The 57,671-nt window shown below is 61.6% G+C and carries 35 protein-coding genes and 2 tRNA genes (1 of these 37 running past the window's edge); 14 read left to right on the top strand and 23 right to left on the bottom strand.

Annotated features, from left to right (window positions below; genetic code table 11):
- Positions 1-82: 82 nt before the first annotated feature.
- Positions 83-811, bottom strand: coding sequence for an invasion associated locus B family protein (locus NWI01_RS10630; protein WP_141383819.1), 729 nt, complete (start codon positions 809-811; stop codon positions 83-85).
- Between the two features lie 373 nt (positions 812-1,184).
- Here NWI01_RS10630 and NWI01_RS10635 point away from each other — a divergent pair, with 373 nt between their 5' ends.
- The 3 genes from NWI01_RS10635 (at position 1,185) to NWI01_RS10645 (ending at position 5,870) form a co-directional block, all read left to right on the top strand.
- Positions 1,185-3,047 (top strand): extracellular solute-binding protein, encoded by a 1,863-nt coding sequence (locus NWI01_RS10635; RefSeq protein ID WP_141383820.1) that lies wholly within the window; start codon positions 1,185-1,187, stop codon positions 3,045-3,047.
- A gap of 4 nt (positions 3,048-3,051) precedes the next feature.
- Entirely contained in the window at positions 3,052-4,554 is a 1,503-nt protein-coding gene (locus tag NWI01_RS10640) for an AMP-binding protein (RefSeq protein ID WP_141383821.1), read from the top strand.
- Positions 4,555-4,640: 86 nt separating this feature from the next.
- On the top strand, positions 4,641-5,870 hold the full coding sequence (locus tag NWI01_RS10645) for a GGDEF domain-containing protein (RefSeq protein ID WP_141383822.1): 1,230 nt from the start codon (positions 4,641-4,643) through the stop codon (positions 5,868-5,870).
- A gap of 8 nt (positions 5,871-5,878) precedes the next feature.
- On the opposite strand, the gene mfd is transcribed toward NWI01_RS10645, so the two are convergent.
- The gene (gene mfd / locus NWI01_RS10650) at positions 5,879-9,403 is read right to left on the bottom strand and encodes a transcription-repair coupling factor (protein ID WP_141383823.1); all 3,525 of its coding nucleotides are present in this window, start codon (positions 9,401-9,403) and stop codon (positions 5,879-5,881) included.
- A complete protein-coding gene (locus tag NWI01_RS10655; RefSeq protein WP_141383824.1) occupies positions 9,400-9,687 on the bottom strand; it encodes an FAD assembly factor SdhE in 288 nt (95 codons plus the stop codon). Before NWI01_RS10655 ends, mfd begins: the two co-directional genes overlap by 4 nt.
- A gap of 159 nt (positions 9,688-9,846) precedes the next feature.
- Here NWI01_RS10655 and recG point away from each other — a divergent pair, with 159 nt between their 5' ends.
- Positions 9,847-11,946, top strand: a complete 2,100-nt coding sequence (recG, locus tag NWI01_RS10660) for an ATP-dependent DNA helicase RecG (RefSeq protein WP_141383825.1) — start codon at positions 9,847-9,849, stop codon at positions 11,944-11,946.
- A gap of 122 nt (positions 11,947-12,068) precedes the next feature.
- On the opposite strand, the gene NWI01_RS10665 is transcribed toward recG, so the two are convergent.
- Together NWI01_RS10665 and glmS are read right to left on the bottom strand one after the other, a co-directional pair.
- Positions 12,069-12,842 carry a DUF502 domain-containing protein gene (locus tag NWI01_RS10665; protein ID WP_244613719.1) on the bottom strand — a complete coding sequence of 258 codons (774 nt, stop codon included), beginning with the start codon at positions 12,840-12,842 and terminating at the stop codon, positions 12,069-12,071.
- A gap of 117 nt (positions 12,843-12,959) precedes the next feature.
- Positions 12,960-14,786 (bottom strand): glutamine--fructose-6-phosphate transaminase (isomerizing), encoded by a 1,827-nt coding sequence (glmS, locus tag NWI01_RS10670; protein WP_141383826.1) that lies wholly within the window; start codon positions 14,784-14,786, stop codon positions 12,960-12,962.
- A 376-nt stretch (positions 14,787-15,162) separates the two neighbouring features.
- Here glmS and NWI01_RS10675 point away from each other — a divergent pair, with 376 nt between their 5' ends.
- Positions 15,163-15,357, top strand: coding sequence for a hypothetical protein (locus tag NWI01_RS10675; protein WP_141383827.1), 195 nt, complete (start codon positions 15,163-15,165; stop codon positions 15,355-15,357).
- Between the two features lie 75 nt (positions 15,358-15,432).
- On the opposite strand, the gene NWI01_RS10680 is transcribed toward NWI01_RS10675, so the two are convergent.
- The 7 genes from NWI01_RS10680 to NWI01_RS10710 all read right to left on the bottom strand — a co-directional run bounded on the left by NWI01_RS10680 (position 15,433) and on the right by NWI01_RS10710 (position 26,522).
- A tRNA-Cys gene (locus tag NWI01_RS10680) sits at positions 15,433-15,506 on the bottom strand.
- 190 nt (positions 15,507-15,696) lie between these two features.
- Positions 15,697-16,536, bottom strand: a complete 840-nt coding sequence (locus NWI01_RS10685; RefSeq protein ID WP_141383828.1) for a hypothetical protein — start codon at positions 16,534-16,536, stop codon at positions 15,697-15,699.
- Between the two features lie 151 nt (positions 16,537-16,687).
- Entirely contained in the window at positions 16,688-17,401 is a 714-nt protein-coding gene (locus NWI01_RS10690; protein WP_141383829.1) for a tRNA-uridine aminocarboxypropyltransferase, read from the bottom strand.
- A gap of 48 nt (positions 17,402-17,449) precedes the next feature.
- Positions 17,450-20,545: an efflux RND transporter permease subunit gene (locus NWI01_RS10695; RefSeq protein ID WP_141383830.1), complete on the bottom strand. Its 3,096-nt coding sequence runs from the start codon at positions 20,543-20,545 to the stop codon at positions 17,450-17,452.
- Positions 20,545-23,667 (bottom strand): efflux RND transporter permease subunit, encoded by a 3,123-nt coding sequence (locus tag NWI01_RS10700; protein ID WP_141383831.1) that lies wholly within the window; start codon positions 23,665-23,667, stop codon positions 20,545-20,547. Before NWI01_RS10700 ends, NWI01_RS10695 begins: the two co-directional genes overlap by 1 nt.
- 64 nt (positions 23,668-23,731) lie before the next feature.
- A complete protein-coding gene (locus tag NWI01_RS10705; protein ID WP_141383832.1) occupies positions 23,732-25,114 on the bottom strand; it encodes an efflux RND transporter periplasmic adaptor subunit in 1,383 nt (460 codons plus the stop codon).
- Positions 25,104-26,522 carry an efflux transporter outer membrane subunit gene (locus NWI01_RS10710; protein WP_244613720.1) on the bottom strand — a complete coding sequence of 473 codons (1,419 nt, stop codon included), beginning with the start codon at positions 26,520-26,522 and terminating at the stop codon, positions 25,104-25,106. The genes NWI01_RS10705 and NWI01_RS10710 overlap by 11 nt, the downstream gene beginning before the upstream one ends.
- A gap of 514 nt (positions 26,523-27,036) precedes the next feature.
- Between NWI01_RS10710 and NWI01_RS10715 the strand changes: the two genes are divergently transcribed.
- On the top strand, positions 27,037-28,077 hold the full coding sequence (locus NWI01_RS10715) for a cysteine synthase A (RefSeq protein ID WP_141383834.1): 1,041 nt from the start codon (positions 27,037-27,039) through the stop codon (positions 28,075-28,077).
- A gap of 45 nt (positions 28,078-28,122) precedes the next feature.
- Here the strand turns inward: NWI01_RS10715 and NWI01_RS10720 are convergent, their stop codons facing one another.
- From NWI01_RS10720 to NWI01_RS10740, 5 genes are read right to left on the bottom strand one after another with little or no spacing between them, the layout of a single operon-like run.
- Positions 28,123-28,542: a hypothetical protein gene (locus NWI01_RS10720; RefSeq protein WP_141383835.1), complete on the bottom strand. Its 420-nt coding sequence runs from the start codon at positions 28,540-28,542 to the stop codon at positions 28,123-28,125.
- A gap of 58 nt (positions 28,543-28,600) precedes the next feature.
- Positions 28,601-29,344, bottom strand: a complete 744-nt coding sequence (locus tag NWI01_RS10725; protein ID WP_141383836.1) for an amino acid ABC transporter ATP-binding protein — start codon at positions 29,342-29,344, stop codon at positions 28,601-28,603.
- Between the two features lie 13 nt (positions 29,345-29,357).
- Positions 29,358-30,878 carry an amino acid ABC transporter permease gene (locus NWI01_RS10730; protein WP_141383837.1) on the bottom strand — a complete coding sequence of 507 codons (1,521 nt, stop codon included), beginning with the start codon at positions 30,876-30,878 and terminating at the stop codon, positions 29,358-29,360.
- Positions 30,875-32,080: an amino acid ABC transporter permease gene (locus NWI01_RS10735; RefSeq protein ID WP_141383838.1), complete on the bottom strand. Its 1,206-nt coding sequence runs from the start codon at positions 32,078-32,080 to the stop codon at positions 30,875-30,877. Before NWI01_RS10735 ends, NWI01_RS10730 begins: the two co-directional genes overlap by 4 nt.
- A gap of 15 nt (positions 32,081-32,095) precedes the next feature.
- On the bottom strand, positions 32,096-33,136 hold the full coding sequence (locus NWI01_RS10740; protein WP_141383839.1) for an amino acid ABC transporter substrate-binding protein: 1,041 nt from the start codon (positions 33,134-33,136) through the stop codon (positions 32,096-32,098).
- 466 nt (positions 33,137-33,602) lie between these two features.
- Here NWI01_RS10740 and metC point away from each other — a divergent pair, with 466 nt between their 5' ends.
- On the top strand, positions 33,603-34,799 hold the full coding sequence (gene metC, locus NWI01_RS10745) for a cystathionine beta-lyase (protein ID WP_141383840.1): 1,197 nt from the start codon (positions 33,603-33,605) through the stop codon (positions 34,797-34,799).
- A gap of 69 nt (positions 34,800-34,868) precedes the next feature.
- On the opposite strand, the gene NWI01_RS10750 is transcribed toward metC, so the two are convergent.
- The 5 genes from NWI01_RS10750 to NWI01_RS10770 are packed head-to-tail and all read right to left on the bottom strand — an operon-like array spanning position 34,869 to position 45,078.
- A complete protein-coding gene (locus tag NWI01_RS10750; protein WP_141383841.1) occupies positions 34,869-35,192 on the bottom strand; it encodes a lipid-A-disaccharide synthase N-terminal domain-containing protein in 324 nt (107 codons plus the stop codon).
- Entirely contained in the window at positions 35,185-35,934 is a 750-nt protein-coding gene (locus NWI01_RS10755) for a glycosyltransferase family 2 protein (RefSeq protein ID WP_141383842.1), read from the bottom strand. The genes NWI01_RS10750 and NWI01_RS10755 overlap by 8 nt, the downstream gene beginning before the upstream one ends.
- Before the next feature lie 13 nt (positions 35,935-35,947).
- Entirely contained in the window at positions 35,948-37,690 is a 1,743-nt protein-coding gene (locus NWI01_RS10760; protein WP_181410437.1) for an ArnT family glycosyltransferase, read from the bottom strand.
- A gap of 51 nt (positions 37,691-37,741) precedes the next feature.
- Entirely contained in the window at positions 37,742-39,862 is a 2,121-nt protein-coding gene (gene pbpC, locus NWI01_RS10765; RefSeq protein ID WP_141383844.1) for a penicillin-binding protein 1C, read from the bottom strand.
- The gene (locus tag NWI01_RS10770) at positions 39,859-45,078 is read right to left on the bottom strand and encodes an alpha-2-macroglobulin family protein (RefSeq protein ID WP_141383845.1); all 5,220 of its coding nucleotides are present in this window, start codon (positions 45,076-45,078) and stop codon (positions 39,859-39,861) included. Before NWI01_RS10770 ends, pbpC begins: the two co-directional genes overlap by 4 nt.
- Before the next feature lie 502 nt (positions 45,079-45,580).
- On the opposite strand from NWI01_RS10770, the gene NWI01_RS10775 reads away from it, so the two are divergent.
- Positions 45,581-45,657: transfer RNA gene (locus NWI01_RS10775), tRNA-Arg, on the top strand.
- A 42-nt stretch (positions 45,658-45,699) separates the two neighbouring features.
- Here NWI01_RS10775 and NWI01_RS10780 read toward each other — a convergent pair.
- Positions 45,700-46,188: a single-stranded DNA-binding protein gene (locus NWI01_RS10780; RefSeq protein ID WP_141383846.1), complete on the bottom strand. Its 489-nt coding sequence runs from the start codon at positions 46,186-46,188 to the stop codon at positions 45,700-45,702.
- Between the two features lie 420 nt (positions 46,189-46,608).
- Here NWI01_RS10780 and NWI01_RS10785 point away from each other — a divergent pair, with 420 nt between their 5' ends.
- From NWI01_RS10785 to NWI01_RS18875, 6 genes are all read left to right on the top strand, one after another.
- Positions 46,609-47,382 carry an outer membrane protein gene (locus tag NWI01_RS10785; RefSeq protein ID WP_141383847.1) on the top strand — a complete coding sequence of 258 codons (774 nt, stop codon included), beginning with the start codon at positions 46,609-46,611 and terminating at the stop codon, positions 47,380-47,382.
- Between the two features lie 409 nt (positions 47,383-47,791).
- Positions 47,792-50,773, top strand: coding sequence for an excinuclease ABC subunit UvrA (gene uvrA, locus NWI01_RS10790; RefSeq protein WP_141383848.1), 2,982 nt, complete (start codon positions 47,792-47,794; stop codon positions 50,771-50,773).
- Between the two features lie 223 nt (positions 50,774-50,996).
- Positions 50,997-51,635, top strand: a complete 639-nt coding sequence (locus NWI01_RS10795; RefSeq protein ID WP_141383849.1) for a BA14K family protein — start codon at positions 50,997-50,999, stop codon at positions 51,633-51,635.
- 777 nt (positions 51,636-52,412) lie between these two features.
- Positions 52,413-56,237: a vitamin B12-dependent ribonucleotide reductase gene (locus NWI01_RS10800; RefSeq protein WP_141383850.1), complete on the top strand. Its 3,825-nt coding sequence runs from the start codon at positions 52,413-52,415 to the stop codon at positions 56,235-56,237.
- An 86-nt stretch (positions 56,238-56,323) separates the two neighbouring features.
- The gene (locus tag NWI01_RS10805) at positions 56,324-57,262 is read left to right on the top strand and encodes a hypothetical protein (RefSeq protein ID WP_141383851.1); all 939 of its coding nucleotides are present in this window, start codon (positions 56,324-56,326) and stop codon (positions 57,260-57,262) included.
- A 2-nt stretch (positions 57,263-57,264) separates the two neighbouring features.
- Positions 57,265-57,671 carry the 5' portion of a hypothetical protein gene (locus NWI01_RS18875; RefSeq protein WP_181410438.1) on the top strand. The gene runs 187 nt beyond the window's last position, so the window shows 407 of its 594 coding nt (coding positions 1-407); the start codon lies at positions 57,265-57,267; its stop codon lies off the right edge, out of view.

The following is a 57,671-nucleotide window of genomic DNA, read 5'->3' on the forward strand; positions in this document are numbered from 1 at the left end:
CTTCGCTCGAAAACGCTATAGCTGGCTGATACAAAAAAGCGCTCCGCGAGGAGCGCTTTTCCATCTGGTTTCAAATAACGAGCTACTGTTTGGCGGTACCCTGCTGTGTGGCTTCGAGCTTCGCGCGCGCTTCGGCGGCCCGCTTTTGCAGTTCTTCCTGTAGCTTCTTCTGGGTTTCCTCGAACACCTTGGGGTCGGTCGGCGGGCCGTCATAGGCTTTCGCGAATTCAGCGAGCGGAAGCGGCAGCGTCAACGGCGCGCCGTTGGAATTGATTGCCTGAACGATGAGATTCTGTCCCTTCTTCAGGTGACCGAGCATATCCGCTGACAACTCATAATCCGACATGCAGCCATTGGCGAAGCAGATCACGTAGGCACTCTGCTGCGGCGGATTGTTATCGACGATGATGCGCGTTCCGTGGACGAGCTGCATCCCGAGCGGCAGCGTCACACGGAGAATCTTCTTGGGCTCGCCTTCGGGCTCGATGATGACCGCCGCGATCACAGGCTGGCCGGATTCGATCCGCCCGTCCTTGCCGGTGAAACATACCTGCTTGGCTTTCGCATCCTGGCCTTTCAGGCAGAACTTGGTCCAGGGGGCATAGATCAGCTGCACCTGCTGGTCGGCTGGCGCTGGCTGGGCCGCCGGCGCCTGCGCTCCTTTGGCGGCCTCAGCCTTGCCTTTGGATGGGGCGGCTTGCTGGGCGGGAGCGTCCGACGCGAATGGAACGACCGCTAGCGTCACAGCGGCGAACAGGGCAAAGGCCCGTCCGCGATGCAAAGCGGACGTGGTCGAGAGACGAAAATTCATTGCGGAAAACCCTTTCCTGAACGCTCGTGATCCGATTCTAACATTCGTATTTCGTTTCAGCGAGCCTTCCTTCGAACGCAAAATTGAAGGACCGCTTGCAAACCCAGGCCCTCGATGGAGCGGTTGCTGGTGGAGTTTCGAATACGGCATTCGCGCTCCCGACGCGATCAGCCGGATTTCTCCACCAGGAACAGGCATTGGCGCAGCCTATTCGGCGGCTGTCTCTTAGTGAAATGAGGCGGTTACGTGACGATTCGCGATGTCATGATCAATTGACCGCCTTCAATACTAGGGCGCATAAAAAGATCAATGGCAACATACGCTTTTGGTGCCCCTTTCAAACCGCGTCGCGGCGGTTGTGATAAAATTTCTTGTGAGCAAGTTCGAATCAAAATGGATCCGGTATTGCCGACCGCCGCCACGCGCGCGTTGCCGGACGGCGGTATGTCTGGCGCTCGCGGTCGGGCTGCTCGCCGCCGGATGGCAGCAGGTTTCCGCGGATCCCGGTTACGCCATCGCGATGCATGGCGAACCGGCCCTGCCGCCTGATTTCAGCCGGATGCCCTATGCCAATCCGGACGCGCCCAAGGGTGGCCGGCTGGTTCAGAGTGTTCCCGGTAGTTTCGACAGCCTCAATCCCTTCATCGTCAAAGGCGTCGCGCTTCAGCAAATTCGGGGGTTCGTGGTCGAGAGCCTGATGGCCCGGGGTCACGATGAGCCCTTCACGCTCTACGGTCTGCTCGCGGAAAGGATTGAAACCGACGATGCCCGCACCTACGCCACCTTCCATCTGAATCCACAGGCGCGCTTTTACGACGGGAAGCCCGTTCGTGCCGAAGACGTGCTCTTTTCCTGGCAACTCCTCCGGGACAAGGGCCGACCCAACCATCGTCAATATTATTCAAAGGTTGCAACGGCAGAGGCGATCGATGAACGCACGGTGCGTTTCGATTTCGGTGGAACCACGGATCGCGAACTGCCCTTGATCCTCGGCCTGATGCCTGTCCTGCCGAAACATGCCGTCGATGCCGCCACTTTCGAGCAGACCTCGATGACCGCCCCGTTCGGGTCCGGGCCGTATCGCGTGACCGCCGTCAAGCCTGGAGCCAGCGTGACGCTGACGCGCAACCCGGATTATTGGGGACGCAACCTGCCGGTCAATCGCGGCCTGTGGAACTTCGACGAGATCAGGTTCGACTACTATCGCGAAGCCAACAGTCTGTTCGAGGCGTTCAAGCGCGGTCTGTATGACTTTCGCGTCGAGACTGAACCGCTGCGCTGGCACGAAGGCTACAACTTCCCGGCAGCAGGCAATGGTCAGCTTGTCCGCGAAGCTATCAAAACCGGCCTGCCCGCGCCCTCGGAATATCTGGTGTTCAATACGCGGCGGCCGATGTTTTCCGACGTTCGCGTCCGCGAGGCGCTGACGCTGCTGTTCGATTTCGAGTGGATCAACCGAAACTATTTTTTCGGACTCTATAGCCGCGCCGGCGGCTTCTTCGCGGGATCGGAGCTGTCCGCCTACGCGCGCCCCGCTGACGGCGGAGAGCGGTCATTGCTGAAGCCGTTTCCGTCGGCCGTACGAAGCGACATTCTCGACGGCAGTTACCGTCTTCCGGTGACCGACGGTTCAGGCCGGGACCGCGAGGCCTTGCGCGCCGCTCTCGCGCTTCTGTCGCAGGCAGGTTACGAATTTGACGGCACGGTCCTGCGCCATCGCTCGACCAAGGCTCCCCTTGCCTTTGAAATGCTGGTGACAACCCGCGATCAGGAGCGGATCGCGCTCATTTACGCGCGCGATCTCAAGCGTGCCGGCATCGAGGTGTCCGTGCGCTCGGTCGATGGCGTGCAGTTCGATCAGCGACGGCTGGCGTTTGATTTTGACATGATCCAGAACCGCTGGGATCAATCGCTGTCGCCCGGCAACGAACAGTCCTTCTACTGGGGCAGCGAAGCCGCCGACATTCCGGGCACCCGAAATTACATGGGCGTGAAGAACCCCGCGATCGACGCCATGATCGCCGCCATGCTCAAGGCGAGGGAGCGGCCGGATTTCGTGGATGCGGTTCGCGCGCTCGACCGGGTCCTGATGTCCGGATTTTACGTGATTCCGGTTTACAACGTTCAAGAACAATGGATCGCGCGCTGGAATCGGATAGAACGACCAGCAGCGACCGCGTTGACTGGATACATCCCCGAAACATGGTGGCGAAGGCCGCCGAAGCCCGGCAAGTGACTTCGTGCTCCAGAACAATTCATCGCCTACGCTGGATGAACTCTTCGACCGCATCCTCGTCCGGCAGCCGGACCGACCGGCGCTGATCGATCCGCCTGACAAGTTGCGGGTGACGGGACAGTCACCGCTGCATCTGACCTTTGCCCAGGCCGACCGGGCGGTATCAGCATTAGCGGCCCACTTCATCGAGGCTGGCCTGCCCGCCAATTCGATCATAGCGGTACAGCTACCCAACACCATCGAATTGGCGCTGACAGTGCTTGCCGCCCATCGCGCCGGTCTGATCGTGGCGTTGTTGCCCCAGCTTTGGCGGCAGGCCGAACTCGCTGTTGCGATCAACCGGACGGGCGCGCGCGCGATCGTCGCGATGGGCAATATCGACGGCGTCAATCATGCCGATCTCGCGATGAACGCGGCCGCGGAAGTGTTCTCCGTCCGTCATGTCTGCGGCTTTGGCAGTAACCTGCCGGAAGGTATGGTTCCGCTGGATATTGCCGCCGACAGGACAATCGACCGCTCGCGGCTCATGATCCGGGATTCGCGCCGCGCCGCGCTGGTGACGTTCGAGGCTTCGGGCTCTGGCTTCCTCGCCGTGCCGCGAACCCATGTCAACCTTATCGCCGCCGGGCTTGCCATCTTTCTCGAGAGCAGCCTGCCTCAGAACGCGACAATTCTCTCGGCTCTCGCGCCATCGTCCTTCGCCGGGCTGACTTCATCCTTCGTGATGTGGCTGCTCAGCGGCGGCACCCTGGCGATGCATCATCCCTTCGACGAAAATGTTCTCATGCGGCAGATGGAGGCCGAACGCTGCGACACGCTGGTCGCACCTGCCCCACTGGCGTTGCGGATGGCAGAATCCGGCGCTCTGTCTTCCGTCCCGAGCCTGCGTCATGTCGTGGGTCTATGGCGGGTTCCGGAACAGGTGGGATCGAGCGCGCTTTGGCCGGACAACGAGAGGCAGATGACCGACGTCTACCTGTTCGGCGAGGCTGGTCTTTTCGCGAGCCGCCGCGCGGAGGATGGCTCCCCTGCTCCGATCATGCCCGGCCCTTATCGGACGCCGCCTCAGGTTCCCATCTCATCGACGGCCGGAGAGATCGTTTTGACTCCGAACGGAACGCTGGGACTGCGGGGGCCGATGGTGCCGGTCGCGGCCTACGCCGCGCCGGAGTCTCCTTCCGAGGCCTTCGGCATGCCGTCGCGGCCGGATTATGTCGATACAGGCTATGCCGCGCGGATCGATCGCGCCACGGGCGCCATTGCGATCACGGCGCCGCCAGCGGGCGTCATGGCCGTCGGCGGCTACCGGTTTCCCGCACAGGATCTTCAGGAATGGGCACGACGGCTCGGACCGAACGCCATGCTGACGGCGCTTCCCGACCGTCTGAGCGGCCATCGCCTTGCCGGGCGAGCCGGCGACAATGCCCGCGCTCGCGAGGCGCTCAAGGAACTGGGGCTGAACCCGTTGATGGTGGAAGCATTTCGCGATCGCTCTGCGACCGGCTGATCAAATCCGGCGCCATTCATTGACGCCGCATTAAGGGACAATAAACTAGGATCACACGCCTTTGGTACGTATCCGAGTTGGTGAAAATGTCCCAGCAAGGCCCGCTTATCGTTGTCTCACACGGCGAGCGACAAGCGTCCGTCGTCGCTCGAGCGAGCCGGAGCATCTTTCCTGTTCTCGACATCGACTGGTCGGAAGCCTCCCGGGGCATCGAACGCTTTCAACCGGCGGCCGTCTTCGTCCCCACGACCGAAGGCGCGGGCGCGGGATTGGATAGCCTCGCCGGTCAGCTTGCTGCGATACAGCCCTACGTTCCCCTGATCGTCGCTGATCCCGATCCGCCCTGTCCGGACAACGCGCTTCCGTTCTCGTCCCTGAACGGAGGCATCGACCGGTTCGACAGGCGTCTCAATGCGGCGCTGCGCGTGCGAACGCTGCACGCGACCGTCCTCCGGCGGCTTGCAGGCAATCCGGCGGCGCCACGCCTGCCGGATGCCGACCCGATCCGGGATGCGACCGTTCTCCTGATCGGGCGCGGCGCCGCTTATCCAACGCTATCGGTTGCCTTTGGCGAACGGCTCGGTGTTCTCGGAGCGCTCAGCATCGAGGCGGCGGCGAAACACCTCAACGCGCGTGATCTGGACGGTGTCGTTATCAGTGAAGGGTTCACCCGGCGCGTGGTCGACGCGCTTCTGACCGTGCTGGCTGAAGACACGCGCTTTCGCAATCTGCCGATCTCGGTTCCGGCCGGTGGCCCGTGGGCGGCCTATGATCTTCCCAATCTCGAAGTGATGCCGAGCGAGCCCGATCATGTCGTCAGCACGTTTCTGCCTTTGGTTCGGCAGCACGCATTCGAGGCGCGCCTGCATCGTACGCTGAAATCAATGGATGCGGGCGGACTCCTCGACCCGCGAACAGGTCTCCTGACCGGGGATGCCTTCCACCGTGAACTCAACATGGCGATCCGCCAGACCCGGTCCAGCGGCGCTGGTCTCTCCATTGCGCGCTTCTCGTTCGGTCAGCAGCATGAACGCTCCCTATTCGATGCGGCGCGTATTCTCAGCCGGCTTATGCGGCGAATGGATTTCGGCACGCTCGAAGCCGATGGTTCGATCGTTGTGGTTTTTGCCGACGCTGATCTGCGCAACGCGCAGATGATCGCGCGGCGGCTTTCGAGCGTGATGAAGCATACGACGCTCAGCGCCAGACGCGCCTCGCGGATCGATCCTCAGGTCACCCTGACGGCATCCCGGTTTGACGACTCCGCGGCGTCGCTTCTCACCCGCCTGAGCAGTGAGGCGCGCGCGGCATCATAACGACCGCATTACGCCGCCTTGCGATCCTCCGCGAGATTGGCAAGCTGGCGCATGATTTCGGTGGTGCCCATCAGGCGCTCTTCCGGGGTTTTCCAGTTCTGGAGGAACACCACTTTCATGTCGGGGCGGACCTTCGCCGCCTGTCCGTGCTGGCGGATGAAGTACACCAGCCGATCGGGTTGCGCGAACTTGTTGTCGCGGAAGGAAATCACCGCACCCTTCGGTCCCGCATCGACCTTCTCGACATTGGCGCGGCGGCAATAGGCCTTGATGGCCGCGACCTTGAACAGGTAGCGGACTTCATCCGGCAATTGACCAAAGCGGTCGCGCAGCTCCGCGGCGAAGCTGTCGATTTCATCATCGGTATCGAGGTCGGCAAGCCGGCGATACAACGATAGCCGAACCGCCAGATCGGCAACATAATCTTCGGGGATCAGTACCGGCATCCCGATGGTGATCTGCGGAGACCAGCGATCGTCGGCAATCTCAGTCACGCCGGTCTTGAGATTCTCGATCGCCTCCTCCAGCATCGACTGATAGAGTTCGAAACCGACTTCCTTGATGTGGCCCGACTGCTCCTCGCCAAGCAGATTGCCTGCGCCGCGAATGTCGAGATCGTGCGACGCAAGCTGGAATCCTGCCCCCAGGGTTTCGAGCGACTGCAAAACCTTGAGCCGGCGCTCGGCCTGCGCCGTTATCTTGTGCTTCGACGGCAGCGTGAACAGCGCATAGGCGCGCAGCTTCGAGCGCCCGACCCGGCCGCGCAACTGATAAAGCTGCGCCAGTCCGAACATATCCGAGCGATGCACGATGAGCGTGTTGGCGGTCGGGATATCGAGCCCGGACTCCACGATGGTGGTCGAGAGCAGGACATCGTACTTGCCGTCGTAGAAGGCCGAGATGATGTCCTCGATCACCGTCGGCGGCATCTGGCCGTGCGCGACGGCGACTTTCATCTCCGGTACGTGCTTGTCGAGGAAATCCTTGACCTCCGCCAGATCGCTCACGCGCGGCACGACGTAGAAGGCCTGGCCACCCCGGTAGCGTTCGCGCAGGAGCGCCTCGCGGATCATCAGGGGATCGTGGGGCGCCACGAAGGTGCGAACGGCCAGGCGATCAACCGGCGGCGAGGCAATGATCGATAGATCGCGCACGCCGGTCAGGGCCAGTTGCAGCGTGCGCGGAATCGGAGTTGCGCTCAGCGTCAGCACGTGGACATGCGCCCGCAGTTGCTTCAGCCGCTCCTTGTGGCTGACGCCGAAATGCTGCTCCTCGTCGACCACCAGAAGTCCCAGGTCCCTGAACTTGATGGATTTGCCGAGCAAGGCATGTGTGCCGACGACGATATCCACCGAGCCGTCGGTGAGCCCCTTCTTGACCTTGGCCAACTCCTTCGGCGACACCAGCCGCGAGGCCTGCGCGACATTGACCGGAAAACCGCGAAACCGCTCGGTGAACGTTTTCGCATGCTGACGCGCAAGCAGCGTTGTCGGTACGACGACCGCGACCTGCTTGCCATCCAGCGCGACGGCGAATGCCGCACGCAAGGCCACTTCGGTTTTGCCGAAGCCTACGTCGCCGCACACCAGCCGATCCATCGGCTTGCCGCTTTCGAGATCCTCCAGCGAAGCCTGAATTGCGCCGAGCTGGTCCTCGGTTTCCTCGTAGGGAAAGCGCGCGCAGAACTCGTCGTACAGACCGGACTGCACCGGCAGCTTCGGCGCCTCCCGCAGGTGCCGTTCCGCGGCGATCCTGATCAACTCGCCTGCGATCTCACGAATGCGGGTTTTCAGCTTGGCCTTGCGAGCCTGCCAGCCCCCGCCTCCGAGACGATCCAGTTCAACATTGGCTTGATCGGAGCCGTAGCGCGACAGCAGTTCAATATTCTCGACCGGCAGGAACAGCTTGGTCTCGTTGGCGTAACGCAGTTCCAGACAATCGTGCGGCGCGCCACCTACTTCAAGCGTCTGCAAGCCGACAAAACGTCCGATGCCGTGCTCGACGTGAACAACGAGATCGCCCGCCGCAAGGCTGGTGACTTCCGAGATGAAGTTTTCGAGCTTGCGGCTGGCCTTGCGCGGCCGCACCAGGCGATCGCCCAAGATGTCCTGTTCGCTGATGACCGCGACAGATTCGGTTTCAAATCCGGATTCTATCCCGACAACGCCCAGCATGACCTCATTGCGGGGCGTTGCCTGAACGGTACGCCAGGTATTGATGCTCGTCAGGTTGAGCAGCCCGTGGTCTTTCAGCATGCTCGCCATGCGGTCGCGCGAACCCTCACTCCACAACGTCACGACGACTTTCTTTCGCGCGGCCTGCAACGCCTGTATGTGGGATCCGACGGACTCGAAAACGTTGAGGGTGGTGTCAGCCCGCTCGGGCGCGAAATTTCGCCCCTGCCGTGCGCCCGCATCGATGACATTGACGGATTCGTCCGGCACCGCGAACGGCGTCAGCCGCACCAAGGCCGCTTCATTGAGGCGCTTTGTCCACTCATCCGGCGTCAGATAAAGACGGTCGGGCGGAAGCGGCTTGTAGGGCACGCCGCCAGCGGCTTGCTCAAGGGGTTCGCGTCGCGCTTCATAATAATCGGCGATCTGCTTGAAGCGCTCGCTCGCGGCGTCTTCCCCCTGCGGCTCGATGACGATGGATGCGCCGTCCAGATAATCAAACAGCGTGTCCATGCGTTCGTGAAACAGCGGCAGCCAGTGCTCCATGCCCGGATACCGCCGCCCCTCGCTGACAGCTTCATACAACAGGTCATCGCGTTCCGGTGCGCCGAAGGCGGCGACGTATCCCATCCGGAAACGCCGGATGGTTTCGGTGACGAACTGGAATTCGGAGATCGGCACCAGATCGAGCGAGCGTACGTCAAACAGCGTGCGCTGGGTTTCGGGGTCGAATGACCGGATCGACTCCAGCGAGTCGCCGAAGAAATCGAATCGCACGGGATGATCGAGATTCGACGGGAACAGGTCGAGGATGCCGCCGCGAACGGCATACTCGCCGGGTTCGCGGACCGTTGAAGAGCGATTGTAGCCGTTGTGCTCAAGCCATGCGGCGATCGAATCCATCGGCACCACATTGCCGGGTGCGACCGACAGCGCTTGAGACGCGACGATTTCGCGCGCGGGCACGCGTTGCAGGATCGCGTTGACCGTTGTGAGGATGATCAGAGGCGTCTCGCTGCCGGTCAGACGGGACAGGCGCGCCAGCGTCGTCAGGCGCTGCGCAAGCACGCCGCCATGCGGCGAGACCCGATCATAGGGCTGGCAATCCCAGGCCGGGAACTGCATCACGGAAATGTCCGACGCGAAAAATTCGAGCGCCCGCGCCAGTTGCTGCATCCGCGGACCGTCACGGCAGACCACCGTCAGGCTGACCGCCGAGCCTCGCCGCGTTGCATTGGCCTTGATGGCTCGCGCGAGGTCAGAGACGACGAGTCCCTCGGCGCCCTCCGCGACATTCGCGAGCGTCAGCGGACGACCCGGCGACAGCGATTCCGCCGGTGACCTTGAAAAAGCTTTCATGCGCCCTGTCCCCGACGAAATGACTTGATGCGATCAAACAGCGCGGTCCGGTATTCGGAGGCCAGCGGCGCACCGTCGCTCAATGCGGCGTAAAGGTCCGGGTCCGGAACCTCGATCAGGCTTTCGAGATCTTTTAACTCCGCTTCGGTCAATGAACCGATCTCCTCATCGACGAACCGGCCGAGGATCAAGTCCATCTCGCGCATCCCGCGATGCCAGCAGCGATACAGCAGCCGTTTACGGCGTTCATCCAGGCCGTCGCTTGATCGTGTCGATCCCGTCATTCGTCTATTCCAGGCAAACGCCAAAAGCCCGGACGAGCCGGGCCGGCACCATATAGCCTCCGGGATAATGGATGTCAGCATCCGTTTCGCGCATTGCACAATCAGGGATTTGCATTCAAGGCTTGCATTTGGTTCAGATCACTCCGCCCGAGTCGTCAGATGCGTCCCGCGCTGCTCAATCCGCTCTTTGTACCGGTGACCAGCCTGTCCGGCGTCGGACCGAAGCAGGACAGACTGTTCCGGCATCTGCTCGCGCGCGATGAAACGCCGAGGCTGGTTGATCTGCTGTTTCACCTGCCTGCAAGCGTCGTCGATCGCAGGGCGCGACCCAAAATCCGTGACGCCGTCCCCGGCACGATCGTGACGCTGGAGGTGAGCGTCGACCGGCATCGCCCGGCGCCGCCCGGACGCTCGCGCGCGCCGCATCTGGTCTATGCCAGCGACGAAACCGGAAGCGTCGTCCTGACCTATTTCCGCGCTCAGCCGGGCTATGTCGAAAAGCTGCTTCCCGCAGGCAGCAAGCGTTATGTGTCCGGCACGGTGCAGATATTCGACGGGGCGCTGCAGATCGTGCATCCCGACCGGGTGGTCGATGAGGCGGGGCTGGCGGAGCTTTCCGGCATCGATCCCGTCTATCCCCTCACGGAAGGTTTGGCGCTGGGATTCCTGCGCCGCGCGATCGCGCAGGCGTTGCTGAATCTGCCGGTGTTGCCCGAATGGATCGATCCGAAGATTCTGCGCCGCTGCGGCTTCCCATCGCTGGCCCAGGCGCTCCGCCGGGTTCACGTTCCCCTGGAGTTGACTGATACGCTGCCGGAAGGCCCGTTCTGGTCACGCCTCGCCTTCGACGAACTGCTGGCCGGCCAGCTTGCGCTGGCGCTGGTGCGCGCGCAGCTTCGCCGGCCGGCTGGAAACCGGCACGCGGGCGACGGACACCTGCGCAACAGGATCATCGACGCGCTCCCCTACGCCCTCACCGCATCCCAACGGCAAGCCGTCGCCGCGATCATCGACGATCTGCGGCAGCCGGTGCGGATGCTGCGGCTGCTTCAGGGCGATGTCGGCTCGGGCAAGACCGTGGTCGCGCTGCTGGCCGCCGGCGCGGTGGCCGAAGCCGGCAAGCAGACGGCGTTGATGGCGCCGACCGAGGTTCTCGCCCGCCAGCATATCAAGACCATCGCGCCGCTGGCCGAACGGGCCGGCCTGCGTGTTGCGATCCTGACCGGCCGCGAGAAAGGCAGGGAACGGCGCGAGATCACGGCGCGTCTCGCCGAGGGCGACATCGACCTGCTTGTCGGTACTCACGCGTTGATTCAGGATGAGGTCACGTTCAAGTCGCTGGCGCTCGCGGTGGTGGATGAGCAGCATCGTTTCGGCGTGCGCGAGCGCCTCGCACTGACGACGAAGGGTGAAGCTGTCGATGTCCTGGTGCTGAGCGCGACACCTATTCCGCGCACGCTGGTGCTGACCTATTTCGGCGACATGGATGTCTCCGAATTGCGCGACAAGCCCGCGGGCCGGCAGCCGATCGATACCCGCGCCGTTTCCGACAGCCGGTTGACCGAGGTCATCGACGCGGTTGGCCGCGCCGTGAAGGCGGGAAAGCTGGCTTACTGGATCTGCCCGCTGGTCGAGGAATCCGACGCCGTCGATCTGAGCGACGCCGAACAACGCTATCAAAGCCTCAAGGCTCGCTTCGGCGACAGGGTCGGCCTTGTTCACGGCAAGATGCGCGGCCCCGAAAAGGATCGCGTGATGGCGCAATTCGCCGCGGGCGAAATCAATCTGCTGGTCGCGACAACCGTCGTCGAGGTCGGCGTCGATGTGCCGGCGGCGACCATCATGGTGATCGAGAACGCCGAACGCTTCGGTCTCGCGCAACTCCATCAGTTGCGAGGCCGGATCGGTCGTGGTTCGGAGCCCTCCACCTGCCTGCTGCTTTACCGGGAGCCGCTGGGCGAGATGTCAGCCGCCCGGTTGCGGGTGATCCGGGAGACCACGGATGGATTCCGCATCGCCGAGGAAGACCTGAGGCTGCGCGGTGAAGGCGATGTGCTCGGCACCCGTCAAAGCGGCCTGCCCGGCTATCGCATCGCGCGCTCCGATGTCCACGCGCAGCTCATTACGCTGGCCCGCGACGAAGCCCTGCGCATTCTGAAGCAGAATCCGAATCTGACGGGCCCGCACGGCGAAGCCTTGCGATGCCTGCTGTATCTGTTTGAGCGCGACGAAGCCCTGCCCCTGCTCGGCGCGGGTTAAAGGCGAAGCGTGTCCTCGGGCTTGACCCGAGGATGGATGACCGGTTCGCGGGAAGAAAATGCGTCAAAACATAAAGGTAGAGTCGTTCACCCGCTTCCATGAAGAGGTGAAGGACTCGAGCGTCAGTCAACCTTTGCTGCCGTTGTGGACGCGAGGTTGGAAGCATTCGCGACCCGCGACGCCTGGGCCATTTCCGCGAGGGCCGCGAGCTTCTTCTGCGAATCCGAGTTCGGCTGAACGACGCCGGCTGACATGATCAGGGTTGCCGCCTCCTCCGTGCTCATGTCGATCTCGACCACCCTGTTCTTGGGTACGTAGAAGAAGAAGCCTGTGGTCGGGTTCGGCGCGCAAGGCAGGAATACGGAAATATGCTCCTCCTGAGAGGGAAGCCGGGCAGCGACATTCGCGCTTGGCACCTGCGAGATGAGCACGATCGACCACATGCCGGGCGACGGGAATTCAACGAGACCAACCCTGCGGAGGCTTGATCCGGATCCGGAGAAAAGCGTTTCGAAGACCTGCTTGAGCCCGCGATAAATCGCCCGCACCACTGGCATGCGGCCGAGCACTTTTTCGCCAAGATCGACCAGCGTCCGGCCGATCAGGTTGGCCGTCAGGAAGCCGAGCATGGTCAGCGCGAACACCGCGACGATCAGGCCCGATCCCGGCAATATGAAAGGCAGATACGTTTCCGGCCGATACGCCATCGGGACGAATGGCCGCACCAGGTTGTCGACCCAGTTCACGAACCACCAGGTCAGGTAAAGCGTAATCGCCACCGGGCCTGCGACAATCAGGCCGGTCAGAAAGTAATTCCGGAATCGCGCGATGAGCCCACGAGGCATATCCGGGGGATGGTCGCCTTGTGCGCCGCTCGGAGGGGTGTCACGCGTCATCGTGGTTCCAGATCAAGACGTCCAAAAAGGCTTTCAAAGGGCTGATGCCTGCTTATATAGGTATTCTATCAAACTTTGCATGTCGTGCATGCGATGGACGCCCTTGCGGCCTCCGTCTTATTCAACAGTGACGGATTTTGCCAGATTGCGAGGCTGATCGACATCCGTGCCCATCACGACCGCGGTATGATAAGCCAGCAACTGCACCGGCACCGCGTAGACCAATGCGGCGAAAGTAGCCGCCATATCGGGCATGATGATCGTCTCCAACGGCTCGACGGCGGCCTCCGCCGCCCCTTTTGCGTCGGTCATGAGGATGATGTTGCCGCCGCGCGCCGCGACCTCCTGCATGTTGGACACGGTCTTCTCGAAGACGCGGTCATAGGGGGCGATCACCACCACAGGCATGTTCTCGTCGATCAATGCGATCGGTCCATGCTTGAGTTCGCCAGCGGCGTAACCTTCCGCATGGATGTAGGAGATTTCCTTGAGCTTGAGCGCTCCCTCCAGCGCAAGCGGATAGCTGGTGCCGCGTCCGAGATACAGGACGTCCCTGGATTTGGCGATCTCGCGGGCGAGCCTGTCGATCTGCGGTTCGGTGGCCAGCGCTTCCGACATCAACCGCGGAACTTCGATCAGGCCGTGCACGAGCCGGGCTTCATCTTCCTCGGATAATTCGCCGCGCATCTTGCCCGCGGCGATCGCAAGGGTTGCGAGCACCATCAGCTGGCAGGTGAAGGCCTTGGTCGATGCGACGCCGATCTCGGGCCCCGCCAGCGTTTGCAGCATCGTCTCGCTTTCGCGTGCGATCGTCGATGTCGTCACGTTGACGATCGAGAGCGTGTGCAACCCATGCTGCTTGGCATATCGCAGCGCCGCGAGCGTATCGGCTGTTTCGCCGGATTGCGAAATGAAGATGGCGAGGTCGCCTTCGCCGAGTGGCGCTTCACGATAGCGGAACTCAGAGGCGATATCGATTTCGACGGCAAGCCGGCCCAGCCGCTCCAGCCAGTATTTACCGATGTAGCCGGCATAGTTGGCGGTTCCGCACGCAATGATCGAGACCCGCTTGATCTCGCGAAAATCGAACGGAAGATCCACCGGAATCGATACGCGCTCGGTCGCCATATCGACATAGCGGGCCAGCGTGTGTCCCACCACCTCGGGCTGTTCGTGGATCTCCTTGGCCATGAAGTGGCGATAGTTCGCCTTGTCGACCAGAGAAGCCGAAGCGCTCTGCTTGACCACCTCGCGCTGAACGACGGCGTTATGGTGGTCGTAGACTGTCGCGCCGTCATGCGTCAAAACAGCCCAATCGCCATCTTCGAGGTAGCTGATCGTATCCGTCAGCGGCCCGAGCGCAATCGCGTCCGATCCCAGATACATTTCGCCGTCGCCATATCCGATCGCCAGCGGAGGCCCGTTCCGCGCGCAGATCAGAATGTCCTCGTCGGCTGCGAAAATAAAACCGAGAGCGAAGGCGCCGCGAAGCTGTGACAACGTGGCTCTGACCGCCTCGACCGGATTGATGCCGGCGGCAAGGTAGCCATCGACCAGATGGAGCACGGCTTCGGTATCGGTTTCAGTTTCGAAAACCGCTCCGTTCTTCTGAAGCTTCTCGCGCAGTTCACGAAAATTCTCGATGATGCCGTTGTGGACGACGGCCACGCGCTCGGTCGCATGAGGGTGCGCGTTGTTTTCTGTTGGTCTGCCGTGCGTCGCCCAGCGCGTGTGCCCGATCCCGACCTGCCCGATCAGCGGCTCGGCCTGGAGGCGCCCGGCGAGGTTTCGCAGCTTGCCCTCGGCGCGACGGCGCGCCAGACGCGCGCCTTCCAGTGTCGCAATGCCGGCGGAATCGTAACCGCGGTATTCGAGACGCCTGAGCGAATCAACCAGTTGCTCCGCTACCGGACCGCGCCCCAGAATTCCTACAATGCCGCACATGCGGATCAATATCTCCCAAACTCAGAAGATCGCGAAAAGGCCGCGCCCTCTTAACGAAACCCGGACCATCCGGAAACAGTAATCATCGCCGATTGCGACAGTGTTAAAACGGCCGGGATGCAATCCGCCAGCGTCCAGACGTCCCCGCCTCGCGAGGCCATCCCGCAGGGCGAACCTGCCACGGTAAGCACTCGATAACCTTGTTTGCATGCAAATCGGCGATCCGCGATGTCGAGGATGTCGGTCGGTCGGGTCATGTGCGAGGCTCAAAACCGTGTCGCAGTTTTTAGGGCCAGATCCAGACAATTTTAGCGATTTCCGCAACGGGAGCCCAAGCCGTTTCTGGCACTCTGTATGCCAGACCAGAGAGGCGTACATGAGTGAAGTTGAGTTTGAACGATTGCTGAGCGCAGTGAGTGACGTGCTTGCGCCGCGCATCGAAGAAGCCGTGCGAAACGCGCAGCCGCAGGCGGACAAGATGCGTTCCGACGGACTGCCGCAGGCCGCGAACGACAATGAAGTCGCCTGGCCCTTCCTTCCGTTTCCCGAGGGATGGAACGGAGCCTGCTGAACCATTGCGATTGATCGATCGATCGATAAAATGTAAACTCTATCAGATGGTTATTATAACACATTAATTGTGTTATGGAGGCCACGACCAGAATTGAACTGGTGTACACGGTTTTGCAGACCGTTGCGTAACCACTCCGCCACGTGGCCCCTTGGTCCCCGACTTATTATAGAGTGACAGTCACTTAAGCAACCTTGCTCCTATTTCCCGGCGTAGATTTCTGAAACTGCGATCCGCGGCATTTCTGAAACTGCCGTCCACGTTGCGTTCCACCGACCTCGACCTGGCCGGGGGAATGCAGACGTCCGCTGATAAGCAAGCCGGCGATGCACAGCAACATCACTTCCGGGAACAAGATTCTTTCTTGTCTTGTGCCGAAAACTCCAATGATGAGATCGAAGCCCTGGCGCCGCAGTACCGACGCTCGCAACCCTCATTGGCAAATCGAAATCGGATACGATCCGATATCTCGATATCGATCTCACAAACTTCTGCCGGCTGGCTTTTGTCGACATAGCGCCAGCCGCGCGCTGTTTCGGCTACCGCGCCTTTCGCGGAGCATAGATGTTTCGTGCGCGGATTAACGACGTCGACGGAGAACGACGCCGACCCGGATGATTCAACGCTGAGGCTGAACTCGGCTCCCTCGTCTTTCTGCGCAAAGCAATGACGCCCGCCCCTCAGCGCGGAGCGCATATCGCCAGCCTCGTCCGTTGCCGCGCGTGTCGTATCCTTGGGCGCGACGGCGGCATTCTCAACGCCGCACTTCCGGTAAAGACTGATGCCGGGGCGCTGCTTGCTGACGTTGACCATGGCGAGGTTGTCATTCCTTCCCAATGGGAGGATTTGCCATAGCTGGGTTTGCGACCATCGCTCGCCTTCACCATCGCACGTCATGGCGACGTGAACAGCACCGCTATCAAATTCGGGCTTTGGCCGGGTTACGGATTTGAATCGGCACTCGCTCTCATGATAGCGAACGAGCCCTGCCTCGATCTTGATGTGCGTATCGGTGTGCCGGTCAGAATTCCAGTCCGAGGCTTTGCAAGCCTGATCTTCATTTTCGATGGCCTGCCACACGCCCATGAAGCGTTCCGGCACACCCGCGGCCAAACACTGGGTCGGCGCAAGGACAGCAATCCCGATGATCAGCGACTTGGTTAGTGCGCGAATATTCAACCTGGCCCCCCGCCTGCTCGGTTCGAGCAGACTTGATACATCAGACTGATCCAGCCGACAGCTCAAAAGTGGCCGATCCTTCAGCCGCTCGCAAAATGATCGAACGACGTTTGCGGCCGCTCCGGGCGTCATGGGCCTATCATGACCAGCGTCATCGGCGTCGGCGGCGTCTTGGTCGGGTTCCAAGTTCGGGCATGCCCGCCTGCGCCTCCTGGTATTTTGCCAGCATCCGATCGAAGCTCGCGAGCAATGTGGTTTCGATGTCAGGCCGGTCCTCGAGTCCGGCGAGCATGATCGCCGCTGCCTCGATCGTGGCGAGGCCGTCGCGTCGCGGCTCCTTGCGCAGTTTACCGTAACGGGAGGCCCGCACGGGCGCCAGGACGACGCGCTGGCATTTCAGCATCCATGGATTGCGCCACCACAGTGCCTTGGCCTGGCTCCATGTGCCATCCAGCAGCACCACGCCCTCGATATCCGTGAGAGCCGCGCGTTGATCGGCCTTCATCTGGCCGTTGCGATCGATGGCGACGATGGTGCGGTCGGTATTGAAGCGATCGGCCCTGACCGAGCCAAGGTAAAGCACCGCCCAGCGCGAGGGGTCATACACCGGCCGTCCCAATGCTTTCGACAGGCTGGGCCAGGACAGACCGATCTTCAGCACGGCGTCCTCGACATGCAGCGCGGTCAGCCGGGCAGTTCCGAGCGCCTTATCCTGCTCCTGAGGATGTTGCAGAAGAAGCAGCGCTGTGCGGCTTTTGATCTGCTCGATGCTGCCGCAAACGCAGAGCACTTCCGCCTTGTGACAGCGCCCGCATTGCGGGAGCGCTTCACGTTCCGCGGCGGAGCTTTCGGAGTTGCTGGACATTGCCCGCTATACGCCGCACCGGTCCGGCCCGCAACCGATCGCTTCCGCCTATTCGGCCGGCGCGGCGGCGGGCATGGCCTCGCCTCGCCGCCGAATCCGGTCGATCAGGAGATAGATGACCGGCGTCGTATAGAGGGTCAGGATCTGTGAAACGAGAAGCCCGCCGATGATGGTGATGCCGAGCGGTCGCCGTAGTTCCGTTCCCGGGCCGGTTGCGAGCACCAGCGGTATCGCGGCGAAAAGCGCGGCCATTGTCGTCATTATGATCGGCCGAAAGCGTACGCGACACGCCTCGAAGATGGCGTCCGCGGATGACAACCCGCGTTGGCGTTCGGCTTCCAGCGCGAAATCGACGATCATGATTCCGTTCTTCTTGACGATGCCGATGAGAAGAATGATTCCGACGAACGCAATGATCGTCAGCGGCGTGCCGGTGATCTGCAAGGCCAGAAGCGCTCCGAGGCCCGCGGATGGGAGTGTGGAGATAATCGTGAGCGGATGGGCGAGACTCTCATAGAGAACCCCGAGCACAATATACACCGCGACAAGCGCGCCGAGAATCAGCAGCGGCTGTCGCCCCGATGTCTTGCGGAAGTCGGCCGCGCTTCCCTCGAAGCTTCCGCGGATGCCCTCGGGCATGTGCAGTTCATCGACGGCGCGTTGAATGTTGGCGGTAGCATCCTGAAGTTCCACGCCCGGCAATGTGTTGAAGGATACCGTCACTGAAGGAAACGATTGTGAATGATAAACGGCGAGCGGCGACAGATCGCGCTCGTAGCGGGCGACGGCCGACAACGGAATCTGCACGCCGTTGGCTCCCGCGACGAAGATGCGTTCGAGGTGGGATGGATCTTCCTGAAACCGCGGATCGATTTCCAGAATGACCTGATACTGATTGCGCTGGGTGTAAACGATCGAAATCTGCCGCTGCGAAAACGCGTTGTTGAGCGCGTTGTCGATGTCCTGAACCCTGACCCCGAGGCTGGACGCCCTCTGCCGGTCGATTGACAGCGTCAGTTGCAAACCGCCGGCCTCGCGGTCGCTCGACACGTCGGTGACTCCTTCGATCGCTTGCATGCGCTTGGCGACAAGCGGCGCCCATTTTTGCAACAGGTCGAGGTCGGTGCTGGTGAGCGTGTACTGGTAGTTTGAATCGCTCTGACGTCCTCCGCTCCGGATGTCCTGTGCGGCGAACATGAATAGGCTGATGCCCGGCACGTCACCAAGATTTCGTCGAAGCCGATCGATCGCCTGCTGGGTGGTCAACTTCCCCCGTTCAGCGGGCGGCTTCAGGCTGATATACATGAATCCCCGATTTGAGCCTGCGCGCATGCCGCCGCCGATCGAGGAGCCGATTCCCTCCACGGCGGGATCAGCCATCGCGATATCCATGACGCGCTGTTGAAGCTCGAGCATGGACTGAAAGGAAACGTCGGGTGACGCGCGCGTCGCACCGATGATGAAGCCGCTATCGTCGATCGGGAAATAGCCCTTCGGCGTCTTGATATACAGCGTCACCGTCAGGGCGATCGTTGCGAAGAAAACCAGCAACATCAGGACGGGAAACCTGAGCACGACGCGCAGTGTGCGCGTATAGAACGCCACGATTCGCGAGAGCAGGCCCTCAACCAGCCGATCGAACCGGGTCGCATCCGCGGATGTCGCGCGCTTGATGTAGTGGGCGCAGATCATCGGCGTGACCGTCAACGACACGACCGTCGACACAACGATCGCAAACGTGAGTGTGAGCGAGAACTCCCGCAGCAACCGGCCGACAACGCCGTCCATGAAGATCAGGGGCGTGAAGGCGGCAATCAGCGACAGGCTGATCGAAAGCACGGTAAAGCCGATTTGCCGCGCTCCTTCCAGCGCCGCCCGGTACGGCGGCAAGCCCTGTTCCAGATTGCGGTACATGTTCTCGATCATGACGATGGCGTCGTCGACTACGAAACCGACCGAGATGGCCAGCGCCATCAGGGACAGGTTGTCGATGGAGAATCCCGCGAGCCACATCCCGGCGCATGTACCGGCCAGCGCCAGCGGAACCGATACGCCTGCCGCGACCGTCGGCGTAAATCGCCGAAGGAACGCAAAGACAACGACCATCACCAGGAAAGCTGTCGCCAGCAGCGTCCATTCCATGTCCTCGACGCTTGCGCGGATGGTGCCGGTGCGATCGACGATGATGGAGACCTCGATACCGGCCGGGATCCATTTCTTGAGTTCGGGAAGCAGCGCCCTCACCCGGTCAACCGTGTCGATGACATTGGCATCGCCCTGCTTGGTGACCTGGATCAGCACCGCGGGCTGCTTGTTGAACCAGGCGATCGAGCGGCTGTTTCGCGTGGCGTCCTTGACCTCGGCCACGTCCGAGAGCCGAACGAAATTTCCTCCCGAACTCTTTATAACGATGTCTCTGAATTCCGCCGCGCTACGCATCTGCCGGTTGGTCGATAGCGTCTCGCTCTGGCGGTCGCCATTGAAGATTCCGACGGGACCAAGCGGATTGGCATTCACGATCGCGGTCCGGACATCGTCGGTCGAGATGCCTGCGTTCGAGAGCGCGACCGGATTGAGCGCGATCCGCACAGCCGGCTGGTCAGCGCCGCTCACGGAAACCTCGCCCACTCCAGGAACCTGCGAAACGCGCTGAACGAGAACCGTATCAGCGACGTCATAGATGGCGCTGGTCGGCATGGTTTTTGATGTCAGCGCCAGGATAAAGACCGGCGACGCAGCGGGATTGGCCTTGCGGAATTTCGGCAAGGTCGGCAGATCCGTCGGCAGATTGGCGAGCGACGCGTTGATCGCCGCTTGCACATCGCGCGCTGCGTGATCGATGTCGCGCCCGATGGCGAACTGCAGTTGGATGCTGGTGGCGCCCAGCGTGCTCGAGGATGTGATCTGTTCGACGCCGGCGATCTCGCCGAGGCGCCGCTCCAGCGGCGCGGCGACGGTGGCGGCCATCACCGACGGTGACGCGCCCGGCCGGCTCGCCGACACCCTGATCATCGGGAAGTCGACATTGGGAACCGAAGCGACGGGAAGCACGCCATAAGCGACGACGCCGATGAGAAACAGCCCGATGGCGAGCAGCGTGGTGCCGACCGGTCTCCGGATGAACGGCTCGGAGATCGAAGCCATTATTTCATGCCCTCGATCGCGCCTGGCGGCGGCCCCGAACCGCCGGTCGGAACCGCTTGCTCGATCCGCTTGTTCAGCCGGTCGAGCGCCAGATAGATCACGGGCGTGGTGTAAAGCGTGAGCAGCTGACTGAGCAGCAAACCGCCAATGATCGAAATGCCGAGAGGGAACCGCAACTCCGAGCCGGTGCCGCTTTCAATCGCCAGCGGCAGCGCGCCGAACAGCGCTGCGAGCGTCGTCATCATGATGGGCCTGAACCGGAGCAGGCACGCCTGCACGATTGCATCCGTCGAGGACATGCCCTGACGGCGTTCGGCTTCCAGCGCGAAGTCGATCATCATGATCGCGTTTTTCTTCACGATGCCCATCAGAAGAATGATGCCGATCAGGCCGATCACCGACAGATCCTGTCCGAACAGCATCAAGGCGAGAATGGCGCCGATACCCGCCGAAGGCAGTGTCGAGAGGATTGTAATCGGATGAATATAGCTTTCGTAGAGGACCCCCAGCACGATGTAGATCGTGATCAGCGCGGCCAGGATCAGCCAGGGCTGACCGGCAAGCGATTTCGAGAATTCGGCCGCATCACCGGAGAACATGCCGGCGATATTGGAGGGCATGCCGATGCGGGTCTCGATGATCTTGACCCGTTTCACGGCATCGCCCAGCGCCTCTCCCGGAGCAAGATTGAAACTGAGCGAGGATGCCGGGAATTGCGCCTGATGAGAGATCGCCAGCGGCGCGGTGGTTCGGGTCAGCGTCGCGACGGCGGATAGCGGCACCTGGGCCCCCGCCACGCCCGGCAGAAAGAGCTTGGAGAGGATCGAGGGGTCGCGCTGATACTGCGGCAGGGCCTCCAGCACGACGCGATACTGGTTGGACTGTCCATAGACCGTCGATATCTGCCGCTGGGCAAAGGCATCGTTCAACGTGTCGTTGATCGCCTGAAGGCTGACGCCCAACTGGCCCGCGCGTGCGCGGTCGATGTTCAGCGCGGCGCGAAGACCTGCGTCCTGCGCCTCCGACGATACGTCCCGGAAGAGCGGATCGCGGCGCAGTTCCTCGACCAGCTTGCGGACCCATTCCGAAACCTGGGCAGCGTCCGTCCCCGTCAGGGTGTATTGATACAACGAGCGGCTGGTCCGCGAACTGATCTGGATATCCTGCACCGGTTGAAAATAAACCGTCATGCCGGGGATCGAAGCGACGCGCGCCTTCAGGCGCGTGATGACGGCCGCGATGTCGTCACGGCGGTCGCTGCGCGGATTCAGCGTCATCACCAGGCGGCCGGCATTCGTGGTCGGATTCACCGAAGCGGCGCCAATGACGGATACGACGCCCGTAACGTCAGGGTCCGCCTTGATGACGGCCGCGACCTCGGCCTGACGCCTTTGCATTTCGGCGAAGGAGACGTCGGGCCCCGCCTCGGTTACGGCGATAATCGACGCCGTATCCTGCAGGGGCAGGAAGCCTTTGGGCGCGACGGCATAAAGCAGCATCGTCGCGACGATCGTCGCGAAGACAACGCCCAGTGTCGCCTGCTGATGCCGGAGGACCCATAACAGCGTCCAATGATAGAACGCGACCATCCGGTCGATACTGCGGTTGACCGCCGCCACTCCGGGGATCGAAACCCCTCCTTCCGAGCGTTTGAGCAGCCGCGAGCACATCATCGGCGTCAAAGTGAGCGACACCACCGCTGACGTGACGACCGCGATCGTCAGTGTCAGAGCGAACTCGCGGAACATTCTTCCGACCAGCCCGGACATGAACAGCAGCGGGATGAACACCGCGATCAACGAAACCGTCAGCGAGATCACGGTGAAGGCGATCTCGCGCGCGCCCCGGAGCGCGGCTTCCATGACGCTCTCGCCGTTCTCGATGTGCCGGACGATGTTTTCGATCATCACGATGGCGTCGTCGACCACGAATCCGGTGCCGATCGTCAGCGCCATCAGCGATAGGTTGTCGAGACTGAAACCTGCGAAATACATGATGCCGAAACTGGTGATCAGCGACAGCGGCAGCGCCACCCCCGCGATCAACGTCGCCCGGAGCGAGCGCAGGAAAAGCAGCACGACAAGCGTCACGAGGACGATGCTGAGAATGAGCGTGAACTGCACGTCGTGGACGGATGCGCGGATTGTCACGGTTCGGTCGCTGACGACGGTCAGGTCGACACCGGCCGGAATCGCGCTTTGGAGTTTCGGGATCTCCTCCCGGATCTGCCGGACAACCTCGATCACATTGGCGCCGGGCTGACGCTGGATATCGATGATGACGGCCGGCGTTCCATTGTACCAGCCGCCGGTGCGATTGTTCTCCAGTCCGTCGACGATCCGGGCGACATCGCCGATCGTGACCGGAGAACCGTTACGGTAAGCGATAATGATGGGTCGGTATGCGTCGGCCGTCGTGACCTGGTCGTTGGCCGCGATGGTATAGGCTTGCTGCGCGCCGTCCAGAGACCCCTTGGGGCCGGAAACGTTGGCGCTGGCGATCGCGGTGCGCAGATCCTCCATTGAAATGCCATAGGCTGCCAGCCGCGTGAGATCGGCCTGGACGCGCACCGCCGGCTTCAGCCCACCGAGCACGGCAACGCGGCCGACGCCCGAGATCTGACTGAGGCGCTGGGTGAGAATGGTATCCGCGATATCGCTCATGGCGCGCATCGAGACCGTGTCGGAGGTCAAGGCAAGCGTCATCACCGGCGCATCGGCAGGATTCACCTTGGCGTAGGTTGGCGGGTACGGCAGGTTTCTCGGCAGGATTCCCGCAGCCGCGTTGATGGCCGCCTGCACGTCCTGCGTGGCGCCGTCGATATCCCGATCCAGGTTGAACTGCAGGGAAATCTGGCTGAGCCCGTACGAACTTGTCGACGTCATCGACGACAGCGACGGGATCTGTCCGAGCTGACGTTCCAGCGGTGCCGTCAGCAATGACGCCACGACATCGGGACTGGCGCCCGGCAGTTGAGTCCCCACCTGCACTGTCGGGAAATCGACCTGCGGCAGCGCGGAGACCGGCAGCGCCCAATAGCCGAGCGCGCCCCCGATCATCAGTGCGATCCCCAGCAAGGAGGTCGCGATCGGACGACGGATAAACGGTTCCGAAACACCCATGTCTGATCAACTCGTCTGGCGGCGCGCTGCCGTGGGTTAGATATTCAGTGCCGCACCTCTGGAGTTATGGCCGAGGCTTCGGACCCCCGCCGGACTGACCGTTTTCCTGTGGCCCGCTGCCCGATTGATTCTGACCTCTCTCGCCCCGCCGGCCGCGACGCTCGCTGCCATTGCCGTCACCGCCTCGGCGAGCGCCGCGCCTGTCCTGCCGCGCCGGCGGCGCGAGATCGGCCGTCGGCACCTGATCGCTCTGGCCGACAGTCACCTTCGCGCCGTCGGAGAGATTGGCGAATCCGGTTGTGACCACGCGATCAGTGGGAGCAATTCCCTTGGCGATAACGGCGTCCTTCTCGTCCTGCTGCCGCACCGTCACCGGTTTGGCTTTCACGATGTCGTCGTCGCCGATCACATAGCTGAAGGTTCCGAGCGGGCCACGCTGCACCGCCGATGTCGGTATGACCGTCGCCTGTGACAGCGTTTCAACCTTGATGCGCACATTGACGAACTGGCCCGGCCAGAGCTGAAAACGTTCATTCGAAAATGCGGCCCTCAGCCTCAGGGTGCCGGTCGTCGGATCAACCTGATTATCGATGCCGATCAGCTTGCCCGTGTCGACGACTGTCGTGCCGTCGTTTCCGAATACATCGACTTCGATCTCGCCCTTGGCTGCCGCTGCATTCACGCGCGTGATCTGCTGCTGCGGAAGGCTGAACTGGACGGAGATGGGTTGAAGCTGCGTAATGATGACCAGTCCGGTCGCATCCGCAGCGTTGATGATGTTGCCGCGATCGACCTGGCGCAGGCCCACGCGACCGGAAATCGGCGCGACGATCCTGGTGAAACCGAGCATCGCCTGTGCGTTGTCGATGGCGGCCTGATCGGCCTTGACCAGCGCCTCCTGCTGCGCGACGACCGCCCTCTGGGTATCCGCCTGCTGCTTCGAACCGGCGCTGGAGGCGGCCAGTTGCTCGTAGCGTTTCAGATCGAGGCGCATATTGGCGAGCTGCGCTTCGTCCTGTGCCTTCTTCGCGACCGCCTGATCGTACTGGGCCTGATAGATCACGGGCTCGATTTCGCCCAGCACGTCGCCTTTCTTGACGTCCTGACCTTCGGTGAAGTTGACGGCGATCAGCTTGCCGTTGACCTGAGAGCGCACCGTCACGGTGCTCAGCGCGCGGACGGCTCCGACGCCGTCGAGATAGACCGGCACATCCTGGATGCGCGGCGTTGCCGCCAGTACCGGAATGGCGCGATCGGGACGTTCCCAGCTTCCATCGCGCTTCTTTTGAGCAAACGAGGTCCAGCCGAGATAGGCAAGTCCTCCGACGATCAGAAGCGTGATGGCGATCCACACGGGACGACGCCGACGGCCGCTCGCCGCTCTCGTGCCGGACAACCCGTCGCCGGCTGCTTTCACTGTTTCGTCCAGGTCCGGTCTAAAGAGCATTGGCCGCCCTCTCGATCCGCGGCTCCCAGCCGCCGCCCAGGGCCTGATAAAGACTCACGATCGCCTGTAACCGTGCAAGCTGCGCTTGCGACAGGACATCTTCCGCCTGAAAAAGCGTCAATTGCGTGTTCAGCACGATGATGATGTCGGCGGTGCCGGCCTGTAGCTGTTGCTCGGAGAGTTGGAACGCCTTGCGCGAAGCGGTTACGACCTCGCGCTGGAGGCGCAGTCGCTCGGTGGTCTGACGCACGGCAGTCAGCGCGTTGCCGACATCGGCGAACGCCGAGACCACCGTCTTGCGGTAAGTCTGAAGCAGTTCGTCCTGCCTCGCCTTCGTGAGTTCGAAATTGCTGAGGATCCTGCGGCCATCGAAGATCGGCTGCGTCAGTGCGCCGGCGAGGTTGAAGAATGCGGCATTGGGGGCGAACAGCGCGACTAGCGCCGGGCTCTGGTAGCCGCCCTGCGCGGTCAACTGAATACTCGGAAAGAACTGTGCCCGCGCGCTACCGACATTCGCGGTCGCCGAGGCGAGCTGCAGCTCCTGACGGCGGATGTCCGGGCGCTGGGTCAGCAATTCGGACGGCAGCCCGGGCGTCACCCGTGGCGCGGTGATGTGGTTGAGCGAACCGCCCTTCACGGTCACGCTTTCCGGCGGGCGGGCCACCAGTGTCGCGAGCGCGTTGATGTTCTGTACCAGCGTCTGCCTGAGTTGCGGAACGGCCGCGCGCAGATTTGCCAGCACGCTCTCTTGCTGCGCAACGTCGAGGTCGGACCCGGTGCCGGCGCTCAGCCGCTGTTTGAGCGCGTCCAGAATACGCCGGGCGCTGGCGATGTTGCGTTCGGCGGTGCGAATGCGGTCCTGCGCCGTGAGGACCTGGAAATAGGCATTCGCGACGCTGACCAGCGTCGTCAGCGCGACCACGTCGCGGTCAAAGCGGCTGGCGTTGGCCGTCTCCAGCGCGGCCAGCGTGGCATCGCGGTTCTTGCCCCAGAAATCGAGCTCATAGCTGGCGCCGCTCAACGTGCCCGAGTAGTTCACTATTTCCCGGCCACGATTGGTCAGGCCGCTTTGGCTCGAACCCGACGTGCGGAAATAGGCTTCCTGTCCGCCGATGCTGACGCTCGGCAATAGCGCCGCGCCAATGATCCGGGCCTGCTGGTCGGCCTGAATGATCCTCGCGGCCGCAGCCGCGATATCGAGGTTGACGGTCTGGGCCTCTTCCATCAGGGACGTGAGTTCGGACGAGCGAAAGCCGCGCCACCAGTCGAGCGCCGGCAGGGCGTCCGCCACGGCGGACGCGCTCGCGTCCTTGTACCCCATTGGAATATCCAGCGCCGGATCCGGAATATCCCGTGTCAGTATGCAGCCGGCCGACGCCGCGACCGCCGCCCATAGCGGCAGGAGCATGGCGGAACGCCAGATCCACGTCGCGCATCTCCGGGGATGGCTCAAAGCCCTGGCGGCGGAAGCACTCACACCGGCCACCTGAGGGAGGACAGAGGCGGCGAAAGGTATTGGCGTGAGCCTGAAGCACGGCAGTACCAACCTTTTCTGGAATAAAGCGACGCAGCCACCGGACGTAATGCTTTCTCTAAAGAACCGCCCTATTCTAGCTGTCCGAACAGGCGACGGACAGTCCTGCGGAGGCAAGAACATTAGACACGCTCCACTGGACCGCAGTTCTGATTCTATTGGAAAAGACCTGATTTTACTGCGTTTCCTGAAACATGGACCGAGGCGTGGCCGCCAATCTTACGAAGATTTCATGCGGCGCTGCGAGGGTTCGCCGTCGGTTCGTAGAAACTCGTCGGCCCCAAGCGTCGCTTGCTGGAGTGTGATTCTGCGCGCCCTTGTACCCGCCTCTCCCCTCAACTAGGGTTATCTGCAATCCTCCAACAGCCCGATGAGAATTTTGCATCTCATGAGAATCGATAACGACGTCGTAGAAGCGATCGGCAATACACCTCTTATCAAGTTGAAGCACGCCTCCGAAGCAACGGGATGCACCATTCTCGGCAAGGCCGAGTTCATGAATCCGGGCCAGTCCGTCAAGGATCGCGCCGGTAAGCAGATGATCCTGGAAGCCGAAAAGCGTGGCGACCTCAAGCCCGGCGGCCTCGTCGTCGAAGGCACGGCCGGCAATACCGGCATCGGTCTTGCCATCGTCGCCAGCGCCAGAGGCTATCGCACGATGATCGTCATTCCGGAAACACAAAGCCGTGAAAAGAAAGACATGCTTCGGCTATGCGGAGCCGAGCTGGTCGAGGTTCCGGCGCTCCCCTACAGCAACCCGAACAACTATCAGCACATCGCAAGGCGTCTCGCTGACGAACTGCGCAAATCCGAACCCAACGGTGTGCTGTTCGCCGACCAATGGAATAACCTCGATAATCCGAAGGCCCATTACGTTTCGACGGGTCCGGAAATCTGGGAGCAGACGGGCGGAAAGGTCGACGGCTTCATCTGTTCGATCGGCACCGGCGGCACGCTCGCCGGAGTGAGCGCTTTCCTGCGGGAGAAGAAGAAAGATGTCGTGATCGGCGTCGCGGACCCGCGCGGTGCGGCTATGTATGAGCTGTTCAAGAACGGCGTGGCCAAGCCGACCGCGGGAGGCTCGATCACCGAGGGGATCGGGCTCGGACGCGTGACGCCCGTGATTGCCGACGCCAGGGTAGACGAAGCCTATCTCGTCCCCGACGAGGAGGCTGTGCCCGTGATCTACGACCTGCTCGAACACGAGGGGCTTTGCCTTGGCGGTTCGACCGGCGTCAACGTCGCCGGCGCGATTCGTCTCGCCCGCCAGTTGGGCCCCGGCCATACCGTGGTGACCATCCTGTGCGACTCAGGCAACCGCTACCAGTCGAAACTTTTCAACCCGGACTTCATGCGCTCCAAGAACCTTCCCGTGCCGCAATGGCTGGAGAGACGGAGCACGGTGAAGATTCCGCTCGCTCCGGGTTAGATTGAAAGCGAATGTTTGTGCGGTAAATGCAATCCGGATGGGCGACTATTCTTTTCCGAAACCCGTCTGTCTTCTGAATATCGCTTTGACGTTGCGGAGCTCACCGTCACGGCCCGGCACGGTCATGAGCATAAGAAGCTCGTCTTCTTTTATACCAAGGTTGAGGAAGAACGCTTTTCCTCCATAGACGTCCCCAAAGTTTGGGGGCCAACTCCCTTTCCCTGCCACGAACGGCTTTCCCTCAAAGCTTGGTCTAACAATGGCTGACCATCCGTTGTTCGCCTTTACGGTGAAATCCTCTCCGTTCCTTTCAATCAGAATGCGGCAATCAGCACATTTCCCGGCATTTGAATCTATCTGATACCATTCGCCTGTTAGGTATCTCAGAGAAGAGGATTCGGCTTGAACCAGGTTCGACCAGGTTGACGAGATAGTGAGAAGGAGAGCGAAAACAGCGGTACGCATATTGGACCCCATGTTTACAGCAGGGCGTTGACCGCCGCTGATATTTCATCGCTCAGACTTACCGCAAAATCTGGCTGAGGAAGAGCTGGCTGCGCGGGTGTCGCGGATTGGCGAAGAAACTGGCCGGGGTGCCGGACTCGATGATCTGTCCCTCATCCATGAACACGACGCGGTTGGCGACCTCCCTGGCGAATCCCATTTCGTGCGTGACCACAAGCATGGTCATGCCTTCTTCCGCCAGATCCACCATCGTGTCGAGAACCTCCTTGACCATCTCGGGATCGAGCGCGGACGTCGGCTCGTCGAACAGCATGACCTTTGGATTCATCGTGAGCGCGCGCGCGATCGCCACACGCTGCTGCTGACCTCCTGACATCTGACCGGGATATTTGTTGGCCTGATCAGGTATCTTGACGCGCTCCAGAAACTTCATCGCCTCCGCCTCGGCGTCCTTCTTCGGCGTATTGCGGACCCAGATGGGAGCGAGCGTGCAGTTTTCGAGCACCGTGAGGTGCGGAAACAGATTGAAGTTCTGAAAGACCATCCCGACGTCGCGCCGTACGTCGTCGACGCGCCGCAAATTGGGGCCGAGTTCAATTCCATCGACGACGATGCGACCTTCCTGAAATTCCTCAAGCGCGTTGATGCAGCGGATCAGCGTCGACTTTCCCGAGCCCGACGGACCGCAAATGACGATGCGTTCGCCGCGGGCGACGTCGAGATCGATGTCCCGCAGCACATGAAAACTGCCGAACCACTTGTTGAGAGCGATGATGGAAACGATGGCGTTGTTATCTGTCATTGGTTCCCAGAGTTCAGGTTCGCCGATGCGCGTTCAGTCGATGCTCCACGAATAGAGAGTATCGCGAGATGCTGAAGCAGAATGCGAAGTAGATGAGGCCGGTGAATGCGAACCCGGTGAACAGCGTGGTGGGCGTCGCCCATGTGGGATCCGCGAACGAAGCCCGCAAGATTCCGAGCAGATCGAACAACGCGACGATGGAGACCAGCGAGGTATCCTTGAACAGCGCGATAAAGCTGTTGACCAGTCCGGGGATGACATGCCGCACTGCCTGCGGCATCACGATCAGCCCGGTGGTCTTCCAGTAGGACAGTCCGAGCGCATGAGCCGCTTCCGCCTGCCCGCCCGGAACCGCCGCGAGACCGCCGCGAATGACCTCGGCATTATACGCCCCCGCGAACAGCGCAATACCGATCAGGACCCGCACCAGCCCATCGACGGTAAAGTTTCCGGGAAGGAAGAGCGGCAGCATGTAGGTCGCGAAGAACAGCACGGTGATCAGGGGAACGCCGCGCCAGAATTCGATGAAGGCGATCGAGAATATCCGGATCAGCGGAAGGGTGGAACGCCGCCCCAGCGCCAGCGCGATACCGATCGGTATCGACGACACGATGCCGGTCACCGATACCACCAGCGTGACCAGAAGTCCGCCCCAGAGACGAGTGTCGACAACCGGAAGTCCGCCGCGATCGAGATGCATGATCGCGATAACCACGCCCATGCCGGCGAAGGCGGTCAGGCTTGTGAGCAACGTACCCCAGCCCGCACGAAACCCGCCGCTGAAGAAAAAGAGCAACAGCGAAACGAACGCAGCCGTGCAACCAAAATCGTACCAGACCGGCTGACCGGAATCCTGGAGCCGATCCCGGAGCGATATCAACGGCGACACCAGCACGTTCAGCGCGTCCCCGATCGATGCAATGCCGCCTCCCAGCGGCCGCAAGATCGCGCCGAACGCGTCCGCCTCCCCTGACGCCGCGAGTTGCCGTCCGGCATCGCCGACGCTGTCCGCAAGGCTGGACAGAAGCCCCGCGCTCCAGTTCACACCGAATCCGGTGATGCCACCGCCATGCAGCAGAAAAAATGCCGTGACGGGAAAAGCGGCAAAGAACAGGCCGGCATTGAGACGCTTGGCAGGCAACCGGGGAATGAGAAGCGGCAGCAGCAAGACGGCCGCCAGCAGGAACGTCAGATCGACCCGCCACCGTTCGGGCTCCGGATAAAAGCCGTAAATGAACTGCGCGATCTTTGCCTTGACGAACGGCCAGCACGCTCCGATCGATTGCCCCGCATCGGCCGCCAGACACGAGGTTCGGTCCTGACCTTCCCACGCCGCATCGATGAAGAGAAAGCGAACGGCAGGAACAACGAAGAACCATATCAGCGCGGCGCCGACGAAAGTCAGCAGCGCGTTGCCCGGCGAGTTGAACAGGCGAGTCTGCACGAGACGGAGCAGGCTTGTCGTCGTGACTGGGGCTCGTCGTTCCGGAACGAGCGCGTTGCGTACGAACGATGTTGCGGGTCGGGCTGTCATGCACCCACGCTCCGGGCAACGCGCCGGGAGTAGATGCTCATGATCCCGCTGGTCACCAGCGAGATCAGCAGATACACGCCCATCGTGATCGAGAGGATCTCGATGGCTTGTCCGGTCTGGCTGAGCGTCGTCCCGGCAAACACGGAGAACAGCTCGGGATACCCGATGGCGACAGCCAGCGAGGAATTCTTGGTGAGGTTGAGGTACTGATTGGTCAGCGGCGGCAGGATGACCCTCATGGCTTGCGGGACCACGATCAATCGCAGCGTCGATCCCCGCGAAAGCCCGAGCGCGGCGCCTGCTTCCATCTGTCCCTTGTGCACTGAGAGAATTCCGGCGCGCACGATTTCCGCGATGAAGGCGGCCGTATATGTCGAGAGCGTGATCGCCAGCGCGACAAATTCGGGGATCAGACGCGCGCCGCCGGAGAAGTTGAATCCCTTGAGGATCGGCATTTCGAACGTGAAGGGTGTGCCGAAAACGGCCATCGATGCGGCCGGGAGAGCGATCAGCAGACCAAGAGCGTAGGGCCAGACGATCAGCGCTCGTCCGGTCCGAAACAAGCTGCGACGGGAATGGCTCCGCAGCACCATGCCGCCGATGATCGCAACCGCTATCGCGACGGCAAACGCGATCGATCCCTCCTGCCCGATCGGCTTGGGAATCGCGAGACCGCGATTGCTCAGAAAGATGCCATCAAGGACCGACACGCTTTGCTTTGGATTCGGCAGCATCCTCAGCACGGCAAGGTACCAGAACAGAATCTGAAACAATAACGGCAGGTTTCGGACCAGCTCCACATAGCCGCCGGAAATGCGGGATATCAGCCAGTTCGGCGACAAGCGGCCCAGCGCCACCATGAAGCCGATCATGGTCGCGAAGAAAATGCCGACCGCGGCCACCACCAGCGTATTCACGAGACCGACAAGAAAAACACGCGTGTAACTGTCGGTCTGGGAATACGGGATCAGGGTCTGGCTGACCTCGAACCCCGCGGTATTCGACATGAAACCGAGCCCGGACGCGGTATTCTGCGCTTCCAGGTTTCCTTTGGCGTTGGCCACGATCTCATAGCCGATCCACGCAAGGATCGCGACGAACAGCACCTGCAACGCAAGTCCGCCCCAGCCCGCCTGCCCGCCAAGCGCGCGTCGTAGCCTGAGAGAAAATTGCAGCGGCGGTTTTCGGAATCCGGTGGCCATTCCTTCGCGTCGACGCTAGCGGATCGGCGGCGCGTACATGATGCCGCCCTGATTCCAGAGCTTGTTGAGTCCTCGCGCGATCCCGAGCGGCGAGCCGGCGCCGACGTTACGATCGAACGATTCGCCATAGTTGCCGACGGCCTTGATGATGCGCGAAACCCAATCCTTGGTGACGCCGAGCTGCTCGCCGAAATTGCCGTCGGTTCCGAAGATGCGCTTGAGTTCGGGATTCTCCGATCTGGCCATTTCGTCAACATTCTTCTTCGTGATGCCGAGTTCTTCGGCGTTGATCATTGCAAACAGCGTCCACTTGACGAGATCGAACCACTGGTCATCGCCGTGACGCACCATCGTCGCGTGCGGCTCTTTCGAGATGACCTCCGGCAGAACCGCATGATCGGCGGGATTAAGGAGCTTCAGCCGCTGGGCGTAGAGCTGTGAAATATCCGAGGTGAACACATCGCACCGGCCGGATTCGTAAGCCTTGATTGTCTCGTCGGCGGTGCTGAACGCAATGACCTCGTACTTCATCTTGTTGCTTTTGAAATAGTCGGCGAGATTCTGTTCGTTCGTGGTGCCGGTCTGGACGCAGACGGATGCGCTGTTCAATTCCAGCGCCGAGTTCACCTTGAGGGACTTCCTGATCAGGAAGCCTTGTCCGTCGTAGTATGTCACGCCGGTGAAATTTGCTCCGAGCGAGGTGTCGCGCGAGAGCGTCCACGACGTATCGCGCGACAACACATCGATTTCGCCGGATTGCAGGGCGATAAACCGGTCTTTCGCGGACAGCGGAACAAACTTGACCTTGGTGGGATCGTTGAACACCACGGCCGCGATCGCGCGGCAGATGTCCACGTCGAGGCCGGTCCAGTTTCCTTTGTCGTCAGGGGCGGAGAATCCCGGCAACCCCTGAGTGACGCCGCACGACAGCGCGCCTCTCGCCTTGACTGCTTCGAGCGTGGTCTTCGGCTTCGCGGATTCCTGCTCCTGCGCGGATGCCGATTGTAATGAAATACCAGCAACGATAGCGAAAATAGCAGTCAATATGCATTTCATGGCAATGCCTTTCAAGAACGTCAATGGCTTCAGTTCGCGCCGTTCAGTCGTTCGGTTTCATGCGACCGGCCGATTCGTTTCTCCCACCAGAATCAGGCCAAAGACGGACTTTGTCGATCAACCAGGGTTGAGAACAGATGAAGCTTCACACTGATGAAGCTTCGCAGTGGCTTTCTACCCGGGGTCGGCGATAAGTTGAACTCCATTACTGAACGACCGGCGAACTCCCAGCATTCGCATCCGTTTCCAGCAACGCCTCCTCGTGAAGTGGGGATCAGCGAGCGATATGGGTTGCGGAGCCGCGTTTCAAGCCTGGCATTCGGCTCCGCGGCACAGGGGTGCGATATACGGGGGTTGACGAAGGTCTTTTCTTTCCTGTTACTACCCATCCGCTCTGGAACTGACATCCGGCGAATTTCGGGACAGGTGTCAGCGGCAAAATGCCTCGTTTAGCAACGCAGAAGATATGACCTTGTCGAAGAGCGACGGATCCACGGATTCGCTTCGGGCGGAAACCAGACTGGTCGTTTCGGGTCGAGACACCGCGTCCCAGAAAGGGTTCGTCAATCCTCCCATCGTCCGCGGCTCGACGGTGCTTTATCCGACTGCCGGCGACCTTTACGCCCACCGCGGAGAATTCCAGTACGGACGGCACGGCACGCCTTCGACCCGCGCGCTGCAGGATGCGCTGATGGCGTTGGAGGGTCCGCATTGCGCGGGTGTCGGTCTGGTTCCATCAGGTGTCTCTGCGCTTTCCACGGCGCTGTTGTCCGTGCTGAAGGCCGGCGATCATCTCCTCGTCTGCGATAATGTTTATCGTCCGACGCGACAGTTCTGCGATGGGTTTCTGGCGCGCTACGGAATCGAGACCACTTACTTCGATCCGCTGATCGGTTCGGGGATCGCCGCGCTGTTCCGGCCGGAAACCCGCGCGGTGATGGTCGAGGCGCCAGGCTCCCAGTCCCTGGAGATGCCGGACGTTCCCGCGATCGCGGCCGCAGCGCGCGCGCGCGAAGCGATTGTGATCGACGACAACACGTGGGCAACCCCTCTTTTCCGCCGCGCGCTTGAGCAAGGCGTGGATATCAGCATCCAGGCGGCGACCAAGTACATCGGTGGGCACTCCGATGTCATGTTCGGAACCATCGCCGCCAATTCAAAAGCCTGGCCGGCGCTCACTGAGACCATCCGCCTGCTCGGCCTATGCGTAGGACCCGACGACGTGTTTCTGACTCTGCGAGGATTACGCACCCTTGCGGTGAGGCTTTATCATCACCAGCAGGCCGCGATGAACATGGCGCAGTGGCTTGCGCGGCGGCCGGAAGTGACCAGAATTCTGTATCCGGCATGGCCGGACGATCCCGGTCATGCGATCTGGAAACGGGATTTCACCGGCGCACCGGGATTGTTCAGCATCGTCCTCAAGCCCGCGCCGCAGCAAGCGGTCAGCGCGCTGCTCGATACGCTGAAGCTGTTCGGCATGGGTTACTCATGGGGTGGCTTTGAGAGCCTCGTCATTCCCTTCGATTGCGCGTCGTATCGGACCGCGACAAAGTGGGCGCCGGGCGGACCCACGCTGCGGCTACAGATCGGGCTTGAGAACGTGGACGATCTCAAGGCCGATCTCGATCGGGGTTTTGCGGCCTTCAACGCCCATCAATGAAGGCTCCCGCCTCCGGCTTGTGACGGATTGCTTCAGCCCAACAACCAGCGCCTGATTAGCGTTGACGTCTCACGCCGATGATTGGCGTCCATTGAGAATGATGAAATACAGGTTGCGGAAATAGACAATGAGGCCGAGCGCCTGGCCGGCGATGAATACCGGGTCTCGCCGGTAAAGGGCGTAAACCAGAAGAAGAACTCCACCCCCTATCGAGAAGAACCAGAACGCCACGGGGATTACGCTCTTTCGCGCGCGTTCGGATGCAATCCATTGCACGACGAACCGCATGGTGAAGAAACCCTGCGCGACAAAACCGAGAACCACCCAGCCGTCGAAATTAGCCACGAACACGTCGTAGAAATAGTTCGTCAGCATCCCGGCGATGTCAGCCATGACGCATTACCTCGGTTGCAACCGGCGTCGATCTCTTGCGGCGGATCAGCCACCACACACCGGCGAGATCAATGATTCCGATCCACAGGCGATCGAAGAATCCGTAATTCGACACGCCTGAACGTCGCGGCCGGTCCGTCACATCGACATAGGCGATGTCATAGCCTTCCCGCCGCACCAGCGCCGGGAGAAACCGGTGCAGGCCGTCGAAATAAGGCAGGGACAGAAACACCTCCCGCCGAAAGGCTTTCAGCCCGCAGCCGGTGTCGCGCGTTCCATCGCTCAGCACCCGGCTTCGCACCTTATTGGCTACTCGCGACTGGAACTTCTTGAACCCGGTATCCTTGCGGCCGACGCGCTGACCGGCGGCGAGACCAATGCGTCCCTCGCCCTTCTCGATCGCCATGATGAGTTCCGGCAGAAATTGCGGATTGTTCTGGCCGTCGCCATCCAGCGTCGCAACGATCGCACCGCGTGCGGCCCGCACCCCGGTCCGAACCGCTGCCGATTGGCCCGATGACTTTTCGTGACGAATCTGGCGCACAGTGCCGCGCTCGGTCATGATCGCCGTCAACCGCTCAGCGGTCGCGTCAGTTGAGCCGTCGTCGACATAGACGATCTCGTAATCCCATCGGCCATCGAGCGCCGCCGCGATCTCCTCGATCAGGGGCGCGATATTGTTCGCCTCGTTTCGCACAGGCACGACAATGGAAACCGTGGGCGCCGTCGTTCTGGTGGACATGTCGTCTCTTATCTTAACGCGTTCCCTCGGAGCGAAAGATGGCGATCGAAATCGTCTTGCCCTGCGAGAAGTTAAAACCGTCGATACGCGTTGCAACGTTGTAGCGCAAACCGATCGCCTCGGCGCGCTGTGCGAAGGCCCGTTCGGAACGGGATTCGACAAGCGCGAACCGGCAGCTTCCATGGCTGAGGAAATCGGCGGCCCCGGAGCCGTCGGTCAGCAGCGTCGATGTCCCCGTCATGAAGACCAGACTTGGCTCATGATAGCCCGCCGCCGCTGCCTTCGGTCCGACACACTCGACATTTCGCAGCGCGCGCGCGACTTCCGGGCTCGGAAACAATGGCGTCAGCGCCGCGACGATGATCCCGTAGACGGAAGCGCTCAGGAATAGCGCCGCCAGAACGGCATTCAGCAGGGAGCGCTCCGCGTTATCGTCGTCGTAGAGCCACCATGCGAACAGCCCGGAAATCAAGGCCACCGCGGCGAACGGCCAGGCCAGGAAAACCGGCTGGCGCGTCAAGGTAATGGTCGCGACGATCGCGAGCACCAGGGTTATCGCGGGAATGGCAAACCACCATGCCGTCCCCTTGGTCAGCCATGATCGCGACAGGACGCGGCGCTCCAGCGCCCATACCGACAGGATCGCGATCGCCGGATAGAGCGGCAGCACATAATGCGGCAGCTTCGTCAACACGAGTTCGAACACGACCCATGACGGAATCAGCCACGCGAGCAGAAACCGCACCTCCGGCTCCCGCCGCGCGCGCCAGACCGCGGGCGCCGCCAGCCCCGCGAGCGCTGCGCCGGGCCAGAACGTAATCCAGAATAGCAGGAAGTAGGTGCCGGGCGGCGCTCCATGTGATTCCTGAGCCGCGAGCTTGCTCAGCATGTCGCCGCCGATCGAGTCCGTGAAAAATGTGTCGCCGGCGCGGAGGAAGATCGCCACGAACCACGGCATGACGAGGACAAGCACCCACATCAGCCCCCAGACCGACCGCAGCCGCCAAAGCCATGACGCGGAGCGATCCAGAATGGCGACGGCCCCGATGGTCAATCCAACGAACATCAGGATCAAAGGGCCTTTCAGCAGGATTCCACCCGCGATCGCCGTCCAGAAGATCGCCGGATGCGTCCAGGACGGATGCTCGGGTTTCTCGCCCCGCTCGGACGACAGATAGATTCGCGCAAGCGCGCCCATCGCCGCCACAATGGTCAGCAGCAGCATCGCGTCCGTCTTCGCGAGCCGCGCTTCCACGCCGAGCAGGACCGACCCGCACATGATCAGTCCGGCCAAGATAGCGCCACGCCGCGTTACGAAAGCAAGCGCCGCCCAATAAGTCAGAAGCACAGCGCCAATCGCGCCGATCAGGGAAGGCACGCGATAGAGCCAGATGCGAATCTGCGCGCGCGGCAGGCCGAGAGCTGAAGCCGTTTCGACGGCGGCCGCCTGTAGCCAGTAGATGCCGACCGGCTTCTTGTAACGCACCTCGCCCTGAAAGCGGATGTCGACGAAGTCGCCGGTCTCGACCATCTGCTTGGTCGCCTGCGCGAAACGGGCCTCGTCGCGGTCGATTGGCGGGATGTTGAAGAAACCAGGCAGAAAGAACAGCAGGCCGAAGACCGTGAGAAACAGTGCCGATCTGAGATGACTGGCGACGACGAAGCCGATCACGATCGCCAGACCCCGTCCCATGGGCAACGGGTTCTTCGGCTCGCGTGGTCGTCCAAATCGGGGGCTGGAATGGGGCTCGGCCATGGGATTGCGCATACGCTGAACCCGAGGCAGGGACAACCGCTGAGCCGGCCGCTATTGAATTCTGACCGTAACTGTGTCCGTGGTGCCAGCCGCGTCCATCACGGTCAGCCGGACGAATCCCGGCCCGGGAGGGTCGATCATCCGCTGGCGTCGGCCGTCGATCGCTCCCACCGCTTTCCCGTTGACCAGCATCGTCATCGGCGGGCTACCGCCCGCCACTTTCACCGGCAGCGGCGACAGCGTTCCCTGCCCTGCTCCGGCATCGATCCGCGAGCCGTTCAGCGGAAACTGGATATGGAGCCTGCGCTCGTGATTGGCGGTCCTGATGAGTTCACCGGCGGAACGAAACCTCTGCAAGGGAAGCGGAAGTTTTGCATTGGCGACGATCAGGGTTCCGCGCGGAGCCTTCGGGAGCGGCGCGGGCAACCGGCCGGTGCGAGCGAAGGCATCGAAAAGAATGGGCGCAGCCGCGACACGTCCGATAAGACCGGGAACCGGCGCACCGTCCGGCCGTCCGACCCAGACGCCGATGGTCAAACGGCCGTCGAAGCCCACGGACCACGCATCGCGATAGCCGTAGCTCGTGCCGGTCTTGAACGCGATCCGGTTCCGGACTGCGTTTTCCGGCGGGGGCGTTCCCAAAAGAACGTTGCCGACCTGCCAGGCGGCAACGGCATCCAGCAGCCGCAAAGGCGAGCGGACGCTGGAGTCGTCGCGCTCGATCTCGCGTAAGGGCATCACGCTGCCCAGTCTGGGAATGCCGGAATAGGCCTGCACCAGGTCATGGAGCGTCACGCCGACGCCGCCCAGTCCCATCGCCAGACCCGGAGCTTCGTCCTTGGGGAGCACCAGACTGGCGCCCGCCTGCTTCAGCCGCGACGACAGCCGGCTCGCGCCGACGCGATCCAGCAGTTCGATCGCCGGAACGTTCAGCGATAGTTGCAGGGCCCGCCGCACCGGGATGGTGCCCTGAAACATCATGTCGAAGTTTTCCGGTGCGTAGCTGCCGAACCGGACCGGGCGGTCGTCGATCAGGCTATCCGGATGAACAAACCCGTCTTCGAAGGCCAGTCCGTAGATGAACGGCTTCAGGGTCGATCCCGGCGAGCGCACCGCCCGCGTCATGTCCACCTGTCCGGCCAGCCGCTCGCTGAAATAATCCGCGGAGCCGACATGGGCGACCACATCGCCGGTGGCGTTGTCCACCGCGATGATGCTGACCGAAATGCCCGGTCCGAGCGCCGCCGCGCGGTCGCGCGCAAGCGCTTCGAGCTGGCGCTGTAATCCGGATTCCAGCGTCAGCCGGATCAGGTTCGAGTCCTTGTTGATAGCCAGAGCCTGATCCGCCGAATGCGGCGCCAGCATTGGAAACGGCCGTCGCGTCCGCAGGACCGGCACCGCCATCGCCCGCCTTGCGTCTTCCGCGCTGATGCGCGAGTCCTCAACCATGCGCATGAGTACGCGGTCGCGGGCCGCGCGCGCAGCCGCAGGGTGTCTGTCGAGGCGCCGTCGTTCCGGCGATTGCGGCAAGGCGACCAGCAGGGCCGACTCCGCCAGCGACAGCCGCTTCGGTTCCTTGCCGAAATAGGCAAGGGACGCCGCGCGAATACCTTCGAGATTGCCGCCGAACGGCGCGAGCGTCAGATACAGGTTGAGGATCTCGCCCTTTGTAAGCTCACGTTCGAGTTGGAGCGCGCGAACCATCTGATGCAGCTTGGCGTAGATCGAGCGGCGTTGGCGCGGTTCAATTAGCCTGGCGAGCTGCATGGTGATGGTCGAGCCGCCGGAGACGATGTGACCGCGAGTCAGAAGTTGCCGCGCCGCGCGGCCGAGCGCGAGCGGGTCGATGCCCGCGTGCGAATAGAACCGCTGGTCTTCATAACCCAGCAGCAGATTGAGATATCCGGGATCGACATCGGTCGTGGCATCGACCGGCAATCGCCATCGGCCGTCCGCCATGGCGAATGCGCGCAGCAATTTGCCGTTTCGGTCGAGCACGGTGGTCGAAACCTCGTGCGCCTTCGCCAGCGGCAGCGGTCCGAGCGAGACGACCCAGCCCGCGACCACTCCGGTGGTGACGACCGCGACAACCGCCATCATCGCCGCGGCCAGCTTCACCCGCCGCCAGCGGCGCGGCCGCCCGGTCGTTGCAGGGGTGTCGGGCGCGGTCATTTCGCTGAACGCACCTCGACGCGGCCGGTGCTCGTGCGGCCGTAGCGCGAGGGATTGTACATGTCTTCCACGTATGCCTGCGGCAGCACGTATTTTCCGGGCGACACCGCGCGCACGACATAGGCCACGGTGAACACCGCCTTGTCGCTCGCAGTGCGATCGATGGCGGCGGTGAAGCGGTCGTCGCGGAATTCAGTGCTGACCGGCTCCTTGCCGTCCTCAATCCAGTCGAGCGTCCCGCTGTCGCCGGAGGACACCAGATGAGGATTGTCGATTTCGAATCCTGCCGGAAGATAGTCCGCCACCAGGATGTGGCCGTATGTCGGCTTGGCTTCGGTGATCCTGAGAACGACGGCGAAGCGGTCGTTCTGCGTGGCCTGGGTTGGATCCGCGGGCGTTCCGTCGAGGTTGAAGTAACTACGCTCGATTACGAAGCCGTTCGAGGTCGCCGGTTCGGGAGTAACCGGCGCGCCGGTCACGGAAATCACCGCCTGCACCGGGGCTGCGCCGGTGTTGGTGATCTTGATCGGCTTGTCGGCCAGCTCGGCCGCCTTGTGGCTGCGATAAAGCGCGGCTTTAACGGGCGCGCCGTTGACGTCGAGCGACATTGACTCTTTCGCAAGCGCCCTCGCCGCCAGGACCAGCCACGCGTTCTCCTGCGTGGAGGTTGAGGAGGTCAACCCTCGCGCCGCCTCGACCCGCTGCACCGCCTGGGTGACCGTGGCTCGCGGCGCGTTGCCCTCGCTCGCGAGCGATACCAGCGCCGCGGCGTCGCGGAGCGCCGAGCCGTAGTCCGTCCGGCCGAATTCGAGCGCCGGCTTCGGCGCAAGGCTTTCAGCCGCAGCAGTATAAACGCGTTCAGCGCGCGCCCGGTCGCCGACCAGTGCGAGCGCCGCGGCAAGCTGCGCCTTGGCGATCGGCGTCGCCAGATTGTTCAACTTGGTATCGGCCAGATAACGCAAATCCCCGATCGGGGCGGCGCCGTTCCTGGCGAGAACGTAAAGCCCGTAAGCGAGGTCGCGACCGCCGTCCTTTTCCGGCTCGGCTGCATTCACCACGGAATTGCGGATGCGGTCGAGCGCGCTCGTGAACTGAAGGTCCGGGACGGAGAAGCCCTTCTCGCGAGCGCGAGTCAGGAAGTCCGTGACGTAGGCGTCGAGCCAGGAGTCCTCGCCGCCGGACGACCACAGGCCGAAGGAACCATTCGAGCCTTGCCTTGCCAGCAGCCGCTCGATCGAGCTTTTGATGCGATCGTCGACACTGGTATCCATCGCGAGGTGGGCTTCCGCTGCGAGATCATTGACGTAGAGCAGCGGCATCGCCCGGCTTGCGATCTGCTCCGAGCAGCCGAACGGATAGCGGTCGAGCGCCTTCAGGACACTTGCCGCGTCCAGCGCCGAGGACAGGCCGACCGACATCGACACCCCTCCCGTCCCCGCCACGAGGTCCGAGAACATGTCCGAGGTCAGCGTCAGGCTCTCGCCCTTCGCCAGCGTTCGCACAGAGCGGCGCGCCAGGATCTGGGTCGCGGGCTTGACCTCGAGGTCGTAATGCCGCGCCAGCGTCAGGCCGTTCGGTCCCTTGATATCGATGTCGAACCGGGCAGCGCCGGCGGAGCCCGCGGTATCGAGCGTCAGCGCCATCGAACTGCGTTGCCCGGCCGCGAGCCTGATCGCGGTCGTGGCGTTGCCCGCTACCTTCACCGGCCCCGACGTTCCGACGTTGACGGTATAATCGCCGGGTGGACCTTCGACATTGTCGAGATCGAAGCTCATCGTGCCTCGATCGCCGGTCAACAGAAAGCGCGGCAGGGTCGCCGTCAGCACCACCGGATCACGTACCGTGACATCGACCGTCGCACGCCCGAGCTTGGTCGCGGTCCAGGCGACCGCCATCACGCGCGCCGTGCCTGCGAACTCCGGAATGTCGAAGCTGATTTCCGCCGTGCCGTCCGCGGCGACCGTGACGATGCCCGAATAGAGCGCGAGCGGCTTCTGCGTCGGCGGGCTGCCCTGCAACTCCGCTCCCGCGAAATCGCCGCCGGTCCTGAGCTGGCCGCGCGTTCCTTGCATGCCGTCGATCAGTTGTCCGTAGAGATCACGGATTTCAGACGTCAAGCGACGCTGGCCCAGGTAGTAGTCGTCGGGTGCTGGCGGCTTGTAATTGGTGAGATTGAGGATGCCGACGTCAACGGCGGCGACGACGATCTTGGCGTCTTCGCCGGGACTTAGGCCGCCGACCTTCACAGGCAGCTTAAGCGGCGCGGATGGTCGCGCCAGTTCCGGCGGCGAGAGGTTGACCGAAAGGGTACGCGCGCTCCTGTCGATGCCGAACCATTTGATGCCGATCGCGCGGCCGGGCATTCGCTGCGCGGCGACGTCGAGCGGCCGCCGCAGCGTCGCCACGACATAAGCTCCCGTGCCCCAATCCTTGCCGACCTGGATTTTGACCTGAGACGTGCCTTCCTTGACCTCGGCGGTTTGGGTTGTCAGCAGCCGGTCACCAAGAACATTGATCGTGAGCTTGCCCGCGGTCCGGGCGTTGACCGAAACGACCATGGTGTCGCCGGACTGGTAATCCGGCTTGTCGATCGAGGTTTCCAGCAGGTCGGGCGTGTCGGCGCTGCCGTCGGAATACCAGCCGACGTCAAACTGAACGGATGTCAGAGGACCGTTTGAATCGGATGATTTGACGTCGAGCCGGTAGCGCCCCGGCTGCGGGGAGAGTTCAATCCGCGCGGGTTTGTCGGCGGCAACCGAGAGATCGCCGTCGGCCACCCGCCTGGTCGATTTCACCGGTTCGTATTCCCAGTACGAGTTCTGCCGATACCACTGATAGCGGCTCTCCAGCTTGAGCAGCTCATAGCGCAGACCCTTTCGGGCAAGCGACGTTCCGTCCGGCGCCACAAAGACGACGTCGAATCTGGCTCTGTCCCCCTCCGCGACGCTCTTGTCGGCGAACAACGGTTTGACACCGATCATCGCGGCGGACGGTTTCACCGGAAGCACGATCTTTCGCTCGACCGCGCGGCCGCCCGCCTCCGCCATGCGAATGAAAATCTGCGCTTCGTGCTGCCGGTCCGATGACGGGGCCGTCGCGAGGCTGACGGGAAACGTGGCGACGCCGTTTGCATCGGCCTCGGGCAGGTTTTCGATCGGCGTGCGTTCGTTACCGGTGGCCTCGTCATCAGGCACGCCGAATCGATACCCCGCATAGCCTGGACGGCTGTCGGCAGGCGCAACCAGTAAATCGCCTTCGAGCTGCAGGCCGGACGCGGGAGCGCCGTAGAGGAAACGGCCATCGACCTTGAGTTCCACCGGAGTATCAGCGGCAATCTGTGTCGCCTTGGTGGTCAGATCGAATTCAATCCGGTCCGGGACATAGTCCTCGACCATGAACGTGGTTTCGCCGACGGACGGTCCTTTCGGGTCAGTGAACGCGCGAACCCGCCATGTTCCGGTCGGGACCGCTGAATTGAGCGGCAGGGTCAGGCTTCGTCCCCCCGCGCCCTGATCCGATACGACGGCGCGGCGGTACTCGACGCCATCGGGCCGTTCGACCACCAGCGTCAGGGGGCCGCCGGTCACGGCAACGCCCTGCCCGTCCCGCAGCAACGCAGTGAGATACACGGTCTCGCCCGAGCGGTAGACGCCGCGCTCCGCATAAAGGAAGGCATCGGCTCCCGACGGCACGGCGCGGCCCGAAACGCCGCGATCGGTCAAATCGAATGCATTCGACTTCAGGCTGAGGAACGCATAATCGGCTTTGTCGGTGCTGACCGTCAGCAGCGCGGGCGACTGACCTCCTTCGCCTCGCGCCAGCCCCGGCTCGAATAGCGCGTGCCCGGATGCATCCGTCTTCCGGGTTGCCAGGATTTCATTGTTGCGGGCGACCAGGCGGACTTCCGCCTTGTCCACGGCATCAGTTGTCGCCAGCGAATTGATGAAAACGTGGATGCCGTCATTACCTGAATAGGCGCTCAGGCCCAGATCCGAGACGATGAACCACTGGGTCGCCAGCGAGCCGGACTCGTCGTCATCCGTCGAACCCGGACCCTTGGGCGCGGCCGTCATCACGTAAACGCCGGGCTGGAGGTTTCCCAGCGCCTCATCGACCGGAAACGCCGTCGTCACATCGGCGTTCAGGGTGGATGCCGTCGTCACCTCGCCCGACCAGACCTTGATCCCGCGTTCGTGGCCGAGCTCATATAACTGATGGCCGCTAAGCGCCTTCTGAAAGTCGCTCTCGATAACGGTGTTGATGAGGTTGCGGTCGCCGACCCGGAACACCTTGACGGTCACATTCTGGGTGTTGACGCTGACCAGCGGGATGCCGCGCTGGCCAGTGCGCGGCAGCACGTAGGCCCGTCCGGTGAAGCGGACGAACGGCTTGCGGTCGCGCACATAGACGTTGAACTCAGCGGATTTCGGCAGACTTTCCTTCACGGTCGACGGCAGGCCGGCGCGCAGATTGATATTGTAGCGCTCACCGTGCTTGAGCCCCTCGACACAAAGCTGTCTGTCCTCGGAGGACAGCGCAGGCCGGTCATCTCCTGCGAGCGCGACGAAGGGTGAGAAGTCGACCCTCTTGGCAAGATCCTCAGAGAACTGAAAGCAGACCCGAGGCGATGCCGAATCCGAATCCACCGTGTAATCGAGCAGCCGGAAGCCGTGGTCGTCCCGCATTTTTTCGTATTGTTCGCGAACGCCTGCGACCTCGCGCAGATCGAGCGAGAGCCGCAACGCATCGAGAGCCGGCCGCCACAGCTTTCGATCCGAAAAGGCGCGACCGAGAACCGCTAATGCATCAGCCTCGGTCGCCGATTCGGTCGCCCGCTGGTAGGCGAGATAAGCGGCGGTGGAGGCCCGCTCCAGCAGGAAAGTCTGCTCCTGACTTGTGGCGGGTCTGATCTGGAAGATGGTCCGCGCCAGGCGCAGCCAGTTGCCGCTATCGTTCGGCGCGACGGTTGCGATCTGGCCGAGTATTTGAAGACCACTGCGAAAATCGGCTCGTTTGAAGGCCGTGTCGGCATCGGTACGCAGCATCGGGCCCGATTTGGCGACCGCCCCGGCTTCGCTCTTGATCTGGGCTTCGAGCTTGATCGCCGCATCGGCCAGATCGTCGCGCTTGAAGGCTTTATCCGCCGCCTGGGCGATAGATCCCAGCCCGATGAGCAAGGTCGCGCAAAAGGCTACGGCACGAACCAGCCTGGTCATGAAAGCTCTCCCCGCGCGCACGCGCGCGCAAATGTCGCTTGGGCGTTCTCCGGGATTCGACTTCCGCGCTGTGCCGGATCGAATTGACACTCGCGTCCCCGACCGCGCGTCCAAGGCTGCGGTTACAGCTAAAAGGCTGCGGTTACAGCTAAAACTCCACTAACAATCTATATTTACCGATGGACGTTTGTCATTTAAGTGCACAATACAGGTCTGAACGCAAAGCGTAGTGTCGCACATGCCGTCCGCGCCCGTAAATGCACGAAAAGCTGGATTAACTCATGGCCTTACCTGGCGTTGTTACGATATAGGACCAATCCGCCGAATCTCGATCACCATTTTCGGACACAGCCGATATTACAGCCGGTAACAAGGCTTTCGATAATGGATCACCCGAGACAAGCGGATCGCGCATATTCGTCGTTCGCCCGGTCGAAATGGTTCGGATCCGGGCTTGGCTCGAAGGCGGTTTTTTCATATTGCGGTGGGATGAAGTCTCAACGGTCCCGTAGCTCAACTGGATAGAGTAGCGGATTTCTACTCCGCGGGTTGCAGGTTCGAATCCTGCCGGGATCGCCAAAATCGCCGCAGCGCCGAGCAGGCTTACATTCACTCCCTCGCCTAAAACGGAATGTCGTCGTCCATGTCGCCGCGATGGCTGTCGGCAGCCGCGGCGCGGCGCGGCGCGCTGCCGGATGGACTTCCGGACCCGAAGCCGCCGCCGGCATCGTCAGGTCCGAAGCTGCCGCCGCCGCTATTGCGGCCATCGAGCATCGTCAGAGTCGAATTGAAGTTCTGAAGCACCACTTCGGTGGAGTATTTTTCCACGCCGCTCTGGTCCGTCCATTTTCGGGTCTGCAACTGTCCCTCGATGTAGACCTTCGAGCCTTTCTTCAGATACTGCTCAGCGATCTTACAGAGGCCTTCGCTGAAGATCACGACGCGATGCCACTCGGTCTTCTCCTTTCGCTCGCCGCTGGTCCTGTCGCGCCAGGTTTCAGAGGTGGCAATCCGCAGGTTGGCGATCGGCCGTCCGTCCTGGGTCCGCTTGATCTCCGGGTCGGCGCCGAGATTGCCGATCAGAATAACCTTGTTCACGCTACCCGCCATCGCCGTTCTCCAATTGTCCCGTCCCGATTGCTAGCCCAAACCGGCGATAACCCAAACAGGCGTTCCACTTCAAATCCCCGCCCCTCTATCCAGCCGTGGCAGGCGTTCAGGCAACCTACACTCCCCTCGCCGCGCCGAGAGGCCGAACGCCAGGTTATCCACGATCGAATGCGCCATATATTATGTTCTTTATTCGTTCTCAACAATAGCAGGGCGGAGATTTGCTCAGGGTCTCGCCACCCGGGGGGCCCAATTTTCCGGCCGGGGAGTGCAGAAGGCGAGCCGATTTGAACTAACGTGTTGCATTTGAGAGACGGCATTTTGTCGCGCCGGAGCGTATAAGTGATTCACAGAATTCGGGGTGAATACCAGCGCTCGTGCTTTAGCGATTGAAATTAAAGCAAAATCAGGGGGATCGAAATGAACAAGCTACTGATCGGAGCCGTCAGCGCTCTCGCTATTGGCCTTGGCGCCGCGCCAGCCGTTGCGGCCGACCTTGCCCCGCGCCCCTATACGAAGGCTCCCCCTCCGATGCTGCCCGCGATTTACGACTGGAGCGGGTTCTATATCGGTGCGAACGGCGGCTGGGGATCGAGCCGGAACTGCTGGGACTTCACGACGCCCGCGGGTGTCGTCGTGTCGCGTGAGGGTTGCCACGACGCAACCGGCGGCACGGCCGGTGGCCAGATCGGTTATCGCTGGCAGGCGACCAACTGGGTGTTCGGCCTCGAGGCTCAGGGCAACTGGGCTGATCTGAGCGGCCGCAATGTCAGCCTCGCCTTCCCGGCCTTCACCAACAACAGCAATCTGAATGCGTTCGGCCTGTTTACCGGTCAGGTCGGTTATGCCTGGGATGCCACCTTGCTCTACGTGAAGGGCGGCGCCGCCGTGACCTCCAACCGATATCGGAGCCTTGTTACCGCAACCGGCGTCCAGGCAACCGACAGCGTCAACAACAACCGCTGGGGTGCGGTCGTGGGCGTTGGCCTGGAGTATGGGTTCGCGCCGAACTGGTCGCTCGCCTTCGAGTACGATCACATCTTCATGGGCAACAGCAGGCACACCTTCACCAACAATGGCGTTGCGGGAGTGGCCGGTACGCTGTTTGGAACGGACAACATCAGCCAGGATGTGGACATCGTTACCGCGCGCATCAATTACCGTTGGGGTGGCCCCGCCATCGCGCGGTACTGATCGCGCCTGATCAGATTTCCCTGGTAAACTCTTTAAGGCCGGCTTTTGCCGGCCTTTTTTTGTTTGCACCGGGATCGGTGCGTATTCGCAAGAATCGCCAAAGCGGGCAGCTATGAAAGTGTTGCCGGGCTTTCCTTGCGATGCAATCGTCTACAGCCTTTCCGGTTCTGATAGAATCAGAAGCTGGCTCTATGGTTTTGATTTGGCGCGTTTTCTTCACGCGAACCGGTGTCCGCTTCGCTTGAAAACGCTCTATGATCGTTGCCGCCCTCTGGAAATCTCCCGCTGTTCTATCTACGTTCCACGGACTGCCACAACGGATTGCCACGAACGGCGTCGCTCCGGGGGTTTCGACCGGCGCGGCGCGCCCAAGCGCGGCGCGGTTCTTACGCCTGGATAAAGCCCTGTCATGGACGAAGTCATAAAGGCCAAGCGGCAACAATCGAGCCCCGCGAGTCGCGCCATCACGATCCGCGGCGCGCGCGAACATAATCTGAAGAACGTCGATCTGGAGATCCCGCGCGACAAGCTGGTGGTGTTCACTGGCCTGTCCGGCTCCGGCAAGTCCTCGCTGGCGTTCGACACCATCTATGCCGAAGGCCAGCGCCGCTATGTCGAGTCGCTGTCGGCTTACGCGCGTCAGTTTCTGGAGATGATGCAGAAACCCGACGTCGATCAGATCGACGGGCTGTCGCCTGCGATCTCCATCGAACAGAAGACGACGTCGAAGAACCCGCGCTCCACCGTGGGCACCGTGACGGAGATCTACGATTACATGCGGTTGTTATGGGCGCGCGTCGGCGTGCCCTATTCGCCCGCCACCGGCCTGCCTATCGAGAGCCAGACGGTGTCGCAGATGGTCGATCGGGTACTGGCGTTGCCTGATGGCACGCGGCTCTATCTGCTGGCGCCGGTCGTTCGCGGCCGAAAGGGCGAGTATCGAAAAGAACTGGCGGAGTACCTCAAGAAGGGCTTTCAGCGCGTCAAGATCGATGGCTCGTTCCACGAGCTCGCCGACGCTCCAGCGCTGGATAAGAAGTTTCCGCACGATATCGACGTGGTGGTCGACCGCATCGTCGTCCGGCCGGACCTCGGCCAGCGGCTGGCTGAGTCGTTCGAGACTGCCTTGAAACTCGCGGAAGGGCTGGCGGTGATCGAATATGCGGATGCCCCTCCTCCGCTCGCCCCCGGAGCGGGAGAAAAGAAGAAGGTCGCGAAGATTCATGACAGAAGCGGGCCTGAACGTATCCTGTTCTCGGAAAAGTTCGCGTGCCCCGTATCGGGATTCACGCTTCCCGAGATCGAGCCGCGGCTGTTCTCGTTCAATAATCCCTACGGCGCTTGCCCGAAGTGCGGTGGTCTCGGTGTCGAGCAGCATGTCGATGAAAATCTGGTCATCCCGAACAGGGAATTGACACTGCGCAAAGGCGCGATCGCACCGTGGGCGAAATCGTCGTCACCGTACTACCTGCAGACGCTCACCGCGCTCGGAAAATTCTATAAGTTCGCTCTCGATACCAGATGGAAGGATCTGCCGAAGAAGACGCAGGCCGCGCTTTTGCATGGCTCGGGCGACAACGAGATCCGGTTCTCCTATGAAGACGGCGTGCGCTCCTATGAAACCAGGAAGCCGTTCGAAGGCATCATCCCCAACATCGAGCGCCGGTATCGCGAGACCGAAAGTGAATGGGCGCGCGAGGAGCTCGGAAAGTATTTCTCCGATGTGCCGTGCGATTCCTGCAAGGGCTATCGACTCAAGCCGGAGGCGCTGTGCGTCAAAATCGGGGGCAAGCACATCGGCGAGATCAGCGAACTGTCGGTTCGCGGCGCCGGTGAATGGTTCGAGACGATCCCGACAATGCTCTCGGCGCAGCAGAACGAAATTGCCGGTCGCGTCCTCAAGGAGATCCGCGAGCGGCTGTCGTTTCTGCTCGACGTCGGCCTTGGCTATCTCACGCTATCACGCGCTTCCGGCACGCTGTCCGGCGGCGAGAGCCAGCGCATCCGGCTTGCTTCGCAGATCGGTTCAGGCCTCACCGGCGTGCTTTACGTGCTGGACGAGCCGTCGATCGGACTGCACCAGCGCGACAATGCCCGCCTGCTTGAAACCCTGAAGCGGCTGCGCAATCTCGGCAATACCGTGATCGTTGTCGAGCACGACGAGGATGCCATCCGCCTCGCCGACCATGTGCTCGATATCGGCCCCGGCGCCGGGGTTCACGGCGGCCACATCGTCGCGCAGGGCACGCCGGCCGACATCATGCGCAATCCAAAATCGCTGACCGGCAAATATCTGACAGGCGAGCTGTCAGTCGAGATAGCCGAGCGTCGGCCGCCGAACCATCGCCGCACCATCAAACTGGTCAACGCGCGCGGCAACAATCTCAAGAACGTCACCGCCGAAATCCCGCTCGGCCTGTTCACCTGCATCACCGGCGTCTCCGGCGGCGGCAAGTCAACGCTGCTGATCGACACGCTTTACAAAGCGATCGCGCGCAAGCTGAACAATGCGAGCGATCCCCCCGCGCCCCATGACCGTATCGAAGGCCTGGAGCACATCGACAAGATCATCGACATCGACCAGTCACCGATCGGGCGCACGCCGCGCTCCAATCCCGCGACCTACACCGGCGCCTTTACGCCGATCCGCGAGTGGTTCGCCGGGTTGCCCGAAGCCAAGGCCCGCGGTTATGCGCCAGGCCGCTTCTCGTTCAACGTCAAGGGCGGACGTTGCGAGGCCTGCCAGGGCGATGGGGTCATCAAGATCGAGATGCACTTCCTGCCTGATGTTTACGTCACCTGCGACGCCTGCAAGGGCAAGCGCTACAATCGCGAGACGCTGGAGGTGCTGTTCAAAGGCAAGTCGATTTCGGACGTGCTCGACATGACGGTCGAGGAAGCCGCCGAATTTTTCAAGGCGGTGCCGCGCGTGCGCGACACTTTCCTGACGTTGCAGCGCGTCGGCCTTGGCTACATCCGTGTGGGACAGCAGGCGACCACGCTGTCGGGCGGTGAAGCGCAGCGCGTCAAGCTCGCCAAGGAGCTGTCGAAGCGAGCGACCGGCCGCACGCTTTACATTCTCGATGAACCGACAACCGGCCTGCATTTCCATGACGTCAAGAAACTTCTTGAAGTGCTGCACGAGCTGGTCACGCAAGGGAATACGGTTGCGGTGATCGAGCACAATCTTGAAGTCATCAAGACCGCGGACTGGGTGATCGACCTCGGTCCCGATGGCGGCGACGGAGGCGGCGAGATTGTTGCCTGGGGAACCCCGGAAGACATTGTCAAGGCGCCGCGCAGCCATACCGGAAAGTTCTTAAAGCCGATTCTGGAAAAGGCAGGAAAGCCAAGGCGTCATAACGCGAATGCGAGTGAAGCGGCTGAATGACGCACGGTCACGCAATCTTGTGAACGATGAACCTATAAATGAAGATTTTCACCCAAGCATTTTGTTCAAAAAGAATTTTTAGAAAAATATTCTGCTGAAGCGCATGCGCGCGCCCGGGATGGAACATGTCTGCGGGTAAGGTTGCGGAACTCACCCTTTGTCGCCACGTTTGGTTGGTTGAGCGAAGCCTTCGATTGGATTACCTGAACATGGAGTTACCAATATGTTCCGTTTCAAATCCGTTCTAGCGGCGACCGTCATCGCGCTAGCTCCGTTAATTGTGACGTCGTCTCCAAGTGAAGCCCAAAGGGGATTCGGCCGCATGGGCGGTATGGGCATGGGTGGTATGGGCATGGGGATGGGCGGCGGCCGGTTCATGGGCATGGGGATGGGCGGCGGTTGGCGAGGCGGCGGGATGCGCATGGGTGGACCTCGCATGGGCTTCGCCGGTCGCGGTTGGGGCGGACATCGCATGGGCTTCGCTGGACGCGGCTGGGGCGCGCATCGCATCGGCTGGGCCGGTCGCGGGTGGCGCCGCGGTTGGGGCGGCGGCTGGGGCGGTGGATTCTACCCCGGTTTTATTGGCGGAGGTCTGTTGGGCGCAGGAATGTGGGGTGGAGGTTTGTGGGGCAGCCCGTGGGGTTGGGGCGGCGGATGGGGTTGGGGCGGATCGCCCTTCTATTCCGATTATTACGGGTATGATGACGGGTATTATGACGACGGCGCGGCTGTCGCTCCAACCGTCGTTCGATCCAATGGCGGCGATATCACCTACTGCCAGCGGCGGTTCAGATCATACGATGTGCGTTCCGGAACCTATCTGGGCCGCGACGGCAGACGTCATCCCTGCCCAAGTCGCTAATAATACCAAGACGCTACCAACACTTGCCGATTAGGCCTTAATCCCGGAGCGGTGCGAAACCACCGCTCCTTTTCTTTTGCTTTTCTTCGATCGCCGCTGCGCGCCGAGTCGCTGCCTTTGGCAACCCTTCGCCTGCATTAAACAACTGCCTTGTGAACAGCGGGCGAAATTCATTTCGGGGAGGCGACTTCAAGGATTTGCCGTTGGGAATCCCCGGAGACTCACTGATACTTGAAGCAATTCAGGCCAAATTCGATGCTTGGCCTCTCCCTTTCCACCATATTTAGTGTTTGATTCACAGGTTCTCACTAGTCCTTGACGCATGCAAGGGAGTCGCCCTAGCTTCGATCCTGTCAGGCGCGAGTGTTTTCGGGTTCCCGCCGGACGCTCCTAGGAGCGTTTTCAAGCGAAGTGGACACCGGTTCGCGTGAAGAAAACGCGTCAAATCAAAATCATGGAGCCCGCTTCTGATTCAATCAGAAGCGGAAAGGCTCTGGAGATCAAGATCGGGCTACTCCATCCGCCGGTAGAGGCAGCGGCTGGTGAACGATATTGCCCCGGGGGGCTTGGGGCATCAGGAGTACGGAGAGCCGGATCAAAACCGGTTCAAATTGGGGATGCGAGGCGTTGAGTCCGAGTCCGCCTCGCGGGCTTGAGGTCCGGTGAAACCTGACTGGACAGGTTTGGCCGGCCGGCCAAACCGCGGGCGCTAGGTTCGCGAAGGGAAACCGCCGCTGCCGCACGAAGCGGTGACGGACAGTTACGGGGCACGAAACAATGCGATTCGAACGGCGCTACACCACGGACGGCCATTCACCCTATGCCGGGATTGATTTCCGGCTGACCACGAGCGAGATTCGAAATCCGGACGGCTCGGTGGTGTTTCGCCTCGAAAATGTGGAAGTGCCGGAATTCTGGTCGCAGGTCGCTTCCGACGTACTGGCGCAGAAGTATTTCCGGAAAGCTGGCGTCGCGGCGCGCTTGAAGAAAGTCGAGGAGGAAACAGTCCCTTCGTGGCTGTGGCGTTCGATCCCCGATACCGAGGCGCTCGCCGCCCTCCCCGAGAACGAACGCATCGTCGGGGAAACCTCGGCGAAGCAGGTCTTCGACCGGCTGGCCGGCTGCTGGACCTATTGGGGCTGGAAAGGCGGCTACTTCACCTCTGAAGACGACGCGCGGGCTTTCAGCGACGAACTGCGCTACATGCTGGCGCGCCAGATGGTGGCGCCGAACTCGCCGCAGTGGTTCAACACCGGCCTGCACTGGGCCTATGGCATCGACGGCCCCGGCCAGGGCCACTACTACGTCGACTTCCAGACCGGCAAGATGATCAGGTCGAAGTCGTCCTATGAACATCCGCAGCCGCACGCCTGTTTCATCCAGGGCATCGAGGACGACCTCGTCAATGAAGGCGGCATCATGGATCTGTGGGTGCGCGAGGCGCGCCTGTTCAAATACGGCTCCGGCACCGGCTCCAACTTCTCGCGGTTACGTGGCGAAGGCGAGCGCCTCTCGGGCGGCGGCCGCTCCTCAGGCCTGATGAGCTTCCTCAAGATCGGCGACCGCGCGGCTGGGGCCATCAAGAGCGGCGGCACCACGCGCCGCGCCGCCAAGATGGTGGTGGTCGATGCCGATCACCCTGATATCGAGCAGTATATCGACTGGAAGGTGAAGGAGGAGCAGAAGGTCGCCGCCCTCGTCACCGGCTCCAGGATCAACCAGAAGCACCTCAAGGCGGTGATGCGCGCCTGCGTCAACTGCGAGGGCTCGGGCGACGACTGCTTCTTGCCGGAAAAGAACCCGGCGCTGCGCCGTGAGATCAAGCTCGCCCGCCGCGCCCAGGTGCCTGACAACTACATCAAGCGTGTCATCCAGTTCGCCCGGCAGGGCTACAAGGAGATCGACTTCCCGGTCTACGATACCGACTGGGATTCCGAGGCGTATCTCACCGTCTCCGGCCAGAACTCCAACAATTCGGTATCGCTGAAAGACGACTTCCTGCGCGCGGTCGAGACCGACGGCGACTGGAATCTGAAGGGACGCACGAACGGGAAGGTGACGAAGACCCTCAAGGCGCGCGAGCTTTGGGAAAAGATCGGCTACGCCGCCTGGGCCTCGGCCGATCCCGGCCTGCACTTCAACACCACGATGAACGACTGGCACACCTGCAAGGCGTCCGGCGACATCCGCGCGTCGAATCCATGCTCGGAATACATGTTCCTCGACGATACCGCCTGCAACCTCGCCTCCGCGAATCTGATCACGTTCTATGATACCGCCTCGAAGCAGTTCAACGTGGAGGCTTATGAACACACCGTTCGTCTCTGGACCGTCGTTCTGGAGATCTCGGTGCTGATGGCGCAGTTTCCGTCGAAGGCGATCGCCGCGCTTTCCTATGAATTCCGCACGCTCGGTCTCGGCTTCGCCAACATCGGCGGTCTCCTGATGACCATGGGCCTGTCCTATGACTCGCGTGAAGGACGCGCGCTGTGCGGCGCGCTGACCGCGATCATGACCGGCATTGCCTACGGGACTTCCGCTGAAATGGCCGGCGAACTCGGCGCGTTCCCCGGCCACAAGAAAAACGCCGGCCATATGCTGCGCGTGATCCGCAATCACCGCCGCGCCGCGCACGGTCAGGCACACGGCTATGAGGCGCTCGCGGTCAACCCGGTGCCGCTGGACCACGCCTCCTGCCCGCAAGCGGACCTGATCGCCCACGCAACCAGGGCGTGGGATGACGCGCTCGCGCTCGGCGAGCAGCACGGCTACCGCAATGCCCAGGTCACGGTGGTGGCGCCGACCGGCACCATCGGCCTGGTCATGGACTGCGACACCACCGGCATCGAGCCCGACTTCGCGCTGGTGAAGTTCAAGAAGCTCGCCGGCGGCGGCTACTGGAAGATCATCAATCGCGCGGTGCCGGAGGCGCTGCGCGCGCTTGGCTATCGCGAGAGCGAGATCGCCGAGATCGAGGCCTATGCGGTCGGCCACGGCTCGCTGTCCAACGCGCCGGGCATCAACGTCTCCACCTTGAAGGCCAAGGGGTTCACCGACGAGGCCATCGCCAAGGTGGAAAAGGCGCTGCCCACCGCGTTCGACATCAAGTTCGCCTTCAATAAATGGACGTTCGGCGAGGACTTCATCCGTGACACGCTCGGGGTCGACGCCGACGCCCTCGCCTCGCCGGCCTTCGACCTGCTCGCCGCGATCGGCTTCAACAGGCGCGAAATCGAAGCCGCCAACGTGCACATCTGCGGCGCGATGACGGTGGAAGGCGCGCCTCACCTCAGGGCCGAGCACTATCCGGTGTTCGACTGCGCCAACCCCTGCGGCAAGATCGGCAAGCGCTATCTCTCGGTCGAAAGCCACATCCGCATGATGGCGGCTTCGCAGCCCTTCATCTCGGGCGCGATCTCGAAAACCATCAACATGCCGAACGACGCCACGGTGGAAGACTGCAAGTCGGCCTATCTGCTGTCGTGGAAGCTCGCGCTGAAGGCCAACGCGCTCTACCGCGACGGATCGAAACTGTCCCAGCCGCTCAACTCGCAGCTCATCGCCGATGATGACAGCGACGACGACGCGATCGAGGCGCTGATGGACAAGCCGATGGCCGCCCGAACCGCGCAGGTGGCGGAAAAGGTTGTTGAGAAGCTGGTGGAGCGCATTGTCGTGCTGCGCGAGCGCGAGAGGATGCCGGACCGCCGCAAGGGCTATACCCAGAAGGCCGTGGTCGGTGGCCACAAGGTCTATGTCCGCACCGGCGAATATGACGACGGCCGCCTGGGCGAGATCTTCATCGACATGCACAAGGAAGGCGCGGCGCTACGCTCCTTCATCAACAACTTCGCCATTGCGGTGTCGCTCGGCCTGCAATACGGCGTGCCGCTGGAGGAATATGTCGACGCCTTCACCTTCACCCGCTTCGAACCGGCGGGACCGGTGCAGGGCAACGACTCGATCAAGTACGCGACTTCGATCCTCGACTACGTATTCCGAGAACTCGCCGTCAGCTATATGGGACGCTACGACCTCGCCCATGTCGATCCGTCGGAGACCGGCTTCGACGCGCTCGGCAAGGGCGTGGCCGAAGGCAAGACGCCGGAAGGCCAGCAGGCCACCCGCTATGTGTCGAAGGGCCTGACCCGCTCACGCACCGACAACCTCGTCGTCATGCGCGGAGGGGTACCCTCCCCTGGAGGGGGAGGTTCGGCAAGCCCTGGCGTGCAAGAGCACGCCGCGGCGAGCCGGGGTGGGGTGAATCTCGACAACAGCGCGCGTTCTTCTGCTCCCTCCGCCCTTGCGGGGGCCAACGTCACCGCCCTCTCCTCTTCGCGCGCCGGCGATACGCTCGAAGGCGCGGCCGCGCTGAAGCAGGACACCGGTCACGATCTCTCGCCGACCGAGCGGCTAGAGCAGCAGCAGAGAGGCAAGGTCGCCGCGCCGGCAATCGCACCGACCAAGGCCGAGCGCCGCGCCGAAGCGAAGGCAAAAGGCTATGAGGGCGAGATGTGCCCGGAGTGCGCTAACTTCACGCTGGTGCGCAATGGCACCTGCATGAAGTGCGACACGTGTGGAAGCACGACGGGATGTAGCTAATTCACAACGGCGGCTTCGTTTTTGTCCAATAAACATGAAGCGGGAAGAAATTGTCCGTTCGTTTTACAAATTAGCTGGCGCTAAGCATGGCCAAACGTCAGATCAACCGGCAAATCACGGCCTCTTTCCACTATTTGGTCAAGACCGTGAAGAATGAAGATACTGAGGGAGAACCAACTGAGTTGCCGTTTACGTCCGCGGAATTCTCAAGAATCCTTAACCGAATTAAGGACGTCTCGCTGCTCGACGTCAAAGACGAAAATATCATCGCGAACATCAAACTAGGCCACGAACTGCCGTTCACCTATCACGAGATTGTCGACAATCACTTGCATTTCGGAGAATTCGAAGGCGCGTACTACGGGCAAGAATATCGCAACAATCGACTAGGAGTGATTGCTGCGGACAGCTTAAACTTGCGAAGGTTCAATTACCTGACGACTCGGTTGAGCGACGGTAGAATTCTGATCGGTGTTACATACAATGGACAATTCGGAGACTACGAAGGCATAAGACAATGCTTTACACATCTCCTTCAATCCAACGGCACAGTCACGTCTAAAACAATCAAAAGCGTTTCAGACGAAATCGGTGCTGGCGTGCCTGTTGAGGTAAAACTAACATTTCGAACCGCTAGCGCGCGACCAGAGCGTCGAGGTCTTTTTGCACGATCAGGTGTCATTGCGATCAGATCAACAGAGTATGGTGATGGATTTGGCGAAGAAGTCGCCAGGATGGCGCGAAGCGCGAAGGGTGGGATTAAAGACAGAAAGCGCTCAATTGCCGATCTGGTGAAAGCTAGCTCCATGATTGAGTTAGAGGATGACGATATTGTCGCCGTCACTGCGCTCGTAAGAGAGCAAGGCAGGACGAGAACTATTTACTTTCTCGGTGAGAATAACTTTTCAACGAAGTATCCTCTGAAGGTTAGCGTATCAGCGAATGGAACAGCCAATCGTACCGAAGTTCGAAGCGAACTTATCAATCTCATGCGAAGCAAAATCATTCCGATGATAAGCGGATAGCGATGAGATCTCTAATTGCTGCAAATTACGAAACCTATCGCGACTTGCGGACTAGCGCTCGCGAAAATCATCTGGTCCGACTCGTCGGATCAGCACTTGTCAGTATATTCTTCGCTGTATTCTTTAACATTGCCACCAACAGCGGAATAATTGTTACAGCATTGGCCGTTTTGACAGGTTTCATTTTTGCGGCCTTGTGCTCAGACCATTCTCTCGTCGATGCTAGATTGCCTGTACCCAAGGATGAGCTTCAAGTTGCTGAGATCGTTAGACTTGGACATTTGGCTACTAACTTCCAATCTCGCTCTGCTTACTTCATTTTTCTTGCAATCTGCACGATTGGCCTACTAGTTCTGATCAGCACTGCTGCACTACCCGAACAAGATCGCCTGATCCCCGCCAGCACATT

The organism is Nitrobacter winogradskyi, from assembly GCF_006539545.1.
In the GTDB taxonomy this organism is placed as follows: Bacteria; Pseudomonadota; Alphaproteobacteria; order Rhizobiales; family Xanthobacteraceae; genus Nitrobacter; species Nitrobacter winogradskyi_A.

Coding starts and splice junctions, on each gene's coding strand:
- NWI01_RS10630 (WP_141383819.1), bottom strand. CDS start 811: ATGAATTTTCGTCTCTCGACCACGTCCGCTTTGCATCGCGGACGGGCC.
- NWI01_RS10645 (WP_141383822.1), top strand. CDS start 4,641: ATGTCCCAGCAAGGCCCGCTTATCGTTGTCTCACACGGCGAGCGACAA.
- mfd (WP_141383823.1), bottom strand. CDS start 9,403: ATGAAAGCTTTTTCAAGGTCACCGGCGGAATCGCTGTCGCCGGGTCGT.
- NWI01_RS10655 (WP_141383824.1), bottom strand. CDS start 9,687: ATGACGGGATCGACACGATCAAGCGACGGCCTGGATGAACGCCGTAAA.
- recG (WP_141383825.1), top strand. CDS start 9,847: ATGCGTCCCGCGCTGCTCAATCCGCTCTTTGTACCGGTGACCAGCCTG.
- NWI01_RS10665 (WP_244613719.1), bottom strand. CDS start 12,842: ATGACGCGTGACACCCCTCCGAGCGGCGCACAAGGCGACCATCCCCCG.
- glmS (WP_141383826.1), bottom strand. CDS start 14,786: ATGTGCGGCATTGTAGGAATTCTGGGGCGCGGTCCGGTAGCGGAGCAA.
- NWI01_RS10675 (WP_141383827.1), top strand. CDS start 15,163: ATGAGTGAAGTTGAGTTTGAACGATTGCTGAGCGCAGTGAGTGACGTG.
- NWI01_RS10690 (WP_141383829.1), bottom strand. CDS start 17,401: ATGTCCAGCAACTCCGAAAGCTCCGCCGCGGAACGTGAAGCGCTCCCG.
- NWI01_RS10695 (WP_141383830.1), bottom strand. CDS start 20,545: ATGGCTTCGATCTCCGAGCCGTTCATCCGGAGACCGGTCGGCACCACG.
- NWI01_RS10700 (WP_141383831.1), bottom strand. CDS start 23,667: ATGGGTGTTTCGGAACCGTTTATCCGTCGTCCGATCGCGACCTCCTTG.
- NWI01_RS10705 (WP_141383832.1), bottom strand. CDS start 25,114: ATGCTCTTTAGACCGGACCTGGACGAAACAGTGAAAGCAGCCGGCGAC.
- NWI01_RS10710 (WP_244613720.1), bottom strand. CDS start 26,522: ATGCTCCTGCCGCTATGGGCGGCGGTCGCGGCGTCGGCCGGCTGCATA.
- NWI01_RS10715 (WP_141383834.1), top strand. CDS start 27,037: ATGAGAATCGATAACGACGTCGTAGAAGCGATCGGCAATACACCTCTT.
- NWI01_RS10720 (WP_141383835.1), bottom strand. CDS start 28,542: ATGCGTACCGCTGTTTTCGCTCTCCTTCTCACTATCTCGTCAACCTGG.
- NWI01_RS10725 (WP_141383836.1), bottom strand. CDS start 29,344: ATGACAGATAACAACGCCATCGTTTCCATCATCGCTCTCAACAAGTGG.
- NWI01_RS10730 (WP_141383837.1), bottom strand. CDS start 30,878: ATGACAGCCCGACCCGCAACATCGTTCGTACGCAACGCGCTCGTTCCG.
- NWI01_RS10735 (WP_141383838.1), bottom strand. CDS start 32,080: ATGGCCACCGGATTCCGAAAACCGCCGCTGCAATTTTCTCTCAGGCTA.
- NWI01_RS10740 (WP_141383839.1), bottom strand. CDS start 33,136: ATGAAATGCATATTGACTGCTATTTTCGCTATCGTTGCTGGTATTTCA.
- metC (WP_141383840.1), top strand. CDS start 33,603: ATGACCTTGTCGAAGAGCGACGGATCCACGGATTCGCTTCGGGCGGAA.
- NWI01_RS10750 (WP_141383841.1), bottom strand. CDS start 35,192: ATGGCTGACATCGCCGGGATGCTGACGAACTATTTCTACGACGTGTTC.
- NWI01_RS10755 (WP_141383842.1), bottom strand. CDS start 35,934: ATGTCCACCAGAACGACGGCGCCCACGGTTTCCATTGTCGTGCCTGTG.
- NWI01_RS10760 (WP_181410437.1), bottom strand. CDS start 37,690: ATGGCCGAGCCCCATTCCAGCCCCCGATTTGGACGACCACGCGAGCCG.
- pbpC (WP_141383844.1), bottom strand. CDS start 39,862: ATGACCGCGCCCGACACCCCTGCAACGACCGGGCGGCCGCGCCGCTGG.
- NWI01_RS10770 (WP_141383845.1), bottom strand. CDS start 45,078: ATGACCAGGCTGGTTCGTGCCGTAGCCTTTTGCGCGACCTTGCTCATC.
- NWI01_RS10780 (WP_141383846.1), bottom strand. CDS start 46,188: ATGGCGGGTAGCGTGAACAAGGTTATTCTGATCGGCAATCTCGGCGCC.
- NWI01_RS10785 (WP_141383847.1), top strand. CDS start 46,609: ATGAACAAGCTACTGATCGGAGCCGTCAGCGCTCTCGCTATTGGCCTT.
- uvrA (WP_141383848.1), top strand. CDS start 47,792: ATGGACGAAGTCATAAAGGCCAAGCGGCAACAATCGAGCCCCGCGAGT.
- NWI01_RS10795 (WP_141383849.1), top strand. CDS start 50,997: ATGTTCCGTTTCAAATCCGTTCTAGCGGCGACCGTCATCGCGCTAGCT.
- NWI01_RS10800 (WP_141383850.1), top strand. CDS start 52,413: ATGCGATTCGAACGGCGCTACACCACGGACGGCCATTCACCCTATGCC.
- NWI01_RS10805 (WP_141383851.1), top strand. CDS start 56,324: ATGGCCAAACGTCAGATCAACCGGCAAATCACGGCCTCTTTCCACTAT.